The organism is Microbacterium sp. P03 (genome assembly GCF_043556235.1).
Lineage (GTDB): Bacteria > Actinomycetota > Actinomycetes > Actinomycetales > Microbacteriaceae > Microbacterium.
Map to the genome: position 1 here is coordinate 172,364 of NZ_JBIGIM010000001.1, position 56,959 is coordinate 229,322.

52 protein-coding genes and 1 tRNA gene (2 of these 53 cut by a window edge) are annotated in these 56,959 nt (G+C 65.5%); 29 read left to right on the plus strand and 24 right to left on the minus strand.

Features of this window, described 5'->3' with window-relative positions; all coding sequences use genetic code 11:
- A protein-coding gene (locus ACFXOO_RS00715; RefSeq protein ID WP_394562472.1) for a DUF1992 domain-containing protein crosses the window boundary here: on the plus strand, positions 1–566 show its 3' portion. 52 nt of this gene lie to the left of the window's left edge; 566 of the gene's 618 nt are visible here — the last part of the coding sequence; the start codon falls outside the window, past its left edge; the stop codon is at positions 564–566.
- Between the two features lie 18 nt (positions 567–584).
- Here ACFXOO_RS00715 and ACFXOO_RS00720 read toward each other — a convergent pair whose 3' ends face one another.
- Positions 585–1,016 carry a glucose-6-phosphate dehydrogenase gene (locus ACFXOO_RS00720; RefSeq protein ID WP_378852347.1) on the minus strand — a complete coding sequence of 144 codons (432 nt, stop codon included), beginning with the start codon at positions 1,014–1,016 and terminating at the stop codon, positions 585–587.
- Between the two features lie 385 nt (positions 1,017–1,401).
- On the opposite strand from ACFXOO_RS00720, the gene ACFXOO_RS00725 reads away from it, so the two are divergent.
- The 5 genes from ACFXOO_RS00725 to ACFXOO_RS00745 all read left to right on the plus strand — a co-directional run bounded on the left by ACFXOO_RS00725 (position 1,402) and on the right by ACFXOO_RS00745 (position 7,330).
- Entirely contained in the window at positions 1,402–2,391 is a 990-nt protein-coding gene (locus ACFXOO_RS00725) for an ABC transporter substrate-binding protein (protein WP_378843612.1), read from the plus strand.
- Between the two features lie 128 nt (positions 2,392–2,519).
- A complete protein-coding gene (locus ACFXOO_RS00730) occupies positions 2,520–4,136 on the plus strand; it encodes a sugar ABC transporter ATP-binding protein (protein WP_378843639.1) in 1,617 nt (538 codons plus the stop codon).
- Complete coding sequence (locus ACFXOO_RS00735) at positions 4,133–5,188, plus strand: ABC transporter permease (protein WP_378843641.1); 1,056 nt, start codon at positions 4,133–4,135, stop codon at positions 5,186–5,188. Before ACFXOO_RS00730 ends, ACFXOO_RS00735 begins: the two co-directional genes overlap by 4 nt.
- Complete coding sequence (gene yjfF, locus ACFXOO_RS00740; protein WP_378843643.1) at positions 5,185–6,210, plus strand: galactofuranose ABC transporter, permease protein YjfF; 1,026 nt, start codon at positions 5,185–5,187, stop codon at positions 6,208–6,210. The genes ACFXOO_RS00735 and yjfF overlap by 4 nt, the downstream gene beginning before the upstream one ends.
- Positions 6,211–6,310: 100 nt before the next feature.
- A complete protein-coding gene (locus tag ACFXOO_RS00745; RefSeq protein ID WP_394562473.1) occupies positions 6,311–7,330 on the plus strand; it encodes a LacI family DNA-binding transcriptional regulator in 1,020 nt (339 codons plus the stop codon).
- 18 nt (positions 7,331–7,348) lie between these two features.
- On the opposite strand, the gene ACFXOO_RS00750 is transcribed toward ACFXOO_RS00745, so the two are convergent.
- A complete protein-coding gene (locus ACFXOO_RS00750; protein WP_394562474.1) occupies positions 7,349–8,194 on the minus strand; it encodes an NAD-dependent epimerase/dehydratase family protein in 846 nt (281 codons plus the stop codon).
- 12 nt (positions 8,195–8,206) lie between these two features.
- Positions 8,207–9,127 (minus strand): oxygenase MpaB family protein, encoded by a 921-nt coding sequence (locus ACFXOO_RS00755; RefSeq protein WP_394562475.1) that lies wholly within the window; start codon positions 9,125–9,127, stop codon positions 8,207–8,209.
- Between the two features lie 183 nt (positions 9,128–9,310).
- On the opposite strand from ACFXOO_RS00755, the gene ACFXOO_RS00760 reads away from it, so the two are divergent.
- The 4 genes from ACFXOO_RS00760 (at position 9,311) to ACFXOO_RS00775 (ending at position 14,795) form a co-directional block, all read left to right on the plus strand.
- Positions 9,311–10,333 (plus strand): LacI family DNA-binding transcriptional regulator, encoded by a 1,023-nt coding sequence (locus tag ACFXOO_RS00760; RefSeq protein WP_394562477.1) that lies wholly within the window; start codon positions 9,311–9,313, stop codon positions 10,331–10,333.
- A 304-nt stretch (positions 10,334–10,637) separates the two neighbouring features.
- Positions 10,638–12,242, plus strand: coding sequence for an FGGY-family carbohydrate kinase (locus ACFXOO_RS00765; protein WP_378852400.1), 1,605 nt, complete (start codon positions 10,638–10,640; stop codon positions 12,240–12,242).
- Between the two features lie 49 nt (positions 12,243–12,291).
- Positions 12,292–13,803: an L-arabinose isomerase gene (gene araA / locus ACFXOO_RS00770; protein WP_378852335.1), complete on the plus strand. Its 1,512-nt coding sequence runs from the start codon at positions 12,292–12,294 to the stop codon at positions 13,801–13,803.
- A gap of 38 nt (positions 13,804–13,841) precedes the next feature.
- Positions 13,842–14,795, plus strand: a complete 954-nt coding sequence (locus ACFXOO_RS00775; RefSeq protein WP_394562478.1) for an aldose 1-epimerase family protein — start codon at positions 13,842–13,844, stop codon at positions 14,793–14,795.
- Between the two features lie 21 nt (positions 14,796–14,816).
- On the opposite strand, the gene ACFXOO_RS00780 is transcribed toward ACFXOO_RS00775, so the two are convergent.
- Both ACFXOO_RS00780 and ACFXOO_RS00785 read right to left on the minus strand, forming a co-directional pair.
- Entirely contained in the window at positions 14,817–15,434 is a 618-nt protein-coding gene (locus ACFXOO_RS00780; RefSeq protein WP_394562479.1) for a hypothetical protein, read from the minus strand.
- Positions 15,434–15,850 carry a DUF4383 domain-containing protein gene (locus ACFXOO_RS00785; protein ID WP_378843660.1) on the minus strand — a complete coding sequence of 139 codons (417 nt, stop codon included), beginning with the start codon at positions 15,848–15,850 and terminating at the stop codon, positions 15,434–15,436. The genes ACFXOO_RS00780 and ACFXOO_RS00785 overlap by 1 nt, the downstream gene beginning before the upstream one ends.
- 409 nt (positions 15,851–16,259) lie before the next feature.
- On the opposite strand from ACFXOO_RS00785, the gene ACFXOO_RS00790 reads away from it, so the two are divergent.
- The 5 genes from ACFXOO_RS00790 to ACFXOO_RS00810 all read left to right on the plus strand — a co-directional run bounded on the left by ACFXOO_RS00790 (position 16,260) and on the right by ACFXOO_RS00810 (position 19,483).
- Positions 16,260–16,691 carry a YdeI/OmpD-associated family protein gene (locus ACFXOO_RS00790; RefSeq protein WP_394562480.1) on the plus strand — a complete coding sequence of 144 codons (432 nt, stop codon included), beginning with the start codon at positions 16,260–16,262 and terminating at the stop codon, positions 16,689–16,691.
- Between the two features lie 64 nt (positions 16,692–16,755).
- Entirely contained in the window at positions 16,756–17,148 is a 393-nt protein-coding gene (locus ACFXOO_RS00795; protein WP_378843664.1) for a DUF5684 domain-containing protein, read from the plus strand.
- Positions 17,149–17,258: 110 nt separating this feature from the next.
- Entirely contained in the window at positions 17,259–17,822 is a 564-nt protein-coding gene (locus tag ACFXOO_RS00800; protein ID WP_378843666.1) for an asparagine synthase, read from the plus strand.
- A gap of 102 nt (positions 17,823–17,924) precedes the next feature.
- Positions 17,925–17,997: transfer RNA gene (locus ACFXOO_RS00805), tRNA-Arg, on the plus strand.
- 286 nt (positions 17,998–18,283) lie between these two features.
- The gene (locus ACFXOO_RS00810) at positions 18,284–19,483 is read left to right on the plus strand and encodes a tyrosine-type recombinase/integrase (protein ID WP_394562482.1); all 1,200 of its coding nucleotides are present in this window, start codon (positions 18,284–18,286) and stop codon (positions 19,481–19,483) included.
- Here the strand turns inward: ACFXOO_RS00810 and ACFXOO_RS00815 are convergent.
- Both ACFXOO_RS00815 and ACFXOO_RS00820 read right to left on the minus strand, forming a co-directional pair.
- Positions 19,480–19,689 (minus strand): helix-turn-helix domain-containing protein, encoded by a 210-nt coding sequence (locus tag ACFXOO_RS00815; protein ID WP_394562483.1) that lies wholly within the window; start codon positions 19,687–19,689, stop codon positions 19,480–19,482. The two genes, ACFXOO_RS00810 and ACFXOO_RS00815, sit on opposite strands and share 4 nt — an antisense overlap.
- 12 nt (positions 19,690–19,701) lie before the next feature.
- Complete coding sequence (locus ACFXOO_RS00820) at positions 19,702–20,292, minus strand: hypothetical protein (protein ID WP_394562484.1); 591 nt, start codon at positions 20,290–20,292, stop codon at positions 19,702–19,704.
- Between the two features lie 103 nt (positions 20,293–20,395).
- Between ACFXOO_RS00820 and ACFXOO_RS00825 the strand changes: the two genes are divergently transcribed.
- Together ACFXOO_RS00825 and ACFXOO_RS00830 are read left to right on the plus strand one after the other, a co-directional pair.
- The gene (locus ACFXOO_RS00825; RefSeq protein WP_394562485.1) at positions 20,396–21,151 is read left to right on the plus strand and encodes a thermonuclease family protein; all 756 of its coding nucleotides are present in this window, start codon (positions 20,396–20,398) and stop codon (positions 21,149–21,151) included.
- A gap of 1,576 nt (positions 21,152–22,727) precedes the next feature.
- Complete coding sequence (locus tag ACFXOO_RS00830) at positions 22,728–23,648, plus strand: hypothetical protein (RefSeq protein ID WP_394562487.1); 921 nt, start codon at positions 22,728–22,730, stop codon at positions 23,646–23,648.
- Positions 23,649–23,775: 127 nt separating this feature from the next.
- Here ACFXOO_RS00830 and ACFXOO_RS00835 read toward each other — a convergent pair whose 3' ends face one another.
- From ACFXOO_RS00835 to ACFXOO_RS00860, 6 genes are all read right to left on the minus strand, one after another.
- Positions 23,776–24,249: a hypothetical protein gene (locus ACFXOO_RS00835; protein WP_394562488.1), complete on the minus strand. Its 474-nt coding sequence runs from the start codon at positions 24,247–24,249 to the stop codon at positions 23,776–23,778.
- A 696-nt stretch (positions 24,250–24,945) separates the two neighbouring features.
- Positions 24,946–26,343, minus strand: coding sequence for a hypothetical protein (locus ACFXOO_RS00840; protein ID WP_394562489.1), 1,398 nt, complete (start codon positions 26,341–26,343; stop codon positions 24,946–24,948).
- A 471-nt stretch (positions 26,344–26,814) separates the two neighbouring features.
- Entirely contained in the window at positions 26,815–27,411 is a 597-nt protein-coding gene (locus tag ACFXOO_RS00845) for a recombinase family protein (RefSeq protein ID WP_394562491.1), read from the minus strand.
- A 2,569-nt stretch (positions 27,412–29,980) separates the two neighbouring features.
- The gene (locus tag ACFXOO_RS00850) at positions 29,981–30,847 is read right to left on the minus strand and encodes a GyrI-like domain-containing protein (protein ID WP_394562492.1); all 867 of its coding nucleotides are present in this window, start codon (positions 30,845–30,847) and stop codon (positions 29,981–29,983) included.
- Between the two features lie 209 nt (positions 30,848–31,056).
- Positions 31,057–32,196 (minus strand): hypothetical protein, encoded by a 1,140-nt coding sequence (locus tag ACFXOO_RS00855; RefSeq protein WP_394562494.1) that lies wholly within the window; start codon positions 32,194–32,196, stop codon positions 31,057–31,059.
- Between the two features lie 326 nt (positions 32,197–32,522).
- The gene (locus ACFXOO_RS00860; RefSeq protein WP_394562495.1) at positions 32,523–33,071 is read right to left on the minus strand and encodes a hypothetical protein; all 549 of its coding nucleotides are present in this window, start codon (positions 33,069–33,071) and stop codon (positions 32,523–32,525) included.
- A 299-nt stretch (positions 33,072–33,370) separates the two neighbouring features.
- On the opposite strand from ACFXOO_RS00860, the gene ACFXOO_RS00865 reads away from it, so the two are divergent.
- Positions 33,371–33,847: a VanZ family protein gene (locus ACFXOO_RS00865; protein WP_394563168.1), complete on the plus strand. Its 477-nt coding sequence runs from the start codon at positions 33,371–33,373 to the stop codon at positions 33,845–33,847.
- 471 nt (positions 33,848–34,318) lie between these two features.
- Here ACFXOO_RS00865 and ACFXOO_RS00870 read toward each other — a convergent pair whose 3' ends face one another.
- A complete protein-coding gene (locus ACFXOO_RS00870) occupies positions 34,319–34,708 on the minus strand; it encodes a hypothetical protein (protein WP_394562496.1) in 390 nt (129 codons plus the stop codon).
- Between the two features lie 488 nt (positions 34,709–35,196).
- Between ACFXOO_RS00870 and ACFXOO_RS00875 the strand changes: the two genes are divergently transcribed.
- Both ACFXOO_RS00875 and ACFXOO_RS00880 read left to right on the plus strand, forming a co-directional pair.
- Entirely contained in the window at positions 35,197–36,144 is a 948-nt protein-coding gene (locus tag ACFXOO_RS00875) for an abortive infection family protein (RefSeq protein WP_394562497.1), read from the plus strand.
- Positions 36,145–36,203: 59 nt separating this feature from the next.
- Positions 36,204–36,800 (plus strand): hypothetical protein, encoded by a 597-nt coding sequence (locus ACFXOO_RS00880; protein ID WP_394562498.1) that lies wholly within the window; start codon positions 36,204–36,206, stop codon positions 36,798–36,800.
- Between the two features lie 238 nt (positions 36,801–37,038).
- Here ACFXOO_RS00880 and ACFXOO_RS00885 read toward each other — a convergent pair whose 3' ends face one another.
- The 3 genes from ACFXOO_RS00885 to ACFXOO_RS00895 form a co-directional block, all read right to left on the minus strand.
- Positions 37,039–37,257 carry a hypothetical protein gene (locus ACFXOO_RS00885; protein WP_394562500.1) on the minus strand — a complete coding sequence of 73 codons (219 nt, stop codon included), beginning with the start codon at positions 37,255–37,257 and terminating at the stop codon, positions 37,039–37,041.
- 331 nt (positions 37,258–37,588) lie between these two features.
- On the minus strand, positions 37,589–37,780 hold the full coding sequence (locus tag ACFXOO_RS00890; protein ID WP_394562502.1) for a hypothetical protein: 192 nt from the start codon (positions 37,778–37,780) through the stop codon (positions 37,589–37,591).
- Positions 37,781–39,183: 1,403 nt separating this feature from the next.
- Positions 39,184–39,564, minus strand: a complete 381-nt coding sequence (locus ACFXOO_RS00895) for a DUF6984 family protein (protein ID WP_394562504.1) — start codon at positions 39,562–39,564, stop codon at positions 39,184–39,186.
- A 455-nt stretch (positions 39,565–40,019) separates the two neighbouring features.
- On the opposite strand from ACFXOO_RS00895, the gene ACFXOO_RS00900 reads away from it, so the two are divergent.
- On the plus strand, positions 40,020–41,165 hold the full coding sequence (locus ACFXOO_RS00900) for a hypothetical protein (protein WP_394562505.1): 1,146 nt from the start codon (positions 40,020–40,022) through the stop codon (positions 41,163–41,165).
- Positions 41,166–41,416: 251 nt separating this feature from the next.
- Here ACFXOO_RS00900 and ACFXOO_RS00905 read toward each other — a convergent pair whose 3' ends face one another.
- The 4 genes from ACFXOO_RS00905 to ACFXOO_RS00920 form a co-directional block, all read right to left on the minus strand.
- Positions 41,417–41,824, minus strand: coding sequence for a DUF6924 domain-containing protein (locus ACFXOO_RS00905; protein ID WP_394562507.1), 408 nt, complete (start codon positions 41,822–41,824; stop codon positions 41,417–41,419).
- A gap of 82 nt (positions 41,825–41,906) precedes the next feature.
- On the minus strand, positions 41,907–42,401 hold the full coding sequence (locus ACFXOO_RS00910) for a DUF4265 domain-containing protein (protein WP_394562509.1): 495 nt from the start codon (positions 42,399–42,401) through the stop codon (positions 41,907–41,909).
- Between the two features lie 113 nt (positions 42,402–42,514).
- Entirely contained in the window at positions 42,515–42,874 is a 360-nt protein-coding gene (locus ACFXOO_RS00915; RefSeq protein WP_394562511.1) for a hypothetical protein, read from the minus strand.
- Positions 42,875–42,981: 107 nt separating this feature from the next.
- Positions 42,982–43,614, minus strand: a complete 633-nt coding sequence (locus tag ACFXOO_RS00920; protein WP_394562512.1) for a hypothetical protein — start codon at positions 43,612–43,614, stop codon at positions 42,982–42,984.
- A gap of 280 nt (positions 43,615–43,894) precedes the next feature.
- On the opposite strand from ACFXOO_RS00920, the gene ACFXOO_RS00925 reads away from it, so the two are divergent.
- The 6 genes from ACFXOO_RS00925 (at position 43,895) to ACFXOO_RS00950 (ending at position 52,320) form a co-directional block, all read left to right on the plus strand.
- Positions 43,895–46,633: an AAA family ATPase gene (locus ACFXOO_RS00925; RefSeq protein WP_394562514.1), complete on the plus strand. Its 2,739-nt coding sequence runs from the start codon at positions 43,895–43,897 to the stop codon at positions 46,631–46,633.
- Between the two features lie 235 nt (positions 46,634–46,868).
- The gene (locus ACFXOO_RS00930) at positions 46,869–47,750 is read left to right on the plus strand and encodes a helix-turn-helix transcriptional regulator (RefSeq protein ID WP_394562515.1); all 882 of its coding nucleotides are present in this window, start codon (positions 46,869–46,871) and stop codon (positions 47,748–47,750) included.
- Positions 47,751–47,856: 106 nt separating this feature from the next.
- Positions 47,857–49,179, plus strand: a complete 1,323-nt coding sequence (locus tag ACFXOO_RS00935) for an MFS transporter (protein ID WP_394562517.1) — start codon at positions 47,857–47,859, stop codon at positions 49,177–49,179.
- Positions 49,176–50,159, plus strand: coding sequence for an MBL fold metallo-hydrolase (locus ACFXOO_RS00940; protein WP_394562518.1), 984 nt, complete (start codon positions 49,176–49,178; stop codon positions 50,157–50,159). Before ACFXOO_RS00935 ends, ACFXOO_RS00940 begins: the two co-directional genes overlap by 4 nt.
- Entirely contained in the window at positions 50,156–50,935 is a 780-nt protein-coding gene (locus ACFXOO_RS00945) for an enoyl-CoA hydratase/isomerase family protein (RefSeq protein ID WP_378852253.1), read from the plus strand. The genes ACFXOO_RS00940 and ACFXOO_RS00945 overlap by 4 nt, the downstream gene beginning before the upstream one ends.
- A 2-nt stretch (positions 50,936–50,937) precedes the next feature.
- The gene (locus tag ACFXOO_RS00950) at positions 50,938–52,320 is read left to right on the plus strand and encodes an amidohydrolase family protein (protein ID WP_378852251.1); all 1,383 of its coding nucleotides are present in this window, start codon (positions 50,938–50,940) and stop codon (positions 52,318–52,320) included.
- A 146-nt stretch (positions 52,321–52,466) separates the two neighbouring features.
- Here ACFXOO_RS00950 and ACFXOO_RS00955 read toward each other — a convergent pair whose 3' ends face one another.
- Positions 52,467–52,802 (minus strand): putative immunity protein, encoded by a 336-nt coding sequence (locus ACFXOO_RS00955; protein ID WP_394562519.1) that lies wholly within the window; start codon positions 52,800–52,802, stop codon positions 52,467–52,469.
- A 275-nt stretch (positions 52,803–53,077) separates the two neighbouring features.
- Positions 53,078–54,010 carry a DMT family transporter gene (locus ACFXOO_RS00960; RefSeq protein WP_394562521.1) on the minus strand — a complete coding sequence of 311 codons (933 nt, stop codon included), beginning with the start codon at positions 54,008–54,010 and terminating at the stop codon, positions 53,078–53,080.
- 71 nt (positions 54,011–54,081) lie between these two features.
- On the opposite strand from ACFXOO_RS00960, the gene ACFXOO_RS00965 reads away from it, so the two are divergent.
- Positions 54,082–54,996, plus strand: coding sequence for a LysR substrate-binding domain-containing protein (locus tag ACFXOO_RS00965; protein ID WP_394562523.1), 915 nt, complete (start codon positions 54,082–54,084; stop codon positions 54,994–54,996).
- A gap of 375 nt (positions 54,997–55,371) precedes the next feature.
- On the opposite strand, the gene ACFXOO_RS00970 is transcribed toward ACFXOO_RS00965, so the two are convergent.
- On the minus strand, positions 55,372–56,226 hold the full coding sequence (locus tag ACFXOO_RS00970) for a helix-turn-helix transcriptional regulator (RefSeq protein ID WP_378836842.1): 855 nt from the start codon (positions 56,224–56,226) through the stop codon (positions 55,372–55,374).
- A gap of 89 nt (positions 56,227–56,315) precedes the next feature.
- Between ACFXOO_RS00970 and ACFXOO_RS00975 the strand changes: the two genes are divergently transcribed.
- On the plus strand, positions 56,316–56,959 hold the 5' portion of the coding sequence (locus tag ACFXOO_RS00975) for an SDR family NAD(P)-dependent oxidoreductase (RefSeq protein ID WP_394562524.1). It continues 37 nt past the right edge of the window; the window shows 644 of its 681 coding nt (coding positions 1–644); it begins with the start codon at positions 56,316–56,318; its stop codon lies off the right edge, out of view.

The window sequence follows — 56,959 nt, forward strand, 5'->3', positions numbered from 1 at the left end:
GTGCCGCGGCGCAGGATGCGACGGGTGCAGAACATGCGGCGCCCGACGGTGCCGCATCCGATCCGCCTCGCCCCGCCTCCGCGGAGCGCAGCTTCTCGGCTGAGGAGCACGCGGCGTACGTCGAGACGGCGATCCAGCAGGCCGTCCGCCGGGGCGAGTTCGACAACCTGGCGGGTGCCGGCAAGCCGCTGCCCGGCCTGGGATCGTCCCATGACCCGGACTGGTGGCTGCGTCGCAAGATCGAGAGGGAGGGGCTCACGGGGCTCGGTCCCCCCGCCCTCACCCTGCGCACCGAGTACGCCGGCCTGGACGCGCGGATCGATCAGTGGCGCTCGGAGGCGGAAGTGCGCGACCACCTGGAGGACTTCAACCGCCGAGTGATCGAGGCACGGCGGCAGCTGCTCGGAGGGCCGCCCGTCGTGACGCCGACGGTCGACGTGGACGAGCGGGTGCGGGAATGGAACGAGCGGCGGGATGCTGCGACTCGGGCACGATCCGATGTCGACGTCATAGCGACACCGCGTCGGCGACTGCCCGGGTGGACGCGCGCACGCCGACCTCGGTGACCGAGGACCGGGAGGGGTTCAGGCGGTCTGCCGACCGCACATTCCGCACTCGCCGGTCGCACTGACCTCGACCCAGCAGTCGGGGCACACGGCGCGCTCGTGGTCGGGGACGGGGGGCTTGCGCCCGGAGGGTTCGCGGCGCTCGGAGCTTCCCGGCGTGCGCGCCGGGGGACGGCTGCCGGCTGTGCGGGCCCGGGCCACCGGCGCGGCGGCGGGCGCGGGGGCGGCGACCGGTTCGGGCAGGTGGTCGGCGCAGTAGAAGCGGACGAAGCCGCCGTGCTGCTTCGGATGGCGGTGCTTGACGGCCCAGAGCTCGTCGCGCTCACGGGGCTCGGAGTCGCTCCCGCACACGGAACAGCGGGTGGCCTCCCCGGGGGCCAGGTCAGCGACACTCACGGGTGTCTCGAACGCGATCGTGTCGCGCCAATCGGATGTGGAGACGATCTTCATGGCGTGCCCTCCTGGTGCGCTCGCCCGCGCGTACGGATCGCTCGGGCATCGCACTCTCCACGGTACTCGCCCGCAGGACCCCGTCGGACCTCCGCTCGACCCGCGGCGTCCATCGGTGGACGCGACACGCCGCGCGCCGGCCATGTCGCACGGCGTGTCCCGACCCTGGCCGGTGACAGCGCACGCGGTCGGGAGAGGGTGCGAGCGCGATCGGCGCTCGACCGATGTTCGCGCTCACATCCGTTACCGGAATGTTGCAGAGCGGCGGCTCCCACCTGCTTGTGAGCGCTAACAGTGAGCGCTAACATCCTGATCACGGCCATGGCGGCCAGGCACCAGGAGCGCAGAGAAGCGCCTACCCGGAACGAACACGGAGGTTCATGCAATGAAGAAGATCATCTCGGTCGCGGCGGTCGGCGCACTGCTGATCGGACTCGCGGGATGCGCCGGCGGCGCAGACGCCGGCGCCGGGGCGAGCTCGGGTCCGAAGGCGCTCGACGAACTCGTCGTCGGGTTCGCCCAGGTCGGCGCGGAGTCCGGGTGGCGCACCGCCAACACGAAGGACATCCAGGCCGCGTTCTCCGAGGCCGACATCGAGCTCAAGTTCTCGGACGCACAGCAGAAGCAGGAGAATCAGATCAAGGCGATCCGGTCCTACATCCAGCAGGGCGTCGACTACATCGCGTTCTCGCCCGTCGTCGAGACCGGCTGGGACGCCGTCCTGAACGAGGCCAAGGCCGCGAACATCCCGGTGATCCTCACCGACCGGGCCGTGGACTCCGCCGATGACTCGCTGTACGTCTCCTTCCTCGGCTCGGACTTCATCGAGGAGGGGAAGAAAGCCGGCGCCTGGGTGCTCGACGAGTACAAGGACGCCAGCGCGCCCGTCAACATCGTCCAGCTCGAGGGCACGACCGGCGCCGCGCCCGCGATCGACCGCGCCGAAGGCTTCGCCGAGACCATCACGGAGAACCCGAACCTGAAGGTCATCGCGAGCCAGACCGGCGACTTCACCCGCGCCGGCGGCAAGCAGGTCATGGAGGCGATGCTGAAGTCCAACCCCGACATCGACCTGGTCTACGCACACAACGACGACATGGGCCTGGGCGCGATCGAGGCGATCGAGGCCGCCGGTCTCGTGCCGGGACAGGACATCAAGATCGTCACGGTGGACGCGGTCAAGGACGGCATGCAGGCCCTGGCCGACGGCAAGATCAACTTCATCGTCGAGTGCTCGCCGCTCCTCGGTGCCCAGCTGGTCGACATCATCAAGACGCTGAACGACGGCGGCACGGTGGAGAAGCGCATCGTGACGGAGGAGACGACGTTCACTCAGGAGCAGGCCGTCGCGGCTCTGCCGGACCGCCAGTACTGACGGACGAGCGGATGCCGCGGCATCCGCCCGCCCGACGTCCGCTTGACCCTGGTGGGGTGCGCGCCGGTCGCGCACCCCACCTCTACGCTCGACACACACCGCCCGCCTCGTTCGACGGAGAACACAGGATGACTGAGCTCACCCGGCCTGCCGCGCCCGCCGCCCACCCTCGTCCGGTCGTGGAGATGACCGACGTCTCGATCAGCTTCCCCGGTGTGAAGGCGCTCGACGGCGTCTCGTTCCGTATGTTCCCCGGCGAGGTCCATTCGCTGATGGGGGAGAACGGCGCGGGCAAGTCCACGCTGATCAAGGCGCTCACCGGGGTGTACCAGATCGACTCGGGATCGATCGTGCTCGACGGCGCGCCCGTGTCGTTCCGCGGTCCGGCGGATGCGCAGAACGCCGGCATCAGCACCGTCTACCAGGAGGTGAACCTCCTGCCGAACCTGTCGGTCGCCGAGAACATCATGCTGGGCCGCGAACCGCGTCGATTCGGGGCCATCGACGGTCGCCGCATGCGCAGGACCGCCAAGACGGTCCTCGAGGGGCTCGGTCTGGACGTCGACCCCGGTTCGCTCCTCGGCTCGCACTCGCTGGCCATTCAGCAGCTCATCGCGATCGCGCGCGCGATCAACATCGACGCGCGCGTGCTCATCCTCGACGAACCGACGTCGAGCCTCGACGCCGACGAAGTCGCCGAGCTCTTCCGCATCATCCGCTCGCTCAAGGACGACGGCGTGGCGATCCTCTTCGTGTCGCACTTCCTCGATCAGGTGTACGAGATCGCCGACCGTCTCACCGTCTTCCGCAACGGGCGCTTCGTCGGGGAGTACCTCACGCCCGATCTCCTGCGTATCGACCTCGTGCAGAAGATGATCGGCAAGGAGCTCACAACCCTGGAAGATCTCGAGCAGCGCGTGCAGGAGGCCGAGGCCGAGGGAGCGGATGCCACGGTCTTCGTCCGCGCGCGGGGCATCGGTCGTCGCGGGTCGGTGTCGCCGGTGGACATCACCATCCACGAGGGCGAGATCGTCGGCTTCGCGGGCCTGCTCGGTTCGGGCCGCACCGAGGTCGCGCGGCTGCTGGGCGGCATCGACCGGTCCGACGGCGGCCAGTTGACGCTCGCCGGCAAGCCCACGCGGCTGAGGACCCCGCGTCAGGCGCTCACGCGTCGGATCGCCTTCTCGAGCGAGAACCGGCGCTCCGAGGGCATCGTCGACGAGCTGACGGTGCGCGACAACATCGTGCTCGCCCTGCAGGCCGACCGGGGCTGGTTCCGCCCGATCCCGAAGAAGCGGCAGGACGAACTGGCCCAGAGCTACATTCAGGCGCTGAACATCCGCCCGGCGAACCCCGATGCGATCGTGCGGAACCTCTCGGGCGGCAACCAGCAGAAAGTGCTGCTCGCGCGCTGGCTGGCTGTCGCCCCGCGACTGCTGATCCTCGACGAACCGACCCGCGGCATCGACATCGGTGCGAAAGCCGAGATCCAGAAGCTGGTCTTCAGCCTGGCCGAGAACGGCATGAGCGTCGTCTACATCAGCGCCGAGCTCGAGGAGGTGCTGCGCCTGAGCCACCGCATCGTCGTGATGCGCGACCGGCAGAAAGTCGCCGACCTCGACAACGACGACCTCAGCGTCGACAGCCTGCTCGCCCTCATCGCCGACGGTGGGGCCGACGACGCGCCTGCCGGCACCCTCGTGTCATCTCCATCCGCCGACGACCGACCCGGAGCCCCCTCATGAGCACCGTCCTCGCCCGCACCTTCGCCAGTCGCCTTTTCTGGCCGATTGTCATGCTGCTCGCACTGTTCCTCATCAACGTGCTGGCCTTCCCCGGGTTCTTCTCGATCACCATCCGCGACGGCAACCTCTACGGCAGCCTGATCGACATCCTGCGCAACGGCGCTCCCACCTTGATCGTCGCGGTCGGCATGACGCTGGTGATCGCGACCCGGGGGATCGACCTCTCCGTGGGTGCGGTCTGCGCGATCTCCGGAGCCGTGGCCTGCAGCATCCTGCTGGGATCGTCCGACCCCACCAATCCCGGTACGGTCGCCGTGGCGATCGTGGTGGCGCTGGCGGTGGGTCTCGTCTGCGGGTTGTGGAACGGATTCCTCGTCTCGGTCTTCGGGATCCAGCCGATCATCGCCACCCTGATCCTCATGACAGCCGGGCGCGGCATCGCCATGCTCATCACCGAGGGTCAGATCCTCACGGTGAACAGCCCGCCGTTCAAGTCACTGGGCGCCGGGTTCTGGCTCGGGGTGCCGATCGCGGTCTTCATCGCCGCATTCATCTTCCTCGTGGCCGCCGTCCTCACCCGGCGTACGGCGCTCGGCATGCTCATCGAGGCCGTCGGCATCAACCCGGAGGCGAGCCGTCAGGCGGGCGTGCGCGCGCGGGGCCTGCTGTTCGCCGTCTACACCTTCGCCGCGGTCTGCGCCGCGGTGGCGGGACTCATCCTCACCGCCAACACGATGGCCGCCGACGCCAACAACACGGGCCTCTTCATCGAGCTCGACGCGATCCTCGCCGTCGTGATCGGCGGCACGTCGCTGGCCGGCGGGCGATACTCGCTGGCCGGCACCCTGGTGGGCGCGCTCGTGATCCAGACCCTCGTCACAACGGTCTACACCGTGGGCATCCCGCCGATCGCGACGATGGTGTTCAAGGCCGCGGTCGTCACGATCGTGTGCCTGCTGCAGTCGCCGACGACGAACGACGCGCTCGCCTCGTTCCGTCGCAAGCTCGCCCTGCGAGCCGGAAAGAAGAAGGAAGAGGTGGTGGCGGCATGAGCGCCGGCGCATTCTCCCCGCGGACGCCCGCGACCCCGCTGCAGCGCATCGGCGCGGGCATCCGCGACACGTTCACGAGTCCGAAGTACGGTCCGGTCCTGGTGACCGCCATCCTCTTCCTGGTCGTGTTCATCGGCGGCGGCGTCCGCTACCGCGGCTTCCTCACCGGTCAGGTGTTCCTGAACCTGTTCGTCGACAACGCCTACCTCATCGTGCTCGCCGTCGGGATGACGTTCGTGATCCTGACCGGCGGCATCGACCTATCGGTGGGTGCGGTCGTGGCCCTCTCGACGATGATCGCGGCGAGCCTGCTGCAGGCTGGGTGGGCGCCCGCGGCGGTGATCCCCATCATCCTGATCTGCACGAGCGTGCTCGGCCTGCTCGTCGGTCTGATGATCCACTACTTCAAGGTCCAGCCCTTCATCGCGACGCTCGCCGCGATGTTCCTCGCGCGCGGCCTGTGCTACGTGATCAGCCAGAACTCGATCTCGATCACCGATCCGGGGTTCATCGCGCTCGCCGTCACACGCATCCCCCTCGGCGGCGGCCTCTCGATCACCCCGAGCGTCATCATCGTGGTCGTGGTCGTGGCGGTCGCGGTGTGGGTGCTGCACCAGACGCGACTCGGCCGCACGGTCTACGCGATCGGAGGCGGCGAGCAGAGCGGAATGCTGATGGGGCTTCCCGTGGCACGCACGAAGGTGCTCGTCTACGTGATCAGCGGATTCTGCTCGGGGCTCGCCGGAATCCTGTTCACCTTCTACACGCTGTCGGGGTATCCGCTCACCGCGATCGGCACCGAACTCGATGCCATCGCCGCGGTCGTGATCGGCGGCACCCTCCTCGCGGGCGGGTACGGCTTCGTGCTCGGATCCGTCCTCGGAGTGCTGGTGCTCGGCATCATCCAGACGATCATCACGTTCGAAGGAACGCTGTCGTCGTGGTGGACGAAGATCTTCATCGGCGCGCTGCTGCTCGTCTTCATCCTCCTGCAGCGGGTGCTCACCGCGCGCCGGCGATGAGGACCGATGCGGGCGTGGTCCACTCGGACCCCGCACCGGATGCCGTGATAATGGGTGATCAGGCGCGCACCGGCGCGCGCGGGGGGATGCGGCGGGGCAGGTGAGCAGCAACGGCGACCGCACGCGGGGAGCGACGATCTTCGACGTCGCACGCCTCGCGGGAGTCTCGCATCAGACCGTCTCGCGGGTGCTGAACGACCTTCCCAACGTCCGTCCCGCGACGCGGGAGCGGGTCGAGCAGGCGATCCGGCAGCTGCGCTACGTGCCGTCGCAGGCGGCACGGGCGCTGGTCACCCGCCGCTCGCGCACGATCGGCGTCGTGGCGACAGGCCTGCCCGACTACGGGCCCTCGAGCATCGTGCTGACGATCAACGAGTCGGCGCGGGACGCCGGGTACGCCGTGATCACGACGAGTATCGCGGATGCTGCGGGCCCGAGTCTGCGGTCGGCGGCGGAGCTGCTGATCCGGCAGAACGTCGAGGCCATCGTGCTCATCGCCGCGGAGCGCTCGGCACTCGATGCGTTCGACGGGTGGGAGCTGGGTGTGCCGCTGGTCGCGGTGGCGTCGGAGTCGCGCGGACGCGCGCTGCGGGTGACCATCGACCAGTACGGCGGCGCCCGCACCGCGGTCTCGCACCTCATCGAGCTCGGTCACCGCGACATCCGTCACATCGGCGGCCCCGCAGGATCCATGGATGCCGAAGAGCGTCTGCGGGGGTGGCGGGACCGGCTGATCGAAGAGGGACTGCCCATCGGGGAGCACACCCGGGGGGATTGGACACCCGACGCGGGGTTCGCCGCCGGCGAGGCGCTGCTGGAGCACGGTGTGCCGGGTGCGGTCTTCGTCGCGAACGACCAGATGGCGCTGGGGCTGCTGCATGCGCTGGGTGCCGCGGGCGTGCGCGTGCCGCAGGATGTGAGCGTCATCGGGTTCGACGACATCCCCGAGGCGGCGCACTTCTCGCCGCCGCTGACCACGATCCGTCAGGACTTCGTCGCCCTCGGGCGCGACGCCATGATCGCGGTGCTCGCCCTTCTGCAGGACGAGCAGGCGGGAGCCGTCCCGCCCGCGCCGCGTCCGCCTCGGCTCGTCGTGCGCGGCAGCACGCGCGCGGTCTGACGCGGCGACCGCGGGGGATCAGACCTCGTCGCGCCAGGAGTGCTGCGGATCGAAACCGAGCAGCCGGCGGGCCTTGTCGATCGACAGCAGGGTCTCGTGCTCGCCGACGCCGGCCTTGACGGGCACTTCGGGGAAGACCTCGGCGATCAGCTCGGCGTTCGGACGCGACATGACCGTGTCGGCCGCCGCGATGATGAACCGTGCGAACCCGGGGGGCGCCACCTCGAGAGCGCGCGCGATCGCCTGCGCGCCGTCGCGAGCGTCGATGTAGCCCCAGAGATTCCACTTGCGGGCACGCGCGTCGGCGTCGAACGACGGGAATTCCGCGTAGTCCTCGGGCACCATCACGTTCGAGAAGCGGAGCGCGGTGATCGAGACATCCGGGTGCCAGCGCACGAGCTCGATCGCCATGGTCTCTTCGAGGTGCTTGACGAGCGAATACACGCTCTCCGGCCGCGCGGGGTACTCCTCGTCGACCGGGATGTAGGGCGGCGGTACGTCGAACGGGAGGCCGAGCACCGTCTCGCTCGACGCGTAGACGATCTTGCGGATGCCGAGGCGGATGGCCGCCCAGAACACGTTGAAGGTCGCCGGCATGTTGTTGTGGAACGTGGCGACGTCGGGACGGATGCCGGGAGCCGGGATCGCTCCGAGATGCACGAGGGCATCGAACCCGTCGTGCGTGTCGTTGACGGCGGTGAGGGCGTCCACCACCTGCCCGTAGTCGGTGAGGTCGACCTGCACGAAGTCGGCGGACCGCGTGCCGATCACGTCGAGACCGATGACCTCGTGGCCGGACGCCCGCAGTTCGCGGGCGACGACGGTGCCGAGTTTTCCTGATGATCCGGTGAGGGCGATGCGCATCGTGTCAGCCTGTCACGCATCGACGACGTCGAGGCCGCCCGCGGCGAGCCGTCGCAGACGCTCCCGGGCGAAGTCCTGCGCGCGCGGTCCGCTGCCGAGCGCTCTGCCGGTGACGGCGAGTACCAGGCGGGTGAGCGTCACCACGGGGAACGGCGAACGCCGGATGCCGAGCAGTCGGCGGTACCGTGCGGGGATGGTGGCCACGGCGCTGGCGAAGAGCAACCGGTACGCGGTGTTCATCGATCCCTCGAAGGGCGGTCGCCGCAGGAAGCTCACGACGTCCGCGACCCGATGCTCGTCGCCGATGTCGCCGCGCAGCACTCCGCGGGCGAGGAGGTCGTCGATGCGCGTCCGCATGTCGGCGGCGGTCTGCGGCGGTTCGGCGAGGCGCATGAGCCGTCCGGCCGTCGCCCAGTCCTTCACGTAGGCGTCGGGACCGCCCGGGATGGGCGCGCCCCATGCCTCGTGGCAGGTGAGGAACGAGTCCGTGAAGGCGATGTGCACCCATTCGACGAGGTCCGAGTCCGAGGCGCTGTACGACGAGGGGGTCCCGTCGCCGGCTCGATAGTCGCCCGTCACCCGCGTGTGGAAGCGCGCCACCCGCGCCGTCTCGCGTTCGGCCTGCGCCTGCGAGCCGAACGTGACGCAGATGATCCATCGCACGGTTCCGCTCAGGCGTCCCAGGGGGTCTTCCCGGTACCGCGACCAGTCGTGCACTCCGGCGAGGGCTCCGGGATGCAGCGCCTGCATGAGCAGGGCGCGGATGCCGGCGACCATCGTCGCGGTGCCCGCATGGACCGTCCACGCGGGCCCGTCCTCGAGGAAGAGCCCGGTGTCATCGCCGTCGGCGAGCTCGAGCACCCAGGGTGGTGTGCCGTCCGGGTCACCGGCGAGGGCGGTCAGCAGGCGTGCGCGCAGTGGGAGCGTGGTCATGACGGCATCGGGAGCCGCCGGAGCGGGAGAACGGGCATGATTCCAGCGTCGCACGCCCCACCGGGGCGAGGGTCGTGGCCCGCAGATCGCTCCTTCTCGCGGGATCGTCCGAGAGGGCGGCGCGACCGCCGAGCGCCCTGAGGTCATGCCACCGCGGGCAGGCGGACCACTAGCCTGAGCACGATGAGCGCAGCCGGTGCGGAACACGCTCCCCGGGTCGGGGTGCGGGATGTCGCGCGCCTGGCGGGGGTGTCGACGCAGACGGTCTCCCGTGTCATCAACGATGTGCCGAACGTGCGCGAAGACACGCGACAGCGCGTGCGCGAGGCCATGGCGACCCTCGACTACCGGGTCAACAACGCCGCCCGCTCGCTCGGGACGCGCACGACGCGCACGATCGGCGTCATCGCCTCGGATTCGACCCTGTACGGACCGTCGGTCGGGATCGCGGCCGTCGAGGCCGCCGCGCGCGCCGCGGGGCGCTGGGTGGCGACGGTGTACGCCGACGCGGGCGACGAGGCGTCGGTGCGGTCAGCGGTCGACCACCTCCGCGCCCAGGGGGTGGACGGGGTCATCCTGATCGCGCCCCACATCCGCACGCAGCGCATCGTGGCCGACGCAGGACTCCGGGTGCCGCTGGCCGCTCTGCACGAGGGCTCGGGCGCGCAGCGGCAGGCGGACGGCGTCGCGCTGGTGGTCGGCCACCTCGCCGATCTGGGCCACCGCGTGATCGCCCGGGTCGGCGGTCCCGGTGACTGGTGGGACGAGCGAGCGCGCGCGACAGGGTTCGAGTCCGCTCTCCGTGCGCGCGGTCTGGAGACCGGTCCGCAGTGGGCAGGGGACTGGTCGGCCGATTCCGGAGCCGCCGCCGCCCCCCGCGTGGCCGCCGCCGTGCGCGCTCCGGGCGGTCCGACGGCCGTCGTCGTCGCGAACGATCAGATGGCGCTCGGACTGATCGCCGGGCTGGAAGCGGCCGGTGTCGACGTGCCCGACGACGTCAGCGTGGCGGGCTTCGACGACAATCCGGATGCCGCGTACTACCGTCCCGCGCTCACCACGGTGCGTCTCGACATCGCCGGCGAGGCCGCGCGCGTCGTGGCGGCGGTGCTGGCCGTCGACGCGCCGACCCAGGGTCCACCGTCGGTCGTACCGCCCGTGCTGGCGGTGCGGGATTCGACCGCCCCTCTGCGCGCTGAGCGGCCCTGACACGACATCCTCCCGGCGGGGCGCTCCGCCCCGGCTCCCCACGTGCCGGGTCCCGGATGACTGCTCGCTGTGACGACACGCCGGTGAGTGTGACCGCCGGACGACGCACCGCCACGCTGAGCAGAGCTGAGGGACGCGGTCGGCCACGAGCCGGCCTGATCGGCGCCCCGCCCGGACCCGACGTGGATGGCGGCAACCCCGTGTTACCGGTAACATGGGGAGGACGCACCGAGACCGATGGAGGACTCCCGTGACCGACGACGAGACGACCGGGCCCCTCGCGGCCGCGAACGGCGAAGCATCCGTGTCGGCTGTCGGCTCCGCGGGTACGGCGCGGGCGGCGATCCTCGCCGGCCGGACGGCTCTGGGCATCGAACTCGGTTCGACCCGCATCAAGGCGTGCCTGATCGACCGCGACACCGCCGAGGTGCTGGCGGTCGGCGGCCACGCGTGGGAGAACGCCTTCGTCGACCGGGTCTGGACCTACTCGCTCGACGACGCCCGATCGGGGCTGCAGGCCGCCTACGCCGCACTTGTGGCCGACGTCGAGGCTCGACACGGCGTGCGCCCGACGACCTTCGGGGCGATCGGCGTCTCGGCGATGATGCACGGCTACCTGGCGTTCGACGACGCGGGCGAGCTGCTCGTGCCGTTCCGCACGTGGCGCAACACCACGACCGGCGCCGCCTCCGCCGAGCTGTCCGACCTGTTCGGCGCCAACATCCCGCTGCGCTGGTCGATCGCCCACCTGCACCAGGCGGTCCTCGACGGCGAGGAGCACGTCCCGCGGGTCTCGTTCCTCACGACGCTGGCCGGGTACGTTCACGGGCAGCTCACGGGCCGCACCGCGATCGGCGTGGGCGACGCATCCGGCATGTTCCCGATCGACGCCGCGACGCGGACGTACGACGAGCGGATGCTGCGAGCCTACGACCAACTCGTCGGCGATCGCCTGCCCGCTCCGATCGTCGAGCTGCTGCCGGAAGTGCTGCTCGCGGGTCAGGACGCCGGTGCGCTGACGGCCGCCGGCGCGGCCCTCCTCGACCCCTCCGGGGCGCTGCAGCCCGGTGTGCCGTTCTGCCCGCCCGAGGGTGATGCGGGCACGGGCATGGTCGCGACGAACTCCGTCGCCCCGCGCACCGGCAACGTCAGCGCCGGCACCAGCATCTTCGCGATGGTGGTGCTCGAATCCCCGCTGGCACGGGTGCACGACGAGCTGGACCTGGTGACGACCCCCGCCGGCGATCCGGTGGCGATGGTGCACTGCAACAACGGCGCGAGCGAGCTGGCGGCCTGGGCCGGTATGTTCGGGCAGTTCGCGGCGGCCGCGGGCGCCCCGCTGGACGGCGACGGCGTCTTCGACATCCTCTTCGCCGCGGCGCTCGACGGTGACGCGGACGCGGGCGGGCTCCTCGCGTACAACCACCTGGCGGGGGAGCCGATCGCCGGTCTCGCGGAAGGGCGGCCGTTGTTCGTCCGCACGCCCGACAGCAGGCTGACTCTTGCGAACTTCGTCCGCTCCCAGCTCTACGGCGTCTTCGCCACCCTCAGCCTCGGCATGCGCGTGCTCGCCGCCGAGGACGTCGCGCTCGAGAAGATGTACGCGCACGGCGGGCTGTTCCGCACCGCCGGCGTCGCACAGAGGATGCTCGCGGGTGCACTCGCCGCTCCCGTGGCCGTGGCGGCCACGGCGTCGGAGGGCGGGGCGTGGGGCGTCGCGGTGCTCGCGGCCTACCTCGATTCGGCCGGCGAGCTCGACCTGAGCGACTACCTGACGCAGCGCGTCTTCGCCACGGCCGAGATCGCCGTGGTCGACCCCGACCCGGCCGACGTCGCCGGTTTCGCCGGCTACCTCGACCGATACCGTGCGGGCCTCGCGGTCGAACGCGCCGCCGTCGTCGCCCTCTGAGCACGTCTCGTCTCACTTCGCTCGCTCCACGACCGGAAAGCTGAAAACCATGACCCGTACGCCCCTGTCCACATCCCTCGACGGTTATGAGGTCTGGTTCGTCACCGGCAGCCAGAACCTCTACGGCGAGGAGACGCTCGCCCAGGTGGCCGAGCAGTCCCGCGCGGTGGTCGAGGGTCTCGCAGGGCTCCCGGTGAAGGTCGTGTGGAAGCCGGTGCTGAAGGATTCCGACAGCATCCGCCGCCTCGCCCTCGAGGTGAACGCCCGGGACGACGTCATCGGCGTCATGGCCTGGATGCACACCTTCAGTCCGGCCAAGATGTGGATCGCCGGGCTCGACGCCCTGCAGAAGCCCCTCCTGCATCTGCACACGCAGGCGAACGTCGAGCTGCCGTGGGCCGACATCGACTTCGATTTCATGAACCTCAATCAGGCCGCCCACGGTGACCGCGAGTTCGGCTACATCCAGACGCGTCTCGGGGTCGCGCGGAAGACCGTCGTCGGGCACGTGTCGAATCCGGCCGTCCAGCGGCAGATCGAGGACTGGCAGCGCGCCGCCGCCGGGTGGACCGCATCGCGCACGCTCAAGCTCGCACGCTTCGGCGACAACATGCGCTACGTCGCCGTCACCGAGGGCGACAAGACCGAGGCCGAGCTGCGGTTCGGCGTGCAGGTCAACACGTGGGGGGTGAACGAGCTCGTCGAGGCGGTGCAGAACGCCACGGATGCCGAGATCGATGCGCTCGTGGAGGAATACGTCGCCTCCTACGACGTCGCGCACGAGCTGCTGCCGGGGGCTGAGCGCCATCAGAGCCTGCGCGACGGGGCGGCCATCGAGCTCGGCCTGAGGTCGTTCCTGGAGGAGGGCGGCTTCGGCGCCTTCACCACGAGCTTCGAGGATCTCGGAGCGCTCACCCAGCTGCCCGGGCTGGCCGTGCAGCGGCTGATGGCCGAGGGCTACGGCTTCGGCGCCGAAGGTGATTGGAAGACAGCGATCCTGGTGCGCGTGGCCAACGTGATGGGCTCGGGACTTCCCGGCGGCGCCAGCTTGATGGAGGACTACACCTACGATCTGGTGCCGGGAGGGGAGCGGATCCTGGGAGCCCACATGCTGGAGGTGTCGCCCTCGCTGACCACGGCGAAGCCGCGCCTCGAAGTGCATGCGCTCGGTATCGGCGGAAAGCAGGATCCGGTGCGGCTCGTCTTCACCGCCGACCCCGGGCCCGCTCTCGTCGTCGCGATGAGCGACATGCGCGACCGGTTCCGCCTCGTGGCGAACGTGGTCGAGAACGTCGAGGCGCCCGATCTTCCGAAGCTGCCGGTCGGTCGCGCGGTGTGGAAGCCCGCGCCGGATTTCGCGACGAGCGCGGCCTGCTGGCTCGAAGCCGGTGCGGCACACCATACGGTGATGACGACGGCCGTCGGCATCGATGTGTTCCGGGACTTCGCCGAGATCGCGCGCACGGAGCTCGTGGTCATCGATGAGGACACGACCGTGCGCGACTTCCGTCGCGAGCTGCGGTGGAATCAGGCCTACTACCGTCTCGCCCAGGGCCTCTGACTCAGGCGAGCCACCCACTTCTCCAGAAAGGCCGACCCATGGCGCACACTCCGCTCTCGGGCACCCAGCACTCTCTTCGAGCCGGCGGCTACGAGGCCGTCATCGCGAGCGTCGGGGCGTCGCTGCGCTCGCTGACGTACGAGGGCCGCAACCTGACGGTGCCGTTCGACGCCGACGAGGTGCGACCGAACTTCCGGGGCGCGACGCTCGCCCCCTGGCCGAACCGCATCATCGACGGACGGTACGTCTTCGGCGGGGTGGAACGTCAGCTCGCACTCACCGAGCCGCGGCGATCGCATGCGCTGCACGGCCTGGCGGGGTGGCTGGAGTTCGAGGCGATCGACAAGGGCGCCTCGCACGTCACGCTCGCCGCCGTGATCGAGCCGCAGATCGGCTACCCGTGGCGGGTGACGGTCACCACGACGTTCGCCCTGAACTCCGAGGGCCTCACGCAGACCGTCATCGCGACGAACGACAGCCGCGAATCCGTCCCCTGGGGGACATCGGCGCACCCGTATCTGAGCGCGGGGGAGTCGGCGCTGGATTCGTGGAGCCTCGAGCTGCCGGCATCCGACGTCCTCGCCGTGGCCGGGGAGCGGCTGCTTCCCGACGGCCTCGGTGGGGTAGACGACTCCGACCCCGAGCGCTTCGACTTCCGCCGGGCGCGTTCTCTGGGCGCCGTCGAGATCGACCACGCCTACACGGGCCTCCTCCCCGACGCCGACGGTCTCACGACGGTACGGGTGACGGATGCCGCGGGCCGAGGCGTGGCGATCATCTGGGATGCCGCATGCCCCTGGGTGCAGGTGCACACGGCCGATCAGCCGGACGGCCCGTCGAATCCGAACCACCGCATCGGCCTGGCCGTCGAGCCGATGACGTGCGCTCCCGACGCGTTCAACGCTGATGCCTATCCGTACGACACCGGGCTGATCGTGATCGAGCCCGGCGGGACGTCCACCGCGCACTGGCGGATCGTCGCGATCGCCTGATCCCTCATCGACCGTCGGGACTCAGTGTCCGTGCTCGACGAAGACGATGTCGTGCCCGCCGTGATCGGGTGCATTCCGGCCGGCCTCGGTGGATCCGAGCGCGGGCGTGACCACCGCGGCGACGACGGTCGCGGCGACGAGCAGACCGAGAATTCCCACGCGGCGGTCCGTGCGGACGCGCCTGCTGCGGACCGCGACCGCGCAGGAGATGCCGCACGCGATCAGGAGAGCGGATGCCGCGGCCACGGCCAGGATGCTCGTACGCTCGGGATCGATCACGAGAGCGGCGGTGCTCAGGACGATCCCTGCGAGAGCAGCGGCGACACCCACGCGAGGAACGATGACTCGCCCTCGCGTGAGTGCCACTGCCCCCCAGGCCAGCCCGCCGATGCCGAGACTCACGAGGGATGCGCCGGTCACCCCCGACCATGCGCCCCATCCCACCCCCGTGAGGAGCCCGGCGCCGAGTGCAAGCTGGAGGAGTGCGGCGCCCCACGCGACCAGTGCCGGCCACGATGCGGTCCAGCGGACCCCATTCATCGTGAGGGCGTCCTGGGCCGCGACGACCGTGTTCCGCGGAGTGACGGATGCCGAGGCATCCGTCACCGTCGCGGAGAGCACCGGGGCGCCGAAGGTCATCAGACCGTCCGGCCCTCGGATGTGCGCAGGACGCGGTCGGCGGCCAGGCCCGTGCCCAGCAGCACGATGGCGCTGGCGAGGTGCAGGAAGTGGTCGGGCGTGTTGAGGGCGAGCACGTTCAGGTCGGTGCCGACGAGGAAGAACCCGACGACGCCGAGCAGCAGGTAGACCGCTCCGATGAGCGAGTTCACGGTCTTGGCGGCGACGACCGACGACAGGCCGGCGATCAGCAGGGCGGCGCCGATGAGCAGGTGCGCGATGTTGTGCAGCGGATTGACCTCGAAGATTCCGAGCAGCAGCCCGCCCTCGGTGGCGATGAAGCTGACGCCGCTGGTGACGGCGAAGCCGAGAGCGCCGACGAGCAGGTAGACCGCGCCGAAGATCGTGGCGACGAGGCGATTGGGTGACTGACGCATGTGCGACCTCCGTGAGTGCTCGCGGCCGGTGCCGCGATACGGGTACTTCGGAGTCGCAGGGGGAACGGATGGGACGGTCACCGTGCGGGGCCGGCGCCGAGGGCGCTCCGGCGCAATGCCAGAAGGCCCCCGAGTACTCTCAGAGGCCCACCGGATGTCCGGCCGCCAGGCCGGGGTCGCGCTCGGATCCGCGGCAGGATCGATCCTCGATCTGATCGGCCCGAATCCGAATGTCGTGCTCCCGCGGCCTCCTTGCCGCGGTCTGCATCTCATCACACACTACGCGGATGGAGCGCTGTCCGGGGTGGGGTTGCGCGCGCGCTTCCGGGTCGCTAACGATCGGCCGATGTTCTTCCGCGTCGGCCGCGAGGTTCTTCCGCTCGTGCGCCTGCGCTGCCAGACTCGGCCCATGCGCTTCGAGACCACGCTGCTGGCCATGGGCAACAACACCGGCATCGAGGTGAGTCCGGAGCAGATCGAGGAATTGGGCGCAGGGAAGCGGCCGGCCCTCGCTGTCGTCGTGAACGGGTTCGCGTACCGCAGCACGGTCGGCGTGATGGCGGGGAGGTTCCTGATCCCGTTCTCGTCCGACAAGCGGGCGGCCACGGGGTTGTCGGGCGGAGACCCGATCACCGTCGACATCGAGGTCGACACGGCCCCGCGCACGGTGGAGGTACCCGATGACCTCGCTGCGGCGCTCGCAGACGCCGGCGCACGGCCCGCTTTCGACGCGCTCTCGCCGAGCAAGGCCAAAGCACACGTGACCAGCGTCACCTCCGCGAAGGCGGAAGACACGCGAGCGCGTCGCATCGCGGCGGTCGTGGCATCCGTCACCGTGTGAGCATTCAGCCGCGACACACTCAGGAAACACACAGAAAACGTTTCTTGCCCCTAACATGAGCGGCATGAACTCTCTGCAGACTCCCTCGCCGATCAGCGCGGACATGTATCAACTCAGCCCCGGTCATTTCATCGTCGGCCTCATCGTCTACATCGTGCTGGTCATCGCCTATTGGAGGATCTTCACGAAGGCCGGCGTCCCCGGCTGGCTGTCGATCATCCCCTTCGTGAACATGTACTTCCTGGTGAAGATCGCCGGTATGAACGGGTGGCTGTTCCTGCTGCTGATCATCCCGATCGTGAACGTCGTGTTCAGCGTGATCCTCGCGATCAAACTCGGTGCCGCGTTCGGCAAGGGTGCGGTGTTCTCGGTCGTCCTGCTCTGGCTGTTCTCCCTCATCGGATACCTCATCCTCGGCTTCGGATCGGCCGAGTACCGCAAGTCCGTCGCCGCCTGAACCTGGCATCGCTCTCGAAGGCCCGCCGGAGACGGCGGGCCTTCGTCGTTCCGGGGGACTCCGGGCGAGCGGCCTGCACGGTAATCTCGAGGTGAGGGAACGGGGTGCGAATGGGTAAGTCCTCGGATGCTGTCGCCGAGGGAGTCTCGATCGCCTCCTCCGCCGCACGACTCGTCGTGCGCAACCACATCCTGGTGGAGACCATCGCCCAGGGTGGACAGTTCGATCGGGAGCAGGTCGCGGACTTCACTCGCGAGACACTGCAGTCGCTGGCGTCGGAGCAGGAACACGCCGCGGCACTGGTGAAGAAGCAGCGCAAGCGGGCGTGGGGCAAGTTCACCGACTCGGACGGCACTCATGACTATCGCGATCGCGACATGCGGAACCTCCGCAAGCGTTACCGGCAGTATGTGCGCGTCGCCGCGAAGCTGCGCGAGATGGCGGACGACCCGGAGACTGTCGGAGCGATCGTCGAAGAAGCGCGGGATGCCGCGTGGGGCGACGTGGAGCAGAATCTGCAGCGTCGCCTCCGCGTGGAGGGGATGACCGCGGACTCGGATCCGGACTACGCCCGGATGCGCACCGCCCGCATGCAGGCGCTGCGGCTGGTTGACCTGCAGCGTCTGGCGGCACACCAGCGGAGCACCGGCAGGGTGCCCAAGAAGAAGCACTGACGCGGGGAAGCAGGCGTGACGGGGTTCCCGCCGATTTCGCGACCACGCGCGGGATGGGCTATTCTGGTCGCTGGCCCGCGCGCCGTTTCGCGCGTGGGTTTTGCGCCCGTAGCTCAATGGATAGAGCATCTGACTACGGATCAGAAGGTTGGGAGTTCGAGTCTCTTCGGGCGCACACTGTGTTGAGACAGTAACAGCAGAAAACCCGCGGAATTCCGCGGGTTTTCTGTGTTAACGGGTGCAGGCCCTGTGAACCCCCCAACGCTCCGAAATGCACCCCTATGTGTGCACGCATGTGTGCACTAGAAGGGTTCTGCGGGCACGCTCGATCGACAGGATCACAGCCATAGCGTGGCGGATCTCTTGCGGGCGCGGCCGGTAGGCGCGACGCGCTGCCTCACAACGCCTCCATCTTCAAAACGGACACAGACACATGTGTGCACTAGGAGTAGTCTGCGGGCATGCCCAAGAGGCGGGACCATGGCCAGGGCGCGCTTTACGAACTGAAAGCGCGCGGACTGTGGCGCGGCGTCGTCGACAACGGCTACACGCCCGACGGGCGCCGACGGCAGCAGTACGTGCACGCCAAGACGCGCGACGACTGCGCGAAGAAGCTTCGCCGACTCATGCAGGAGATCGCCGAGCACGGCGGACCACTGGACCATCACACCCGGGTGTCCGAGCTCGCGGACCTCTGGCTCGCCGATGCGGGAGACCGTCTGAAGCCCAAGACCATGCAGGGCTACCGCTCCCACATCGCCACGAACATCGTTCCTCTCCTCGGTAACCGGATCGTCGCCGACCTGAAGCCATCCGACGTCCGGCGCCTGCACAGTGCGGTTTTCGCCCGCAAGGTCGGACCGGCGACCGTCGCCGGCGCCCACCGTACGTTGTCCGCGCTCCTCAGCTACGCCGTCGACGAAGGACTCATCTCGCGCAACGTCGCCGAATCGGTCGACATGCCCAGGCAGGCCCCCAGCCACAGGGACTCGCTCACCCGCACCGAAGCCGAAGCGCTGCTCTCCGCCGGTGACCCCCGATGGACGCTCGCCCTGCTCTCCGGCGCGCGCGATGGCGAGATCCGGGCGCTGCGCACCTCGGACCTGGATCTTGAGAGGGGCATCGCGCACATCTCCTGGAGCCTTGCCGAAGTCACGTCCCGGCACGGCTGCGGCGGCACCTGCGGGCACGTGCGCGCCGGGACGTGTCCACAGCGTGTCCTTGACATCGCCCCTAACCTCGAAGCTCGCGAACTGGAGGGCCGGTGGGTCGCGGTGCGACCGAAGTCCTCGCAGCCACGGCACGCGCCGCTCACGCCCGAGCTGGTCAGCCTGCTGCGCGCACACCTGGATGCTGCGGACGGCGCGAATCCACACGATCTCGTTTGGCACCGCGCCGACGGCAAGCCGCTGTCCAACACCGACAGCAACATCGCGTTCCGCGCCGCTCTCGAGGGCGCCGGCATCGACCGACCCGCGACCGTGCACTGGCTGCGGCACACCTATACGACGATGGCTGAGCATGCTGGCATCCCGTGGGTCGTGTACTCACGGATCTCCGGACACGGGTCCGAGGACATCTCCCGCCGGTACACGCACCAGCTCGAGCAGGAATCGCAAGATGGAGTCGCCACACTCGAAGCGTTCCTGCGAACGAGCTAAGGAGTCGGAAGGTGTTCGGGGTGGGTCGGGAGCGCCTCGACGAACCGTTGCAACTCGGAGATCAGATACAGCGGCTTGGAGCCGGAGAAGTGCGGGACGACGTCACCTAATCGCACGTGCTGGCGCAGCCGCGAGGGGCTGATACCGAGGATCTCGGCCGCGGTGACGTGGTCGACGGAGACGCGGTCGCGGATTGCGGTGACCATCAGCCCGCCGCCCTACCCATCGACCCGTCGACCGGCGACGTAGGCCATGCCTTCGAGGCGTCCGGCGTCGCGGGCTTTGCTGATCCAGTCCGCGGCGGTGCGGTGGGGGATGCCCATTTCGTTCTGTACGGCTTGGGTGGGGGGGAGGCCGGAGAGGGCGGCGACGCCGTAGACGATCTCGACCGCGTCCATGCGGGCTTCAGTGTTCTTCCGCTGACGCAGCTGCGCAACGATGAACGGTGGGAGGATCCGGTCTGCAGAGAGGGCGAACTCGCTGGCTTTGACCCAGTGCCCATCGTCGAGCGCGTCGAAGGTGATGCACTCGGGGGCGGACGCTTTCAACACGTCCGCAGTACGGGCGAGCCGCAATCGGACCGCGTTGACTTCTTCGCCTGGTCGGGCGCGGAAGGTTGCTTCGGCGATCACGTAGCGGCCGTCAGTAGGGGAGTAGTGCACTTCGATGTTCGTGTCGAAGGGAACGTCGGGTTGTTCGGTGGCGGTGGCACGGAATGTCGGCACGATCCGTAGTCCGGTGCCGATCGGCAGGGTGGCATCACGGGTTCGGATCTTGGAGCCGGTGAGGGTTCGCACGTCGACTTTCACCTCCCTAGTGTTGCGTAACCAAGCCACAGCCTTACATGTCTAAGGGTGGCACAGATATTCGTGGTGCGAAAGGTCGGCGCTACCACGTCCTAGGCTCAGCCTCATGCGTGGGGTGCGAAGTGCGGTGGTCTTGATCATGGCGGGTTTGCTGGTGGGGTGCGCACCTCAACCCCCGGCCGGTTCCGCGACGTCGTCCACTCCCGCTGCGGACGCGCAGGTGAGATTCGCGTCCGTGGTCGACGGCGACACGATCGAGACCAGCGAGGGCACCGTGCGAATCATCGGGGTCGATGCGCCTGAGCGCGGCGCATGCGGGTACGCGGAAGCGTCGGCGTTCATCGCGTCTCTGCTCAGCGAGGGCGACCCCATCATCCTGACCCTCCCTGACGGGCAGAACGACGAGGACCGGCACGGCAGGATGCTCCGCTACGTCGACACCGAACCGGGTGTCGATGTCGGGTCGTCGATACTTGCGGCCGGCCTTGGCATCGCCCGGTACGACTCGACGGACGGTTACCCCTCCCACCCCCGCGAGGCGGACTACCACGCCGCGCAGATCGCGACATCCGACGCCGCGGGGGCCGTTACGACCGTCGCTTGCAAGGCCGCGGCTGACGCAGCAGAGCAGGCGAGGATCGCGGCAGAACAACAGGCCGCGGAAGTGCCGGACCCTGCGCCGGTGGCCGAGGAGTGGTGGCGGCAATACACGTCCTGCACGAAGCTCAAGAACAACGCCAACGGAAACCCCACCGGCCCCTTCTCACGAAACAACCCCTCAGAGGCCGCGATCTACGACTGGTTCGCCAACGGCACAGGCAACAACGGCGACGGCGAAGGCGACGGCCTCGCCTGCGAATGAGAGCCAGCAGTCTCGCGACTGTTCCGGTAGTTCGAACTTCCGCGATCCGGCCACCGCAGCGCGCAATGCCATGCCGTACCTGCGCCATCCGTAACGCCCGCCTCATGCGCCATCGCAGGACATGCAAGATCCACACGGTACAGAGGAGTAGGTAGCGGCGTTTGAGGGCGGCCAACTAGCGCTTGGCATCCACCCATCAACGTGGCGGATGGCAAGACACTCTCATTTCGTACCCGATAGAGATCCCAATCTGATTTCGAGCCCGACGGAGGATGGTTCAACGAGACGCTGAACGATGCCATTCTTCTAAGCCGTCGAAGACCGTCTCGATGACGTCCCGAGGTCGTCGTGCGTCGACTCCGACGATGGCGCGCGGTGTCCGACCAGAAGCGTCGACCCAAGTGCCTACGGCGGGTTCTTCGCGAACATCGAACCGAACCGCAACGGCATGCCCGGCTACGGATGTCCGCACACCCAGCAAAAGTCCGTCGGCATCGGACTCGATCGTCGTCAGGCCGCTCGCTGCCTTCGCGACCGTATGCAACGCATCACGGACACTCTCGACGGGAGATGGGACGATCAACCACCCAGACGCGGCAGGATCACCGATACGAGTCACCGGACCAATAACGACTGAGCGACGTAGACGATCTGCCACACGCGAACCATACGCCTAACCGGCGGCTTCTAATCGTGACCGCAGGGCGGATCCTTTGGGGACGGCAGCCCCGTCGTCTAGTTGCGGTCGGCTCGATCGCGCGAGTGTCTAGCCGTTACATCAACTGGCTTCACTCGCAAGGCGGGAAGGCGCGACACCAGCATGGCTCCGACGATGAGCGTGATGTCGATCAAGATGCAAGCGACCAGGAACGCCGATCCTGGCCCGGTCTCACCGCGCGTCAGCTTCTCAACTCCCGGAACTCCGAGAAGTAGGCCGCTCAGTCCGACCGCGACGATCGAACAGACCAACAAAAGCAGCAACCGGACTCGGGGTGCACTCATTTCTTGATTGTCCACCTTCAGCGACCGCAGAAGGTTCAGCCTCAGGACTGTCAGCACGCGCCGGGCGCGTTCCGATTCGCGGCGAGGTCAAATGCGATCGGCGAGTCAGTTGGCCGTCGCGAGGAACAGGAGGCGCGGCGGCGTGTCCAGCGTACGAGGACGTCAGACTGTCATCTAGCGCCGTTTCGCCGCCCAACGCTTTCCGCCACGTTTATCTAAGGCCGATTATCGACATTCGTGGGTCAGAGGGGGAGTCCGCCCTCTTGTGGGTGATGGCGGGGGAAGTATCCTGGTCGCGGAGGCATGTGATGAGTCCCGTCGGCGGATCGCCAGGTAGACGCCTGCGTGGCGCGCCAGGTCGTGCGCAGGAGGAGGACATCACATGCAGGTGCGGTCAGGAGTACGCAATTCTCGCCTCCGCTGTAGATCTGGCACGTTGCCCGAATCGTAAGTGCAAATTGCCGACACGCCTGCTTCCGCTCGCAAGTTAGATCTACTCAGTTCTCTTGATTGCTAGCGTGAGTACATCGGCGAAGCGCTAAAGGAATTCGGGAGTCGGCTTCAAGCCATCGGCTTGTTGCCGACCGCGCTTGCCGTTGGTGTTTTGGTTTTCCTGATTGCCGCGGATGCGCCGAGCACGCCGCTCACGCTCGGCACCATTCAGGCGGGTGCGGCAGCAGTTGGCGCCGTTGGGGTCATCATCATCTTCGCGGTGTCCGCTGCCGTGGCAATCTCGCTCCAGCCTTTGCAGTTCCGCCTGGTGCAGCTTTTAGAAGGCTACTGGCCGGCCTGGTTCCCACTGTGGATAGCTCGTGTGGGCGTTCGTCTGGAGATGTGTCGCCGTGATCGAGTATCGAGCCGGTTGCAGTCCACTCGTCGCCCCACCTCCGAGGCGGCCGCCATTACGGGTCGGGAACGGAAGCAAGCCGCCGAGACGCAACTTCGACAGCGATTCCCGGCTGACGACCGCCTCCTACCGACCGCGTTAGGGAACGCTCTCCGCGCGGCCGAAGACAGCGTCGGGAAGCGATACGGCCTGGAGAGCGTGGTGATGTGGCCACGGCTGTTCCAGGTGCTGCCCGAGAGAGTTAGGGCCGGTGTTGACGACGAGGTCACCCAGCTCGACGTGTCTGTTCGCCTCGCCGTCACGTGGACCGCGGCAGGAGTGGCCAGTTCGTTCCTGTTGCTCCGTGACTGGTCGTCGCTGGCCACGTACCCCTTGTGGGTCCTGGTGCCAGTCGGCATTTTCGTGCTCGCACGGCTTGCCTATCAGTCGGCCGTCGAGTCGGCGATCGCGCACGGCGGCGATCTCGAGGTCGCGGTCGATTTGTACCGGGCCCGAGTAATCGACGCGATGCGCCTGCGCCCAACGACCTCGCTTCAGCAGGAGATTGATGTGTTCGGTGAACTCACCGAACTGTTCCAGTCCACATCCCCATCTGAGCTCGATCTCAATTTCGACCCGAAAGCGCGCGCAGGCGGACCAGCAGACTGAGTCGCGATCTACTCGTGGTCGAGTCGAGAATCCGTCCCGCGGATCGCTTGCGTACGGGTACGTTTCGGCCGCACATGCGGGTCCCGCAGCGCACTTAGAGAGCACTGGCGCTGGGCGGGCGGCGCGCTCACACGAAGAACTTGGTTAGTCGCAGTTGGCCCCCCACGCCTCTCCACTCAACGAGCATGGCCGCGATCGCTGGACCACCTAGCAGGTCGTGGACTATGAGCCCGAAACCCTCGCCCGGCTGAACGACTCCGGGAAACTCGGAGCGCAATGTAATCGTCTTGCCACCGGATGGGACGCGGATATCGACGATCTCAATCGGGTGCTCCGTCAGGTTTCTGATTGCCGTTTGCGAGCCGTGGGCGACGAGCTCGAGAGGCTGTGTTTGATCGGACGTTCCGAGGCGCGGCACAATCGATGGCTCGTTGGTGGGCGCGTCCGTCGTAGTCGACGAGGACTGGGCGACCTCGTTCAGTCCCTTCCTGGTTCTGATGTCTCGGAGGAAGGCGATGACGGCTACGGCGCTAGCCGCGATTGATCCGACGGCGCCGAGGTAGGCGGGAAAAACGCTCGCCCAGAACATCGACCAATCCATATTCGCAGGTTAGCTCGCGGCACCGACGCTGTGGGCGATCGTGTAGTTGGTAAAGAGCCCGCTAGCCGGTCCCTCAGAGCTACAGACTCCGGCCCGGATGAGGATCGGCTATTGGACTTCGTCGCTGTTCAATGTTTCCGTTTCGCCAGCACTGCTCCGACGGCTCGCGCCCGGATCAAGAATGTAAACGGCACACCCTCCGCCGAACAGAAGCGCCGCACCAACACCTGCCGCGAGTGACCAGCCCAGCTGGAGACCGAGGCTCTGCGCGCCGAGGAAGGCAGTGACCGCGCTACCAAGTCCGATGACGAGAGTCCAGAACCAAGCCCAAGGCTTTGAGTACATAACGCGTACCGTACAGCGATCCCCCGCTGGCGGGCCCATGAGTTCGCGATCGCTTAGGCGTGAAATGCAAGTCGGTGCGGGGAGCGTACTCGCTATCTGTGTCTTAGCTATGCCACCGATGAGTCAGAGGCGCGCGGCTGGCTCACTAGCGCAGCGGCTGCGGGCCTGAGTGGAACTCAGCGTCGAATGCGACCGATGGATTGGTGAAGGGTGCGACGCCAGGTTGAAGCTGATCCGCGATCTCGCCACCGTCGCCTGCCTGCCTGCCTGCCTGCCTGCCTGCCTGCCTGCCTGCCTGCTCGTTGAGTCAGTGACCTTTTTCCACCACTACTGAAGCGGCGGCGCACAGTCTCACGCGGAGACGGTCTGCGCGCGCTCTGGCCCGACCATGACAAGGAGCGCGCGGGTTCCCGAGCCGCTTTCGTAAACCCAGTCCCGAAGTGGAGGCTTTTCGCGGAGCTCTCCCGGGGGTTTCCCACTGCTCGAGCCGTCAGCCCAGAGCATGTCGATGGGGTCCCAGAGTGGATCGACGAACCGGAACGACGAGCTCGTTGTTCCGTATCCCGCTTCCGCGTTGTGGGTCAGGTCATCGGCATCACCTCCGTCGGATGGACCGACTCTAGGGCGAGGGTTCCCGTAGCGCTTCAGGAGCTTCGCGACGATTGCCGGGTCCGCCTTTCCTCCCCATGTGCTATCTGCGTTCGGGTCCTCACTGGCGTTCGGCGAGTCAGGATCGTCGGGATCTGGCGCCGGATCGGGCGGCGGGTCCTTTGGCGCTTCAGTGGTGGTGGTCGGAGTCGTCTCCTTCTTGCTCTCGTAGGTCTCCGCCGCGATGTATATGGCGACCCCGGCCGCTATCACCAATCCCACGCCGGTCAACAGTGAAGCGGCCCCCAACACACCGATGACAGCCCCGGCAGTGGCCCCGGCGACCTGCGCGATGAAGATGTTGGTGTCGTGCTGATTAACGGCGGACACGCGGTCGCGGTTCGTAGTGAAACTTGGCGACCCGCCCCCGTCTGGGCCGGATCCGCCACCGTAATGACCGCCCCCAAACGGGTCATCGTGCGGACCGGGGGCTGAGAGGCCGTCCGGACCTTCTTCGCCGTGCGCGCCGCCGGAATTCTCGCCGACGCCGTGGCCGCCGCCCACGCCAAGGTCTGCCGCGGCCGCTTCGAACCAGTGGTCTCGGTCGCCGAGCCAACCCGACATACTGCCAGTCCCGAGGACTCCCTCAGTGAAGGAGCTTTTGAGGTCCTCCACCGATGACTTGTTGATTTGCTTACGAACGGGGTCCAACGCGTCCGCGTCTCGCGCAAGCTTCTCTCGGTCTTCGTCCGACAGCATCAAGTTTTCCGGCGGCCACGTAGCGGACAGTGAACCGTCTCGATGCTGAACCAGAGCTGGCGCTTCCTCGATGAATCCGCTCGTCGCGGTCATTTCGGCGACGAGGTCGAGGACGCCTTCACGAACTGCCGAGGGCGCGTCATAGGCGACGAAGTTTGCCAGTGACAAAGCAACGCCCTCGAGTCCTGGCCTGTGGACGAGCGCGTACCTGTCCCTAATGACGGCCGCAGCGGCGATCTGAATCCAAATGTCGGCGCGTCGCAGCTGCTCTGTGAGCTGGGTCTGCACTGCGACGTGCTGAATGAATGCCTCAGCGCCGGACGTCCGCATCGCCAGCGTGCTGGTGACCACCGACTCGTCGAATTGCGCGCGAGATGCTAGTTCCTCGAGAAGCACCAACACGCTGGCGATTGGCAATCGCGCGGCGGTCGCGCGTGATGCGTAAATCGGGCCAGTAGCGGTTAGCGCAATGAGACCCCTGTTGGGCCTTTTGACGTCCACCTCGTCTCCCTTCGATTCGCCGAACGCGCCATATTGTCCTCCGCGCACGTGTCGCGCACTAGAGGGTCTCGTGCACTGTGGCAGATGCTGTTCATGCTCGTGCTCGTAGTGTTCGGCGCAGCGGCTTTTGCGTCGGCTGCGCGCTACCTCCGTAGATAGGCACGGGAAGACGGCTACCTGCGTCGCTCAACGAGCGGAGTGTCGCTCGCGGTTGACCTCGAATCTGCCGCGGGAGGTTCCCGACGGAATGGTCGCGGGGTCGGGATTGGTGGGCGTGTGGACCGTTGGGGGATGATCGTTCGCGAACTCTATGAGTTCCGTCCGCAACCGAGGTCGCTTAGCGCGACAGTTCCAGTCCCATGGGTGGATCCTTTAGAGGCGCCTGGTTGTGGTCGCCTGTTGCTGTCGTTCGATTGTCCGGTAGATGGTGGACCGGGCGACATTGAAGAGTTCTGCGAGCTCCGCCGTTGAGTGCGTACCCGCGTCGTGCACCTCCATTAGGTGGCGCTGCTGGGCTGTTGACAGCTTGGGTTGCTTCCCGCGGAGGTGGCCTTTGGCTTTAGCCACCTGCATTCCTTCGCGGGTTCGGGCGCGGATCAAGTCCGATTCGAACTCGGCGACCATGGCGAGGACGTTGAACAGCAACCGGCCCACAGGGTCGAGTGGATCGTGTACCGAGCCTCCGATGCTCAACTTGACATGCTTCGATGTCAACTCATCGATGATGTCCTTCGCATCGCGGAGTGACCGAGCTAGCCGGTCGAGCTTTGCAACGACGAGGGTGTCTCCGTTGCGGCATGCGGCCAGCGCTTCGCGAAGACCGGGTCGCGCGCGATTCGTGCCGGTCAAACCGTGGTCGGTGTAGATGTCCGCGGGGTCGACGCCGAGCCTTTCGAGGGCGATCTTTTGTGCGGTGAGATCTTGTTCGTATGTGGACACGCGCGCGTATCCGATCAGTAATTCATTCATGCCCGAAGACTTCTCCCACGAGATCGCTTGGGCTAGACATCAGCTCACCCAAGCAATCGGTCGGAGACCCCTCGAATCACTGACGAACCGGTCCGCGAACTTCTATGTCTCGGTGATCTCATGCTCCGTCAGGTGGAAATCGCCGGACCAGCCCATGCAGCGAAGGTGCCAGTGGTCGCGTAGCTTCATCGCATGCCCGATGATGAAGCCACGCCTGCCGGGGTCCCGCCCGCGAATGGACGGGTCGAGTTGTCTGCGCAGCTCAATCAGATCACCGAGGAACTTGAAGAGATCGCTCGGCGCAGATTGAGACGTCTACCCAATTCGTGGACTTTGGCCGTCGAACGTCGATCCGAAGAACTTGAGGCGCAAGCAGACCTGCTCCGCGCTGTACTGCAGCAGCCGCCGGCCACGGGGCGACCTCCGAGGTCGAGCTGGGCCGGCTGGGTCGTCCTCATCGCCGCCGTCCTTGCCGTCTGTGCGACGCTCATAGTGGTCATTCCACAACTTCCAGCGTAGAAGCGACCCGTCCGAACCGCGTCAGGTCGGGGTGCAGAGCGCTAGCGGCATTCACAAGGACTAGAGCCCGTTGCGATCCGGAGGGCGCGACTCATCGAGTACGCCACGACCCGGCGCACGGGCCGACCGTCTCCCCGGCGTCAATGCGATGACGACATCGATGATCAAGACATTTGACAGAGGTGGCAGCACCGGGCCGGGCGTGATGGCGCGAGGCTAGCGGCAATAGCGCAAACGGATCCTGAAGCGAATCGCTCGTTGGCTATTCGGTGCGACCCGGATCTGGTTTCTCAGTCGCCCGGCCAGAGAATGTCCCCCGCCTTAACTCGCGTACGTGCCATGCCACCCAGAGGATGTCATACGCGAGTAGAGCGCCAAGAAAAATAACGAGGATGGGCGACGCACCAGTATGGATGGACCAAATCACCCCTGCGGCGAGAGGGATTGCCAACACGGCGCGAACCCAGGTACCCGTCACGATCAGCCGGCGAAGGCGAGCAGGGTCGCCAGGGAGAGTGATATCTCGCACGACGCGAGCCTAGGGTGAATCACCTCCACTGCGCCAAGACTGTCCGCTGCTCCCGTGGGCCGCCAGCGATTCCCCGTGATGGGTCCCTCAGCGCGATGGTTCCTGTGCATGAGCGGATACCGTGCGGAACAAGACGCCAATTAATGAGTCGTTTGTCCGAACTTCTTTAGTCGAAGCCTCAGGGTTACGAGGGTGATGACGAGACCGATGTCGATGACGGCCAGTGCAACAACGATGATCATTAGGAGCTGACGCGCTCCCGTTTCAGCTCCACTGGCAAATCCGGATACGAGGCCCAGCGCGATAGTCACGATTGTCAAAGCGCCGGCTAGTTGAAAAACGATGCGTTCCAGTCGACGACGTCGTCGATCGGTATTCGACGTAGGGTCTGCGGCCACGCGAACAAATCTAGTCCGTGCGCCGCAGCAACACAGACCGTGAGGGGATCGTCAATCGGCTATGGGAACGGCCGATGGGAGGGGGTGCTACAAGCGACGTCGCCATAGGAAGGCATGGACCGCTAGGCCAAGGAATACCACCCCGACGGCAATGAGTAACCCGTTCCAGCCCCACCCAGGAAGATTGAGCACGTTCCCGTCGGACACCTTGGATAGCTCCTCGGAGGTTTGAGTGACTGCGAGGACTATTCCCAATAGGAGGCACATGATGCCTAACACTGCGGGAGCAAACACGGCCTCCCTCGAGGGCCGTCGTGCCGGGCGTGCCATTCCGTAACTGTAGGCCTCACCCGCAGTGATCATCGACATCCTCGATGAGGATCTGCTTGCGCCAACCCAACTGTCCCGTTCGACTGACGGAAGGCGGGACTGGAGGGTCACGGCACCCCCGACCGTCATCGAGCGGTCGCGACTCTCGGCAAACCTCGGGCACGGCTACCCTCCCTGACGACATCGAGCGACCGCTCGAAACGCGTCCGGACTCGGTGACTATGCCTGCTGGCGAAGTCACGCGGGCTGAGCAAAACCGGGATATGTCACCTGATAAGCACTCAATAGACGGTTGGTCAGCTCAAAAGATCATTCCCGGAAGCGGATCCGTTTGCGCGGCGAAGGGAGCAGCGGGGCGCCCAGGCAATCGGGTCGTCCGTACTGCGCTACTGACGGCCAGCGTCGCGGCCGTGCTCGAGCTCGAACTGGGTGATTGCGGCGCGAGCCCCTCTCCAACGAATCGCCGCTAATGCGCCGGCGACGGCCCAAACGATCAGAAGCACTTGGAGCACCCATACCCAGGGAACGTCACCCTCATCGGTAAACCGCATCCATGCAGTCCATACGAAAAGAAGCGCAGTCACGACGACAAGAGTCGCTTGCCAATTCTTGCGGCGCTCCAGACTCATCCGCTGTTGCGTGAGAGAGGCGGGGGGAACGGTGCCGTGATTCGCGCTCACGGACTCGATACTTTCGTGCGCGCACCGACCGGTCAAGGACCGGATGCCCGATTACCCATCCCTGAACGGGCGGCGGCCCGGCCGGTACCCCACGGCCGACAGATCTTTCTCTACTAAGCGCGCTCGACGGGGAGCCAGAGCTCGCAGGTGGCTGTGCTGAAGTCGTCGGCACGGTCGAGTACCGCGACGATGGACGGCCCAGGCCGGAGCCGCCAAGGGTTCGACGGAAACCAATCAGTCGCGGTCGCAGCCCATGCCTCCTGCAGCGCAGCCGGGTACTCGCCCTCGGTGTGGAACACCGCCCACGTGCCAGCCGGAACCTCGATCGTGTCGAGATGGTCGGCCACCGGGGCCGTGCCCGCGACTGCGACGCCGTGCAGGTAAGTCAGTTCGCTTCCCTCGGTGTAGTCCGGGTCGACGTCGGCGCTGACCTGGAGCAGACCGGCCGGCTCGGTGTCGCTCAGGGCTTTGAGTCGTGCGTGTTCTGCCGCCGGCAGGGAGGCGATATGGGATTGGATGTGCGGGTTGACGCCCTCGTGAATGAGGGGCACGCGGGTGGCGTGGCCGACTAGGAGAGACGCCGGTCGATCGGTAATTCGGGTGTCCATGGTGATGTTCCCTTCTACGGTCAGGCGGAACCTGAGCTGCGGTTGCGTGCGAAGGGGGCCACCATTTTGCTTGACGTCGCCGACGCTGACGCCATGCACCGATCGGAATGCTCGACCGAAGGCCTCGGTCGAGCCGTAGCCGAAGCGCACCGCGACGCTCAGCAGGTCGTCCGTTCCGAGAACGTCTGCTGCCGCGACTGACATGCGGCGACGCCGGATGTAATCCGACAGCGGCATCCCAGCGAGTGACGAGAACATCCGACGGAGGTGGTACTCCGTCGTGCCGAGTTCTCTCGCCAAGGATGCAACGTCGAGGTCGTCGTCCAGACGACCTTCGACCAGTTCAACCAGTCTGTTTAGCTCCACGATCATGCCGCCTCCTTGGACTCCCACACTTCCGGGTCGTCACGATCGGCACCCTACTATCGCGGTCCGATCGGATCGCCTCTGTGCTCCAGAACGCGCCCGTAAGACGGTCCATCAGCGCGACAAGTCCGTCGCGCAGGAGGATCCACTTAGGGGCGGATCGATATCCGCGACTACAACCGCCGTTTCAACAAATCGAGTGGCGCTGGCTTACGTCATGACCAGGTCGCGACATCAGTAGCTGGAACCAGCTGAACGCTTGCGCCACGCCTGAGCGGTTGTGCGTACTGGGCGCGTAGGTGATCGGCGAATTGCGCGCCCGCAGGAAGGTCCTCTCGCGCCACAGGACAATCGGCAAAAATTAGGAGTGTTCCTCTGGTGTGGGCTTCGGTGGGAACCGGCGGTAGTGAAGTGTCGAGGTTGTCGAGGTAGTCCTGCCCGAGCCATGCCCACGAGACCGGATATGGGGGTAAGCCCATCAGATCCCCGCTTGGAGCAAGGTAGGCGACGAAATCTGAGTCCGGGGTGTAGGACAGTGTCCGACCGTTCCATCGCATGCCGGTCTGCACCTCAGCAGAAGCAAAGACGGCGGACGAAGCGGCGGCAAAGCGGGTGAAGAAGCGGCGAACCGCAGTCCGCCAGCCCGGATGCTCGAGCGGCTCCATCAACACGGTCAGAGTATGGACGACGAATCGCTTGTTCTGCCGGTTGTTCGAGATGACACCGTTGAGGCAAGGCTGCGTGCAGCGCAGAGTGATGAATGGATCGGCGCTTTCGGCGAGTGTGATGAAGGCTTCGTCGCCGTCGATAGCCAGCTTGTGCTGCAACGGCTCGAAGACGCCAAACCGTCGCGGGAGCGCTTCGGGCAGGTCTCGTCGGGCGCATCCGAGCCACATCCGCGCCGTGTCTCGCCCGCTGATGGCCGGTGCGTACCAGGTCATGACCAGCACATTTGTGGACGTCCCGTGAGCAACGGGATGCACTTCGCGGAGTCTGGCCCCGCGCCGGGAGAGTGCGGCCTGAGGGTCTTCGACGACCCCACCGACGGCATGAGCAAGACGTGCAGCGAACCGCAACGCATGGGGGATCTCCGTTGCGCTGCTTCCCTCTACTGAGAGTCTGTAAAGGTAATGGGGTTCGAGGATAAGGGCGACGATGTGCTCCGGTACATCGTCCGGATCGAGGTCGACTGGCCCTTCGAAGGAGAAGCTGTACTGCCGGCGAACACCGCGGAGTACGGTGATGACGTCTCCACCAGGCGCGTCATCGACTGTCAGAGATCCAAGGTGCAGCAGCTCATCGATCCCTTCTCGCGACAAGCTCGTCCTCCCGTACACGCGGACGTCGTAAGACATATCCAAGACCTCCTCCTGCGCATGAGGCACCCCGCCCGTCACTGCCCATCATGTCTCACCACCATCGTTGCGTCGACGGATCCGCGGGCCGCCTCCGAGTTGGCTCTCGTGAAAAAGGCAGCAGTGTCCGCATGGCGATCCGTTTCCGGACGGCGAGGGATTTCGGTAGGAGACGAGCGGGGCGGTGCGTTGCCGAGAAACCGCAATTCTCGAGGGGTTAAGAGCGGGAATGTGCGCGCTTGGGGCTTCAGTCCAACGGGGATGAGTACCGATCGTGGCGTCGAATCAGCGTCTGTCGGCAGGAATGTTCATCATTGACGGCGTGCTTAGTCGCGTCCGTGCGCCCAGTATTCAGTGGCCAGCGGAACGTCGCATGTTGTCAGCAGGAATCCCTTGACCCATCCGTATCCGAGGATCAGCTTCGGGTCGGGGAAGAGTTGACTCACCTTGCCGTTTGCGTCGATACGCGCGGCGCCGTCGCTAGACATCGACCAGCGAGCGTCACCGCTGATCGTCACCGGTTCACCGGACAAACACCACCGCCCCTCCCCATTTTTGGTGACGTCGTCCGCGAGGACCACGTTCGTCAAAGTGGCGCTGCCATCCTTCCTGAGGATGAGGCTTGACCTATCCCCGGTGTAGTTCGCCGGCAACCCGACTTGCGAGTCAAGCTCCGCTAAGGCCCGAGGCGCGTACAGGGAGGTGTCGATCACGCTGACAGCGATCAACCCTGCGATAAAAGTAATCGCGACCGCCGACCAGGGGCGTCGCCACCTGGGGGGAGCGAGACGTGCGACGCACCAATACCCGGTCACCGCCAACACGATCACTCCGACGATTCCGATACCCCACACCACCCACGAGTCAACGACCATGTTGTCAGGGTACGACCCGGCACCGAATGCACCTCGAAGCGCCGTCACTGCCGCGGCATCTAGGTTGCGTGCGAAAGCACCACTCAGCGTCGCGGCGGCGGAGGTGAAGGCCGTCGATCAGCTCGTCTGACTGGTCTTGGCAAGTCGCGCCCAACTCCTCCCTTGCGGGTCATTACCTGGGGCTGAGTCCGTTCGTGTGGGGAGAATGGGGCGTGGACGTCTTAGCCAGCATCTCCGGTCGCTTCGGCGCTGTCATCTTGAGCGCCGTCTTGCTAGGGGTTCCGCTTGCTGCAGTGGCAGTGCTCGTATTGAGCAGGCGCCGGGTCGCGGCGGGGCGGGCACATCGCTGGGCGTTGCGGTCCGCAGCGGCCGAGGTAGGTCTGGTCGTCGGGACTGCCCCCTGGATCTGGTTGATCTTGACACCCACCGGCGCACCTAGCAGCGTGCGTCTGGCGCCATTTCGAGATCTGGCTGGTGTTCTCGAGGGTGGAGATGCCGTGGTTCAGCTTGTCGGCAACCTACTGGTTTTCGCGGCTTTCGGATTCTGCTTGCCCGTTCGGTTCCGTATCGCCGCCCCAGCAGGCGTCGTACCCGCCATCGCGCTCATGGCCGCAGCTTCTTCGACCGTCCTCGAGTTGCTCCAGCTGGGGCTGAATCTCGGGCGGGTCACGTCCGTCGACGACGTCCTATTAAATGCGTTGGGCGCCGCGCTGGCATCGCTGCTGTCCTACAAATGGTGGCGAACCCGAATCGGACCACATGAAAACGGCGCCTGAGGGAGTGTGATCGAAACCGCCATCTCCGCCGCCAACCAGTGCAATCTCGATCGCGTAGTCGTGGCAGACGGGTGCTGGCATTCTCTTTTGCCGGACGTGATTCGCGGTGCTTTCGTCTGCGAGCAGATGATCGGGGTCTGTCGCGCTCGGGATCGCTAAACGGTGAGGGCGCCGGTTCCGTCGCATCCGGGTTGCGACCCTATTCCGCTCGATCGCGCCGTTGTACTTTGAACCAGTGAAGAGCTTTCTGGTTAGGTCCGGCATTCTCGCCTGGTTTCTGGTGCTGGGAGGAAGCCTCCTAGTTGTGGCCAGCCTCCTCGCATTGATCCTTCTTTTTGACCGGCCCCTGTCGTGGATCCCCACCCTTCTGTTGGGCGTGTTCGGGTTGTATCTAGGGGTATCGAGCCTTCGTGAGATCCGCCAGATTCGGGGACACGTCCAACAGAGAGGCAGTGCGGAATGAATCGCTCGCTATTCATCCAAGGCGCGGTAGCAACGCCCCTGCTGCTTCTTCTGATCGTCTTCATCGCCAACCAATGGTGGCCAGCGGTAGTGATAACCGTGATCGCCTTCTTCGCTTCGAGCTTCCTCGCCCGAAGAGCCGTTGCTAACCAGCGAATCGACGAGGCAGTACAGGCCAAGAAGGACTTCGACGCAGCCACACGGGATGACGCAGACTGAGCTTGCAGGTTGCCCTTGCGACGATGCCGCAATATTGGAGCGTAAATTGGAGGCCGCAGTGAGCGATGCCTCACCGATGCTGAGCAACCGCCTCCGGGTGGTTGTCTGGACAACCGTGACCGTTGTTTCGATCACATTGGTGGCGATTGCGACCTGGGCGGCGGCTAGCCTTTTCGCCACCCTCTTCCCGACCGATCCCTACGGGATTCGAGCGCATATGAATTTTCCGACCTCCTACACCACAGCCCGGGAAACTGGCGCCGATGAGCGGAGCGTCATTGTCTTGAATGAGGACGGGTCGGCCTCCGTCACGAATCTGGGATTCGGAGAGGTGAAGACGGTGGATGGGAGAACATGCGCAACGGTTACCGGAGAGCCGTATTCAGGTGAGGCGACGTGGAGTTCGTACAAGCAAGGGTGGGTGCTCATCGAGTCCCCCGCAGGACAGACGGCGTTGGGTGGTGGGTGGTACAGGTTTGACATGGATTGGACGGAAGCCGCCACGCGAGACTGTGCAACGCAAGAGCAGTCTGAATACGTCGGCGGACTCGAAAATGTGAAGCGTCGATAGCTGACTGAACATCTCCGTTGCGGTTCATCGGCGGCGCGGCCCACCTCGATGCCGAACAAGGGCACGCCGAATGACTGCTGTCTGCTACACAGATCCCATGCCCGTTGACGAGGACTACGCCCGCGAAGAGCGGATCAGGCGCCTGCGCCGGATCGTAACCGCGGGGCAGGCGCACCTGCTCTACGTTCACGAGGCGGTGCCGACATACCTGCGACTTGGCACGATGTCAGACGAGTCAACCAATCGGCTCTTCGGTGGGCACGACACGTTTGCCGAGCTGGCGACCCCAGAACTTCAGCGCGAGACCCACGTGTCCATAGGTTGGATGGTCGACCAGCATTCTCACGGCACCTACACGCGGATATATCGCTGGATTGCCGACTCGGATAACAGCTCGCCACGGAATCTCAGCGACGCCCTTGCTCTGGAATATTCGAGGGTGCCCCGTCTCTTCCAGATCACCGCCACGAACTCGGAGGAGACCGTGGAGAGTCAGCTGGGGAGGCTCGCCGAGCTTATCGAGCAGCGCCTTCTCATCTTCGCAGCTCAGCTCCGCATCGACGGCGAGTTCGAGGACGTCACGCCTGCCCTGCGCGATGCCGCTGGGGGATGGCCCCACCTGCGAGGACAACTGCCCGATTCGGTCCTCGACGGATACCTCGCCACGATGCGGAAACGCCGCACTCGCTCCGACATCGCCGGTGCCATCGGTGCAGCCAAGGAAGTCGTTGAGGCGACCATGAAGGTGCTCGCCGCCAAGCACGGAGCCGTTCCCACAGCCACCGCGCCCGATCTGCACGACTGGTGGAGAGCACTACGTCCCCATCTGGTCGACGCTCAGGTGGAAGCCGCCCTCGGCGCACGAGAGGGCGCGGTACTGAAACTCATCAGCGGAGAGGTGGCAACGGTTCAGGCCCTCGGCGAGCTACGAAACAGGGTGGGCACTGGGCACGGACGGACGGCGCATCCCGCTGGGCTAACCGCTGCTCACGCGCTGCTCGCCGTCGACACCGCGCATACCGTCACGCGATTCCTGGTCGGCTAGTGGCTCAGCCAATCGCGAACGGAGAGGACCTGCACGGACCGCTCTACGCCTGGTGCGCGGTGGCGCTCGTGCACGCCGACCGAATGTACGCCAGTTTCCAGGCCTGGCTCCAGGCAGAGGCCGAGCATCGGTTCTATCTCGGCTGGGTGAACAACGGTCGTGATGAGAAGTGGGAGGAGACCGCTGCCGAGTGCACCCACCGGCTGACATTCGGCCGGCTTTGGCAGCTGACGGCCGACGTCCAAGGCTTCATCAATGCCGCGGCCCAGGTCGAAAAGTGCGTGCGTACCATCGGGTCAAGGGAGTTTCCCGACCCACCGCCCGGTCCCTCGATTCGCGACGTGCGGAACTTCGAGGAGCACTGGGAGAACCCGTTCGCGTACACGGTCAAGCAGGTGAAGGGAGAGCTGCAGGGCGACATCGAACCCGGACAGATGCACTTCACGGGTAAGGGCCTCTGGGTCGCGAATCTCTCGATGTTCGACCTCGTTGACTGGGTTCGAGCGGTCCAGCAGAAGGCGGCTGTCGTAGTGCGTGAGTCAGGGATCGAGCCGCCGACCGCGCGTCATCATCTGCTCCGGGTAGACCCGCCGAGTAAGCGCGACCACGACCAAGCGCGCGCGCCCGATGCCGGTGAGGGGCGGAGCGCTTCGTAAGTCCGCTCCACAGCTGACCCGAAAGGTCAGTGGCTGGCAGAGCAGCCCGAGTGCCCGAAAGTCGCAGCAAGTGAGCTGCCGATGGGACTGAGCGTGATCACCTCGTCCCCTGGAATGGCCTGGCAGGTGCCCCAGGAGGTTCCCGCCCGGAAGCCGGTCCTCGAGCGCGACAGCATCGTCGCGAAAGCGGATCCACGACCGGCCTTCCGATTGTCCCGCAATTTCACCCTGGCGTGCGCTACCTGCGTCGTTTCACCAAGTAAAAGACCCCGACGAGAAGCATCGCGACACCGATGGCGAGTCCTGAGTAAACGACAGCGCCCTGGGTAAGCGAAGGAAACCGTGCAGACGACGATGACAGGTCGCGGGTGAGTAGAAGCGGCACGGCGATCAGGATGCAAATCGCACCGATGCAGGTGAAGAAGAGCCCCGCGCGAAAATTCTTGTTGGATTTCATGCATTCGTCCGATCGGGCTCGGGGCTACACCCGGGGGGTTCTGGCGCGCTTGGTTGATCCTGGCAGAACACGATACTGATAGCCGTGCCGGTCGAAACACGCAGTTCCCGGTAGTCGGACAGGGAAATGCCCGCAACGGGGTCACTCACGAACCGGCTCAGCGTTGGTTTCCAGTATTAAAGGTGCGGCGCCGCATCTCCCGCTTGGGATCGCTCATCGTGATAAACACTCCCGGAGCCCAACTACCAGAACGACGACCAAGCGAGGAGGGCGACGATCACTATCGCGGTCAAGCCGATGGTTATCCATCCCGTTCGCGAAGACCCTTTGCTCAGAGTTGGCCGGGGTCTGCGACGCCGAGCCTCTCTCGGATCTCGCCAGCTTCCTTCTCCAATTCATCACGTTGGCCGATCGGTGCATCGAACAGCATGGCTGGCGGCAGCGACATCGCCCGCAGTTGCGCGTCGATCTCCTGCAGCCGCGCACGCAAGCCGTCTGCATCATCGTGACCGGGTTCAGTCATCTTCGAACGTCCCTCTTCCCATGACAGAGGCGACTCTAGCGCGACCTGAGTGGGCGCCCGCATGCGGATCCGCGTGCGGTCACGGCTAGAACCCGCCGTTTAGGCGTATGGTTCGCGGGTGGCAGATCGTCTGCGTCGCTCAGTCGTTGTTGGTCCGGTGACTCGTCTTGGTGATCCTGCCGCGTCTGGGTGGTTGATCATCCCATCTCCCGTCGAGAATGTCCGTGATGCGTTGGATACGGTCGCGAAGGCAGCGAGCGGCATGACGACGATCGAGTCCGATGCCGATGGACTCTTGCTGGGTGTGCGGACATCCGTAGCCGGGCATGCCGTTGCGGTTCGGTTTGATGTTCGCGAAGAACCCCCTGTAGGCACTCGGGTCGACGCTGCTGGTCGGACACCGCGCGCCATCGTCGGAGTCGACGCACGACGACCTCGGGACGTTATCGAGACGGACCTCGACGGCTTAGAAGAATGGCATCGTTCAGCGTCTCGTTGAACCATGGGCAATCGGGCATCCGGTCCTTGACCGGTCGGTGCGCGCACGAGAGCATCGAGTCCGTGAGCGAGAACCACGGCACTGTTCCCCCCGCCTCACTTGTCCGACAGCGGATGAGTCTGGAGCGCCGCAAGAATTGGCAAGCGACTCTTGTCGCCGTGTCTGCGCTTCTCTTCGCATGGACTGCATGGATGCGGCTTACCGACGATGGTGACGTTCCCTGGGTATGGGTGCTTCAAGTGTTTCTGATCGTGTGGGCCGTCGCCGGCGCATTAGCGACAGTTCGTTGGAGACGGCCTCGCGCCGTAATCACCCAGTTCGAGCTCGAGCGCGGCCGCGACGCTGACCGTCAGTAGCGCGCTACAGACGACCTAATTGCCCCGGCGACCCGCTGCTCCCTTCGCCGCAAAACAATCCGTTGGCGCGCAGTGCAACCGGGACCCTCCTTTGACGTTGAGAGTAGATTGCCTGGCATGTCCACCGATCCTCGCGCCATCCACCGGCAACGTGTGATGCGTGGTTGGGCTTTGACACTATGGGTTGCCACGCCGTTGGCGTTTCTCCTGACGATTGTTTTCAACGTTACGTGTCCAGAACCGTCAGCCTGGCGCTGGATTCTGAACCTCGTACCCGTATTGCTTCTCAGTAACGGTTTCATCTTCTGGCGCTTCTCGGACCCGGCGTACTCGGGTTACCCACCAGTCGACGACTCAGTTCCCGACTAAAGGTGGCAGCGCGCGGCAATGGGGTGAGCCCGATGCCGCGCTCAGGGATCGAGGCCTGGTACAGCCCCAGACGCCGCCACTCGGGCGTCGGCGACGTCTCACCACTCGTGTTCGAAAACACCCATCACGCCGCCATCGCGGCATCATTCACTACACAACCCGTATCCACCGAACTGGGTTCAGCTCCAACCGAGCGGACGCGCCGTCGCGTATCGAAGCGTGGGCGCTTCCGCGGGACGTAGTGCTATGAAGGTTGAATCATCTTTATATATCTCTAGCTCATGCAAGAAGCCGTTTCGAAGATGAATCAGCAAACTGACAGTGATTCCGTCAGCATCTTCATATCTCCCCTCGACGGGAGCAAGGCCCGCAAAACCAGCGGGGGATCCCTTTTGTGGATACAGCCGAATACTCCCGTCGTCGTCTATCGACTCAACAAGAATTCCATCCAGTTGCGCACGAAGTTCCTCAACGTCTTGGAAATCTTTCTGCAGCAACCATTGAAGCAGGCCCGACTCTTCGTTGGATGGCCGCCGGACCTCTGGGTTGCTAGAGCACACAGTATGTTTCTACCTTTACGTTTCCTTCACTATCAAGTGGTCGGAACACTCGATTCGTCGCGTCTCCTATCCACGGTGGGGCATCCTCAAACGGTCCGCGCGTCAACTCCAGTCCGCACGCCTGCGCTGCTTGACGTAGGAATCCGCAGTGTAGCCCGGACGAGCCGTCGCCAGATCGCGGCAAGCTAACTTGGATTCGAGGTAGTTCCCTGCAAGATCGGGCGCGAACCTAGATCCAGTTCTTCTTTATAGATTCCCGCGGGTCATTTCGTTATCGCGCGAGACATTTCGACGGTCTTTCGGAAACAAAAAGAGCCTGGGAATCGCCGGCAAATGTCCGATCTGTCGAGAATCCGGTTCGAGCGGGCCAGAATCGCGGGCGCCGCACCAGGTGCCGTTCGAATCGGCTGGTGGCGGTCAGCTCCTAGGAGGAAGATGTCACATACCCTGCGGTCATGGCGAGAGCAGCAGCCCCTCTGAATTGGCTTCCCGCACACCAGGCGCATGTCTTCTACACTGCAGCCCACGTCGACTCAACCATCGAGCTGCTTTCCGACGTCCTCCACGTGTACCTGGCTGCCGACCCTCTGCAGCTGGAATCGCGCTTCACGCCAACTACGGAAGAAGTGGTGTTGAACGGCATTGATCCGTTGCCGGAAGCTGTCCCTCGCCTCTTCGCCGACGCATTCAATCAGGCGCGGAACATGCTTGAGCACGCGTTGTACGCCGAGGTTGAGCACCGGCTGGACCGCGAGCTTTCAGAGAACGAGGCAAAGGCCGTGGAGGTGCCCGCGACTAAGTCGCCAGAAGCATTCAGCCAGTGGTGTCGTCATCCCCATCGACGCAGCTTGGGTCTGTTCGACCTAGGCTCGGATCTCGTCAGCCGGTTGGAACGGATCCAGCCTTACCACCGCAACGACAGTGACAACCATCCCCTCCGCATGCTCGTCGAGCATACGAACTACGCGAAGCACCGCGAGCCCACCGTCGCTTTCACTCGCGTCGGTCGCGTCGACGTCGGCGCGGTGACGTCGGCGCCGTCGGCGCAGACCGCGGAGCACCAGGAAGTCGTCCACATCGGCTCGGTGCTGGCATCCGCCCCGCGAGGCAGACGCGTGGAGGTTGCAGTGTGGCCGCAGGTGATGGTGCAGCGACCACACACTGGGGTTTGGCGCACGCTGATGCACGAGGTGCGGGACATCGAGGACTGGATCCGACGGATCGCGATGCCTATCGTCGTCGAAGGTCGGACGGACCTCCCAACGGTGCCACCGCATCTCGATCTGAGACGCGGGTACGCCAGCGTCGAAGAGGCGTGGAACGTCGCCGGCGTGGTCGCGGCAGCTGGCCGCGCGACTCGCAGAATGACAGCCCAGGCACTCCGCCGAGACATCCGCGACATGCTGGTGGACGAGAACGGCGAAGACCTGCGCGACGCCGCTGACGTCTGGCTTGAAAGCCTCGGCGACGGCGAGGTCATTGCCACCTTCGAGCCGGTAGGAGAAGCGGCCCAGCGGGGTGATTCCGCGACGGTGGCCCGCTTGACAGATGAGTGGCGGGTAGCGATAGGCCTAGCCCGAAGAGAAGCTGCTGACGACTGAGCGCTTGAGTTACCCATCGAACCGCCAGCTCACCGCGTCGCAGACGCTCGCGGGCGGCTACTGCTGTGCAGCCACGTGGTCAGGTTCTTGCACCACCGTGTCCAGCAGCTGCGCGGCGGCGGTCCCCATAAGTGGGTGGCAATCCTGCCCGGGTACGGCCGCACGCCAGACCGCTGCCCACACGAACGGTGAGAGCTTCCGCGACTGACTTTGTCGCGATCGAGGATCCAGAATCGGTCAGCGCCGGCTGATTATGTCAGTCCGCGGTAGATGCCCTCATCGTCGACAGCGTCTGCGAATTCATGCCAGTCCATATTCGCCAGGTTCAAGTTGTTCTCGACGGACCAGAGCTCTTTTGCAACCGCCCGAAATGGGCTCTCGTCGCCGTTGAGTTGGATCGCCAGCACCGGAAGGTCGGGAGAACCCAGGGTGGTTTCATCAGCGACGAAGAGAACGGCCGCTTCGCTCGGGGGAACTGCAGCTCGAATCGCGTCCGCGGCCTGCCCGTACCAGCGGCGATGATCGACCGGCTGAACATAGGCCCGGAACCCGTCGGCATTCTCGCGACCGATCACCGCAAGCAGCTCACGCCACTCAGCCGACATGGAGCGGCTGGTTCTGACCAGGAGTGAGTCGCTGGACAACGGGAGTGATTGCACCAGAGGAGTCTGTCAGACGGGTCGCGAAGACCCCGCCGACGGTTTGGCAGGTCGGACCGGTTGAGGATCGCTCAGCGGGGCATCACGCTGTTGCGTACACCAGCACGCCCTCGGCCTCCAAGCGCTCCAGTGCGAGCGTCAGGTCATTGGAGTCGCGCCAGCTGATGCCAACCAGCTTCTCTGAGTAGACGTCAACGACGCAGCCTTCGGCGGCAAGGGTTTCGCTCGGCTGGCGCCACGATTCCCCGCCGTCCTCGAACCACAGCCTCGCGCTTCGGTAGCCGCCGCGAGCAACTACTTTGGTCACGACGAGGGCGCCCTCGTCCGAAGAGGCGACTCGCACGGTGTCACCAAACGCGACTTGCGCAAACAGTGCCGGGCAGCCACACACGGTGAACGTGTCCTCGGCAACCTTCGAGGCATTCAGCGCTTCCCAAATCGGTGCCCCTTCGATCTCGGCATCGGGTGGCAGGACAAACCACACCTGCGCGTCGGCGGCTAGCGCGTCTGGTGCGGGAATCAAACGGGTCCCGTCCCATATGGACGCCAACGACGGGTGCTCGCGAAAATCAGTCACGACGGAACGGTAACAGCACGCGCCGCTGGGGACCGCAGCTAAGGTGCCCGCAGCCGGGCGACCGCCCGGGCGACCGGAGAACGACGACTCAATTCCGTGAGGCGGCGTGCTTGCTATCCGGGTCGACCCGAGATCCGGTCAAGTAGTTGGAGTGCTTCCTCGACCGAGACTCCGATGCGCGTACTGAACTCCCAGTTCTCAATGGAGTCCGGCCCGTTGAGGACTTCATTCAATGCGTTGACGACCGCGACGATGTCGTCTGCGGCAAGGATGTACTGATCGCGGGCAAGCCACTCTTCACCGTCCCCCAACCAGCTTTCAGGAGGCGTTCGATAGTGGCCCGTCCGCAGGCAATCTGCACACGCCCACACGTCCTCGCTAGTCAGCCCGAGCCAGCGCGACCGAGTGCGGGATTCGTCAGATAGCGGTGCGGAGCACCAGTCGCAGTACTCTCGTGCGTGATCGGTCGTCATCCCGGCACGATACCGGGACGTTCGAGAGCCCTTCGTATTGCTAGGGATCTCGGACGGGCAACCGATAGTTCTTTGACGAGTCCTTGTTCGCAGTGTTGAACGTAGTGTCAGCAGACCTCGCCAATCCATGGAGAGTCGGTCTGGTCGTCGTCAGCATCGCTTTCGCCTGCTACTTCATCCCCAGCATCGTCTACCTCTGGCGACGTCGACGGTGAACCAGAGAGAGCAACGCGACGATCGATCTGCGTAACGCTCACATCTGTCGAGCCCTGTGGCGGATCCTCCAGCGCACCGGTGGACGAGGCGTCGCGAGTAACGATGTTGGCGTCTTGCTCTAGCGTCACACCATGGATAGCAAGCAGCTCGTGCTGATCTGGGCCTGTGTCGTCCTTAGCGGCGTTCTCGCCGTCTTGATGCCAGTTGTGGTTTGGCGACGGCTCCAAAGACCTGAGACCTTGCGCGAGGCGTGGAAGTATTCGAGCCCGGGTTGGAGGGTGACGGGCTGCGTTGTACTGCTGGTCGTCTTCGCGCTTAGCGGGATCCTGATGGCTTTTCTCGCCCACAAGCACTTTTTCCTGTGGGCCACAGTCGCTCTGCTTGCCGGCGCCTTCGCGGCAACGATGCTCTACCTCATTCGCTTCGCCCCATACGATCCACGCGACGCTCTCTTGGAATCTCAAGAACCGGAACCGCCTGCAGCTGACTTCGATCCTCCAGAGCGTCAATAGCGGGTCGGCCATCGCTCGGTTGCTCGGGACTCGGTTCGCCCGGCGCCGACGGGTGTCGAAGACCACCCTCATTCCCGTAAGACCCGCCCGGGAGAGATTTGAAGACAGGTGCGTCTTACGGCACCGCAATCGACGGACCGAGATCAGTCCACCCTCAAGCCCGGCCGACGCGCATCCGATGAGCTATCCCGTCGACCCGTCTATGAACTCCCAGCAGAAGAAATAGCGATGCACGCAGGCACCAATGTGAATCGGTGGCGCGGATATGCAAGATTGAGAGTAGCCTGAGCGCATGCGCGGGGGATTGGAACGGTGGAAGCGGGGCGTGGACTCCCGCGGCATTCGCAACGCCCTGGCCTACGCGCTCGAGGGCACGTGCGATGCCCACCACCCGCCTGCTCCGGCTGGTGCTGCTGCTCTTGAGGCGTATAGCGAGGTCGCTGGCGCGAGCGTGTCCCGGTTCGTTGTCGAGGAGCGCATCAGCAGGGACACGTTGAGCGCGGGTGGTTTGCGGGTGTGGTTGTCCGGGTCGGACCCGGTGACGGGGGAGGAGCGGGGCCGGCAGCGGCTGAGCGCGGATGCGGACCTGGTGTTGGACGGAACCATCAACCACCCGAAGTCGTTCAGTATCGCCGCTCTCCTGCACCCGGACCTCGCGGTCGAGTTCGAAGCGATGCAAGACCGACTCCGGGATCAGATTCTTCTCACCTGGCAGCGGGAACTGAACGTGCGCCGCGGGCACGGCGGGCTGGTGCGGGAGGACGTCGCCCGGATCGAGGTCGTCGAGTTGCAGCACCGCCGGTCCCGCGCGTTGGACCCGCACGCGCACCGCCACCTGTGGCTGAACGTCAAGGTCCTCGGCGCGGACGGCAGGTGGTCGAACCTGGACTCCCGGGTCGCGATGAAACTGCAGACCGTCATCAACGCGGAAGGTGAGCTCGCCGCCCGCACGGATCCCGAGTGGGTTGGTGCGCTCGCACGGCATGGGTACACGTTGGACGAGCACGGTGAGATCGCACAGCTGGCTGCGGCGGTCCGCCCGCTGTCTCGACGGTCTGCGCAGATCGAGGCAAACCGGGCAGGACTGATCGCCGAATGGACGCTCGCCTATGACGGGGCTGCCCCGAGCGTCACCATCCTGGAGCAGATCGACCGGCGCGCGTGGGCACTTTCACGGCCGAACAAGCCAGACAATCTCAATGAGCAGTCGTGGGAGGCAGCCGTCCGCGACGAACTGGAAACGCTGGATCCCGCGTTGCTGGTTGAGCGCGCCCCGACGATAGTGAACGCGACAGTTCTCACACATCTTGATCTGGGGCTGCTCGCTCAGATCGCCGTTGCGGACGCGGATGCGAGGTCGACCCGTTCCGGTGGCCGGTTCAGCGCCTTTGATCTGCGCGCGGAAGCAATCCGCGCGCTTTCCGAGAGCGGTGTGATTGCCGCACGCGGCGACCTCGCCGACACGATTGATCGGATCGCGGAGATGGCGCGCAGCCAGGTGAGGACACTCCTCCCAATGGCGGACGTACCGGGGCACGTGAAGGGGCTCATGGCTAGTCACGTGGTGCGCCTGAAGCTCCGCCTGACCGCGCATCTGGACGGTGTTGCAACGACGGGGCGGGCGCTCCTTCCTGAGGAGCTGGCCCGGAGCGTGCCCACCCCCGAACTCGTTGCAATGCTCGACACCTCCCAGCTCGCTGCGGCCGGAGCGATTGCTGGAACGGATGGGCTGGTCGCCATCACGGGGCCTGCTGGCACGGGAAAGACGACCATGCTGCGTGTCGCGCGCGAGGCGCTCCACCCACAGAAACGACGCATGCTCGTGGTCGCGCCAACCCGGAAAGCGGCATCGGTCGCGGCGCAGGAGGTCGGCGCGGCTGCGACCAGCGTCCACGCGCTCCTCTACGACCACGGATTCCGGTGGAGTATCGGGCCTGCGGGGAACGAAGTCTGGACGCGTCTCGCAGCAGGAGACCTCGACCCGACCACCGGTACCGCGTATCCCGGGCCGACGAAGTTGGTCCTTCGGGCGGGTGATCGCATCGTCGTCGACGAGGCAGGGATGCTGGACCTTGAAGCCGGAAACGCGCTCGTCGAGGTAGCGCTCGCTCATCGCGTGGGGATCGCGTTCGTCGGCGACCCGCATCAGGCCCTCCCCGTCGGGCACGCAGGAGCGATGGGCTCCGCGGTCCGTTCCGCGAACGCGTGCGTCGAGCTGGACACGGTGCACCGCTTCCGCGACCCCGACTACGCCGCCCTCACCCTCCAGCTGCGAGATCCCGGCAACATCGACGCAGCGACCCGGATCGCGGGGGAGCTATTCAACCGGGGCCACGTTCGGCGGGTAGGAAGCGAGGAGGACGCCCGCGATCAGATGGCCGACACGTACTTCGGCGAGCACGCCCGCGGCAGGAAAGTTGCGCTGGTGTGCGCTACCAATGCCGAGGCTGACGCCATCAACGACGTTATCCAACGGCGGCGCATCGACATCGGCGAGCTCAGCCCCAGCGTGGTCGCGGTCGGCATGGGGGAGCAGAGGATCTTCGTCGGCGACGTCGTGCAGACCCGCCGAAACGACACCGCCGCTGGAGTTGACAATCGTGCGATCTGGCTCGTCCACAACATCCAGGACGATCACATCACCCTCCAATCCGATCGCGACAGCGGCGAACTTCGTCGCGTGACCCGCGATTACGCCCTCGAGCACCTTCACCTCGCGTACGCCACGACCGTCCACGGCGTGCAAGGAGAAACGACTGACACATCAATAGTCGGACCAGGCGTGGACGCGGCAGGTCTGTATGTCGGTCTCACCCGTGGCCGGTCCCATAACACCGCACTCGCTGTCGCCAGCAGCGACCGCCGCGCTGTCGCAAACATCGCGGAAGAGATGCTGCGTGGTACACCCGAGGTGACACTGCACGACGCGTTTCGTGCCGCAGAAGTGGAGCTGCGTCGAGCCGCCCGGGACGCATCCGCAAACTCGGCGGCGGCCGCGACGCCATCTCGGGCAGTCCATGTGTCCCTCTGACGTCCGACGCTCTATGAATTCTCGATTGGCGCTACCGAACGAGCGGCCTGCCGCGCCTGAGTCGCGGCAGCACATGGAAACGCGGCAAAGGGTGTCCGCCTCATCCATCAAGACCCGTCGCTGTGCGTCGCGGCTCTATCCGTCCACGCGCGTGCTCACGCTCAGCTCCGTCGTTGCCTGAGGGGGTGAAGCTCACCCCTCCTCTTATCGGTCGCCGATGCGTACCGTTACCGACATGAACGAAGCGGTTCTCAGTCCCGACCTAGCGAGCTTCCTCCGCGCGCGTCGCCAGAATCTGACGCCAGCGCGAGCAGGTATCGATGCCGGCGGTGACCGACGAGTCACAGGTCTGCGGCGCGAAGAGGTCGCGGGTCTCGCCGGAGTGAGTCTGGACTATTACCGGCGACTGGAGCAGGGACGTGAACGGCATCCGTCGCTCCAGGTCCTCGAAGCATTGGCACGCGCTCTTCAACTCGACGCGCACGCGTCGCGGCACCTGTTCGCCATCGTCTCGCCGACACGTCAGGTAGAGGCGACTACGACCTCCGTCAGCGACGGCGTTCAGCTGATGCTCGACCACGCGCTGGTGGCGCCGGCCATGGTCGTGGGGCCAGCATCCGACATCCTTGCCCTCAACGCGCAAGCGACCGCTCTTTACAGTGCCTTCGCACGGGTGGACAACCTGGCAATGATGGTGTTCCTCGACTCCGCGGCTCCTGACTTCTATGCCGACTGGGACGCAGTGGCGCGGGCGTCGGTTGCGAATTTACGCGCTGCGTCGACGCAATTCCCCGGGGAACCTCGCGTCGCGAAAGTCATCGGCGAACTCTCCATGGAATCCGCCCTGTTCTCGACGCTATGGGCCGAGCACGAAGTGCGCCCACGCATCGAAGCGGAAGAGCTCTTTCACCACCCCGTGGTCGGTGACTTACGCATCCAGTTCGATGCCATGGCGGTGTCCGGCGTGCCGGGGCAGCGCCTCTACGTCTATACGCCGATCCCAGACCATCCCGGCTCCCGCGCGTTCCGCGCGCTCCTTGAGGACGGCGCCCTCCCGCCCACGAGTCCGCTCGTTCCCATCGATCGTCACGGGGAGCATCTCTCGCTTCCAGGCTGAGCTCGACTCCCTGCTCAGCCGTCGCAGCTGCTGCGGCGGTCTCACCCCAATTGGCACATCCCGTGCACAAACACGTCACACTGACGACCCAAGGAGACAGATTCTCATGACCCAGACCAGCAAGTTCGACAAGGTGGTCGACTCGCGCCCCCCGACGTCCGGCAGGCTATCCCGGCCGCAGTTTCTCGCCTGGCTCACAGCATTCGTTGGCTGGGTCTTTGACTACTACGAGATCGCGCTGATGACGTTTCTCATCGTGCCGATCGCGGTGGAGTTCAGCCTGGATGTCGGCCAGACGGCTCTGCTTCTTTCAATGCAGCTGCTCGGAATCGCAGTGGGCGGGGTCCTGTTCGGCTACCTCGGCGACCGAATCGGTCGCCGACGCGTCTTGATCATCACCATCGCACTTTTCGGCGCGTTCACCCTGGCTCGCGCATTCGCACCGAGCTACGAGATCCTTCTGATCTTCGGGGTGGTCGCGGCGATCGGGCTCGGCGGAGAATTCGGTGTCGGACAGTCCCTCGTGAGCGAAGTTGTCCCGACTGACAAACGGGGACGGTGGGGGGCGGCGCTTTATAGTGGCGCCGGCATCGGTCTTGCCGGGGCCGCGCTCGTGGGCGGACTCCTCCTCCCCGTGATCGGGTGGCGCTGGGTGTTCGCGATCTCGTGCTTCCCGGTCCTGCTCGCGCTCGTTGCCCGGTTCACGGTTCCGGAGTCCGAAGAGTGGGAGAAAGTCACGGACGGCGGCGTGCGGGCAAAGACAGACTGGGCGCTCATCTGGTCGGCGAAGTTCTTGAAGCCTCTGTTCCTTTCGATCTTCGCGTGCTCCCTCTCCTTCTTCGGCTTCTACGGGATCGCATCCTTCCTGCCCACCTACTTGATCACCGTGCAAGGGTTCAGTTTCAGCAAGGCAGCGTGGTACAGCGTCATCGTCGGCATTGCGATCACGCTCGGCTCGATCGTGTCTGGTTGGGCGGCGGACCGGGTCGGTCGTCGCGTTGCCTGGACGATATGGGGATGCTTCGCGACGATCGGATGCTTGGTCCTGGGGGTGCTGTTCCAGTCGGCCGTGATCAGCCTGTGGAGCTTGGCCGCTGTCTTCCTCACGTATTTCGGAACCAGCGGCGCTGCGCTGTTCGGTGTGGTGTTCGCCGAGCAGTTCCCGACGAGAGTTCGCTCGCTGGGTGTCGGAGCTGCCCTGCAGATCGGTAGGGGGCTGTCATTCTTCCCGCCGCTTATCGCCGCGGCGGTCTACCCCGTCTATGGCTACTCGCCGCTCGCTTTCGGTGCCGCCATTCTCTTCGCCCTCCTGGCGATCATGGGATGGGTCTTCAAAGAAGGTAAAGGCCGGCCTCTTGAGGAGATCGAGGCGGACTTCGCACCCGCCTCCAAGCCGCAGACTGCGAACCTCGCGAGGGGCGTCGAATGAGCACCAGTTCCGAGCTGGACAATCTCTACCGCGGCTTCGTGCCGCCGGCTCACACGGCGGCGATCGCACCGGGGGTGTGTGCGACGGTGCAACCGGACGGAAGCTGGGGGCTGAGCAATGCCGGGTTCGTGTTCGACGGCGGTGAAGTCTGCGTCATCGACACCCTGCTGACGGAAGGTCGGACACGGAGCTTTCGTGACGAGGTCCGACGGTATACGGGCCAGGAGGCTGTCAGTTACGTGGTCAATACGCACCACCACAGCGACCACACGTTCGGGAACTTCGTTTTCGAGGAAGCAGTGATCGTGGGGCATGTCGTCTGCCGAGAAGAGGTGCTCAACGTTGGCCTCTCTCCGATGCGTAAAGACCCGTTCGTGCCATGGGGTGACATCCGCCTGCGGCCTCCCGAGGTCACTTTCGAGGATCGGTTAGAAATTCATCTTGGTGCGACGCGCATTGAGCTGATCCACGTTGGGCCTGCCCATACTCGTGATGACGTCATCGTCTGGCTTCCCCAGCCGCGTGTTCTCTTCGCCGGCGATGTCCTGTTCAACGCCGGCACTCCGATCCTGACCGATGGATCACTTGCGGGATCGATCGCTGCGCTGGACCTCATGGAATCGTTGAACCCCTCCGTGATCGTGCCAGGCCACGGCGAACTGGCCGGCGGTGCGCAGATCGAAAGCTGGCGGTCATACTTCGAGTTCCTCAGCAGAGCGGCCACGCGGGCATCCGATCGCGACATCAGCCCGCTGCAGGCCGCCCGGGAACTCGATCTCGGGGAGTTCCGCGATTGGGTGAACCCAGAACGCATTGTTTTAAACCTGCATCGAGCTATCGCCGAGGTCCGGGGAGCAGCGCCCGGCGCGGTACTCGACAGCGCGGAGATCTTCGCCGACATGTTGCGGTTCGACCCGACCGCATACGGGCACAAGCTCGTCGACGGGCGCGAGACCTACGTGGAGAAGGAGAACGCATGAGCGCCCTAACGACGTCGCCCGACTACTTCACCGAGTTCTCGCGGGCACAGCTACGGCGGGAGGATGGGATCCTGGAGGTCACTCTCCACACCGATGGCGGATCGCTGCAATGGGTGACGGCGGCACATCGTGAATACGAGCAACTCTTCCGCGCTATCGCGAAGGACCGCGCGAATCTGGTGGTCATTCTGACGGGCTGCGGTAGCGACTTCTCCGGTCCGGAGGCGAGTCTGGCAGGGAGTAACCACATCGGGTCCCGCACCCCCGATGAGTGGGATCAGTTTCGCAGCGGGGGCAAAGAACTGCTTCTGAACCTTCTCGACATCGAGGTTCCCATCGTCGCGGCCGTGAACGGACCCGCGCGCCGCCATGCCGAGATTCCCCTGCTTTCGGACATCGTCATCGCTTCGCAGAGCGCGGTCTTTCAGGACTCCGCGCACTTCGTCAACGACGTCGTCCCTGGGGATGGGATGCATGTGGTCATGCCGCTCCTGCTCGGGTACAACCGTGGACGCCATTTCCTCTACACCGGGCGGGAAATCCACGCCCAAGAGGCATACGACATCGGGCTCATCGCTGAGATCCACCCCGCGGAAGCCCTCCTCGGCCGGGCATGGGAGATCGCCCGCGAGCTCGCAGGACGCCGAGACATCGTCAGAAGACACACGAGATTGGCCGTCACCCAATTGCTCAAAGTTCAGCTCATGGAGGTGCTCGAGTACGGACTCGGGCTGGAGGCACTCGCGGCCATCCACACTGAAAAGGAAGGAGCGTGACCATGCCAGGGACCGATGTTCCCCGCGGGGAACGGATCATCATCCGAAACGCAACCATCCTGACGATGGACGAGAGCATCGGCGACTTCGCCAACGGCGACATCCTGATCGACGGTGGCGTGATCGTGGAAATCGGGCCGTCGATCCAAAGCGACGCCCACGTCGTCGAGGCCAACGGGAGCATTGTGCTCCCGGGGTTCTGCGATCCTCACATCCACTCGTGGGAAGGTGCGCTCGGACGGCTCATCCCCAACAACGCGTCCACGCCCGAGGCCGATGGTTTGCCGGAGGTAGTGCGACAGGGATCCGACAGCACACGTGCGTATTTCACCGTGCTCCACCACCGATTTGCTCCGCTCTATGAGCCCGAAGACATCTACATCGGGACGTTGGCGACTCTGCTCACCGCCATCGACGGCGGCATCACGTCGGTGGGCGACAACATGCACAACGCCCGATCCTTCGATCACTCGGTCGCCGCGGTAGAAGCGCTGATCGATTCGGGAGTACGCGGATTCCACGCGTACGGTCGACCGCGCGTCGGCTCTTATGACCTCCGCTTCCTCGCAAACGCGGAACGCCTCCGGGATCAGTACTTCTCGTCCGACGATCAACTCACCGCAATGCGGATCTACGCGCTCGGACGCGACGATCCCGACGAGGTGCGTGACCTACTTCGTGTCCGCCGCGACCTGGACCTGTGGGTAACCTTCGACAGCGGCTTGGAGACCCTGCCGCTCGAAGAGCTCTACGGATCCGGTGAGCTCGATGATCGCGTCACCCTCAATCACGCGAGCTTCCTCGATCTCGATCAGCGCTCACTTCTCCGCGACGCCGGCTCGCGCGTGAACGTGTGCCCGAGAATCGAGACGCAGTTCCGGCGGGGAGACATTCCCTACCGCGAATGGGTGGACATCGGCGTGCAGCCGGGTCTCAGTAACGACAACCCGGCCACGTTCGGGATCGATATGTTCGCCGAGATGCAGACGCTCTATAACCACGTCCGCGCACAGGGCTACCGTGCGGGAGTCGAACCACGGATCACACTCCGTGAGACCCTCGCCGCCGCCACACGTCGGGGAGCAGACAACTGCGGATTCGGCGAGATCTCGGGGGTCCTCGCCCCCGGCCGCGCCGCGGACCTGATCATGATCGACACCACCAACGTCCGCCTCACACCCACCAACAATGCGTACGCGAGCGTCGTTCAGGCCGCTCACCCTGGCCTCGTAAGCGCAGTTATGATCGGCGGACGCTTCCGAAAGTGGGAGGGAGAACTCGTCGATGTAAACCTCGGCGAGATTCGTAACCGCATATTCGCATCCCAGGAGCGATTGTTTGCGAAAGCGGACTGGCCGCTCAGCCGCATCGACTTCAGCGACTGAGAATCAGCGAACCAGTGCGACGGCGTCTATAACACCACCTCGAAGCAACCCGCCAGGTTCATACGTCAGCGCGACAGCTGGCGTCTCGACGGGGGATTCTCGCGGGGAGAGCGAGCGTACGCGTCCCCCGACGTTGTAGCGCGCGCTCAGTCCACCTTTTCATTCCTGATGGCGGCTTGAAGCGTGCGGATGTTTGACCCAAGGGCACCGGAGGCCAGGAGCCCAGAACCGAGAGGGCCTGATGGGTCCTCTCCGAGAAGTGGCAGGCGTCGCAGTGACTCCCTCACCGACCGGTTCATGTGCTGCACCTGCCATTGGATCTCGGCGTCGCCACCCCGACTTGGTGACGCCAGCTCGGCCGCCTTCGCTGCGTAAGCGGCGGCGCCAAGCGCGTGCGCGCCCATGTGGGCGACCGGCGGCCGACCCGTCGCCCTCGCACTGGGAAAGAGCGAACCGATCACGGCCCAGACTTCGTCGCACATTGGTGAGCGGGTGGGGCGACACTAGCTGCGTCGACCGGCGAAAAGTAGATGTCGGCACATGTGTGCACAAATGTGTGCACTTCACCTGCCATTTCGCGGATTTGCGGGCCTATCGAGCCCATCAGTGTCGGCCTACGGATCAGAAGGTTGGGAGTTCGAGTCTCTTCGGGCGCACACTGTGTTGAGACAGTAAGAAGGCCGGACTACGCGGATCGCGTGGTGCCGGCCTTCTGTCTTGGGTGGGCGGGCTGTCGAGCGTCCAGCGAGCGGACGGCTCATGAGCAGCTCCTCGCCGCCGAACGCGCGGACCGGAGTGATGGCTGTCGGTGCCGGCGCTCGATGGCCTGCCCGGCATAGCTCGCGGCGATGATCAAGACTGCCCCGCCTATCCCGAGCACTCCGATCGCGTCGCCGGCGATGAGGACTCCGACGAACAGCGCCCACACCGGTTCGGTTCCCATCAGGATGCTCGCGCGGGAAGCCGAGGTGCGCCTCACCGCCCAGAGCTGCACGATGAAGGCGAATACGGAACACAGCAGACCCAGGAAGAGCACATTCGCCCACTGCTGCCCATTGAGCTTCGCGACGGCGGTGGGCAGGTCGGGGCCGGCCATCGCGGTGAATGCGGCCGCGCAGACGATCAACTGGACGAGCACCACGCCGAAGGTGCCTTCTGCGCGGTCGCGCGTCAGGTGCGCGCTTGCTGTGACGTGGAAGGCCCGGACGATCGCTGCGGCGATCACGAGGCCGTCACCGACCGTCGGTGTGCGGAGGCCGCCCTCAGAAACGAGGAGCGCAACGCCGACCACGGCAGCGACGGCGGCGACGAAGTAGGACCGGGGTAGCCACGATCTCGACGCGATGCCATCGAGGACGGGCGTCATCACCAATGCCAGGCTGATCAACAACCCCGCGTTGGTCGCTGAGGTCAGGTGCACGCCCCAGGTCTCGAGCCCGATGACGACAGCCTGCGAGCAGCCCAGGCAGGCCGCGATCACGAGGCCCTGCCCCCGGGGGAGTCGTTCTCTTCGCGCGAGGCATATGAGCCATGTCGCGGCTGCGGCGACGAGGAAGCGGAGGGCGACGGCCGTGGGTACGCCCGTCTCGGCGGCGACATCCTTCGCTGCCAGGAAGCTGGCGCCCCAGACTGCGGCGACGCTGACCAGGAGCAGATCGACGAGAGGTTCGGAACGCATACGAGGTGCCATGCCACTACTCTCTAAAGAACCAATGCGGAAGAACAACGGCCAGTGTCTTGATCGACGATTTAGGAAACCTTATGGATGCTGCTCGCCTCCGTCTTCTCCGCGAGCTGGGCGACCGGGGCAGCGTCGCTGCGGTCGCGACCGCGATGCACGTCAGCGCGTCGGCCGTCTCCCAGCAGCTCAGTGCGTTGCAGGCCGGCATACCGGTGCCGCTGACCACCAAGCACGGGCGCCGACTCGTGCTCACCGAAGCCGGTGAAGCGTTGGCGGTCGCCGCGGCACGTGTCGACGAGGCCCTCGCCCAAGCCCGAGAGGCGGTCGGGTCCTTCCTCGAACACGAGCAGCGACCCGTTACGGTCTGCGCGTTTCACAGTGCCGGTCTCGCCCTGTTCGGCCCGCTTCTCACCGAGCTGGGCACCGGCACGCATGTCTCCCTCGCTGACGCCGACGTCGCCCAAGACAGGTTCGCCGGCCTGACCGCGGACTACGACCTCGTGATCGCGCACCGTCTCGCGCACGACCCCACATGGCCGACCGGACGCCTCGTGGTGACACCGCTTCTCGTCGAACCACTCGAGATAGCCCTGCACGCCGCCCACCCCCTGGCTGCGCATCCCGGCATCAGACCTGAGCAGTTGCGAGACGAGCGTTGGATCTCCACCCACGAAGGGTTTCCCCTCACCGGTGTGCTGGCCCACCTGGGAGCCGTGATCGGTCAAGCCCCCCAGGTCGATCACCGCATCAACGAGTTCTCCGTCGCCGCGGAAGTCGTCCGCACCGGCGCAGCGATCGCCGTGATGCCACGTACGACCGCCGCCCCACTGGCGGTCAACGGAATGGTGCTGCGCCCGGTCACCGGCGTCGCACTCGTCCGCCACGTCGACGCACTGGCCCGCCCAGACGCGTTGGCGCACGCCCGCGTCCGCAGGGCCCTGGCGGCACTGCAAGAAGTCGCCACCGTCGCCACACGACAAGCGAGCACACCATAGCGACTCGGGAGATCCTCTGACCGGTGTCCGTTGCCCCACGTACGTCATTCACGGGGACGCCGACAGACTCATCGACCCGACAATGGCGCACGAACCAGCAGCCTCGATCCCGCGAGCGACGCTGTGCATGGTGGAACGGGCGGGGCACTTCCTTCTCGTCGAGCAGACCGGTGCGGCCAACTTCGTGATCGATGAGTTTCTCCGGGCTATAGCGGCGTAGGCGACCTGAACGAGCGGGTCCCCCGCTCGCTCTTGAGCGCTTCAAGCGTGCGTGGCGGGGTGCTCCCGTCCAGGCAGCCGTGGCCCGCAGAACGCACGCCGCGCGTGTGCGTGCGAGTGAAGATGACACAGCCCGGACATCCGCCGCGAGTCGTCCTAGGCCGGTGTCGCCGCGACCGATTGCAGACCCGTGACACGAAGCAGGTCGAGCCTCGCCTGATCAGTGCCGCCGGGTGCGACCGTATAGACGACGATGCGGAGGTCGCTCCCGGGCGCGGTCAGGACGTCGCAGTCGACGGTGATGGGGCCAACCCGGGTGTTCGTCACCGTCTTGCGGCTCGACCGGTGTTCCGCGACCCTGGCCTCCGCCCAACGTCGTTCGAACTCCGGTGACTCGGAACGGAGGCGCGACACGAGGTGGGAGAGGGCGCCGTCGTGCGGATAACGGCCGGTCGCCGCCCGCAGATCCGCGGCGAGATCGCTGGCGAAGTCTTCTTCGTGCTGCTCATCGAAAGAGGTTCCCTCATGGCCGGACGTGAAATGCCGCCAGACGAGGTTCCGATCTAGGCCGACGTAGCGGGAAGGATCGCCGTTGATGGCCGCCCAGAGAGGGTTCCACATCAGGATGTCATGGGCTGCCGTGAACACCGCCAACGGCACATCGCCGAGCCGATCCACGATGCGCTGCACGCCCGGACTGATGTGCTGAGGAACGATCGCGGCAGACGGGGGCGCCAACCCCGCCGCCCGGTAGAGATGGTCGCGCTCCAGGTCGGTCAGCCGGAGAGCGATGGCAAGCGACCGGACCAGCTGCGAGGAGGGATTCGTCGCTCGCCCCTGCTCGAGGCGGACGATGTAGTCCACGCTGACACCCGCGAGGGCGGCGAGTTCCTCGCGGCGAAGACCGACGGCGCGACGACCTGAACCAGCCGGCATGCCGACATCCGCTGGGCTGATTCGGTCGCGCCACGCTCTCAAGACGCTCGCAAATTCGCTCATAACACTCATCATCTTTCAACGTTCGCGATGATCGTGGTACTCGCGGTCCTCCCGTCAGGGGGTGCCTGTGTGGTCTTGCGGTTGCGCGGCAGGGTGGACGCATGACAACAACACTGATCACCGGCGCCAACAAGAGCCTCGGTCTCGAGACCGCTCGTCGGCTCATAGAAGGCGGTCACACCGTCTACGCGGGGATGCGGAACACCGCACACGGCGAGGCCGCCCGAGCGCTGGGGGCGATTCCGGTGCAGCTCGACGTCACCGATCCGGTCAGCGTCGACGCCGCGATCGATTCGCTGCCCGAGCTCGACGTGCTGGTGAACAATGCGGGCATCTTGGGAACCTCTTTCGGCGTCGACGACCTCACCCCCGAGTCCATGCAGAATGTCCTCGACACGAACGTGGTCGGTATCGTCCGCGTCACCCAGGCGGCGCTGCCGCTGCTCCACCGGTCCGCTCGACCAGTCATTGTGAACGTCTCGTCCGGTGTCGGATGGCCCCGCTTCTTGAGCACCGAGGGGCACGACGAGTTCCCCGTCGCTGCCATCCCGTACGCCGCGTCCAAAGCCGCGGTCATCGCGCTCACCGTGCAGTACGCGAAGAACCTGCCGACGTTCCGCATAAACGCCACCGACCCCGGATACACCGCCACTGACTTCAACGGTCACGGCGGACACCAGACCGTGACCGAGGGAACCGACGCGACCGTCACCCTCGCCCTCGTCGACGCCGACGGACCGACGGG

Excerpts from the sequence above, each read along its gene's own strand:
- ACFXOO_RS00970 (WP_378836842.1), bottom strand. The coding sequence starts at position 56,226 with ATGATGAGTGTTATGAGCGAATTTGCGAGCGTCTTGAGAGCGTGGCGC.
- araA (WP_378852335.1), top strand. The coding sequence starts at position 12,292 with ATGACCCGTACGCCCCTGTCCACATCCCTCGACGGTTATGAGGTCTGG.
- ACFXOO_RS00760 (WP_394562477.1), top strand. The coding sequence starts at position 9,311 with ATGAGCGCAGCCGGTGCGGAACACGCTCCCCGGGTCGGGGTGCGGGAT.
- ACFXOO_RS00780 (WP_394562479.1), bottom strand. The coding sequence starts at position 15,434 with ATGACCTTCGGCGCCCCGGTGCTCTCCGCGACGGTGACGGATGCCTCG.
- ACFXOO_RS00935 (WP_394562517.1), top strand. The coding sequence starts at position 47,857 with ATGACCCAGACCAGCAAGTTCGACAAGGTGGTCGACTCGCGCCCCCCG.
- ACFXOO_RS00720 (WP_378852347.1), bottom strand. The coding sequence starts at position 1,016 with ATGAAGATCGTCTCCACATCCGATTGGCGCGACACGATCGCGTTCGAG.
- ACFXOO_RS00795 (WP_378843664.1), top strand. The coding sequence starts at position 16,756 with ATGAACTCTCTGCAGACTCCCTCGCCGATCAGCGCGGACATGTATCAA.
- ACFXOO_RS00960 (WP_394562521.1), bottom strand. The coding sequence starts at position 54,010 with ATGGCACCTCGTATGCGTTCCGAACCTCTCGTCGATCTGCTCCTGGTC.
- ACFXOO_RS00875 (WP_394562497.1), top strand. The coding sequence starts at position 35,197 with ATGCCCGTTGACGAGGACTACGCCCGCGAAGAGCGGATCAGGCGCCTG.
- ACFXOO_RS00755 (WP_394562475.1), bottom strand. The coding sequence starts at position 9,127 with ATGACCACGCTCCCACTGCGCGCACGCCTGCTGACCGCCCTCGCCGGT.
- ACFXOO_RS00930 (WP_394562515.1), top strand. The coding sequence starts at position 46,869 with ATGAACGAAGCGGTTCTCAGTCCCGACCTAGCGAGCTTCCTCCGCGCG.
- ACFXOO_RS00920 (WP_394562512.1), bottom strand. The coding sequence starts at position 43,614 with ATGGCCGACCCGCTATTGACGCTCTGGAGGATCGAAGTCAGCTGCAGG.
- ACFXOO_RS00890 (WP_394562502.1), bottom strand. The coding sequence starts at position 37,780 with ATGACTGAACCCGGTCACGATGATGCAGACGGCTTGCGTGCGCGGCTG.
- ACFXOO_RS00730 (WP_378843639.1), top strand. The coding sequence starts at position 2,520 with ATGACTGAGCTCACCCGGCCTGCCGCGCCCGCCGCCCACCCTCGTCCG.
- ACFXOO_RS00940 (WP_394562518.1), top strand. The coding sequence starts at position 49,176 with ATGAGCACCAGTTCCGAGCTGGACAATCTCTACCGCGGCTTCGTGCCG.
- ACFXOO_RS00825 (WP_394562485.1), top strand. The coding sequence starts at position 20,396 with ATGCGTGGGGTGCGAAGTGCGGTGGTCTTGATCATGGCGGGTTTGCTG.
- ACFXOO_RS00955 (WP_394562519.1), bottom strand. The coding sequence starts at position 52,802 with ATGTGCGACGAAGTCTGGGCCGTGATCGGTTCGCTCTTTCCCAGTGCG.
- ACFXOO_RS00950 (WP_378852251.1), top strand. The coding sequence starts at position 50,938 with ATGCCAGGGACCGATGTTCCCCGCGGGGAACGGATCATCATCCGAAAC.
- ACFXOO_RS00735 (WP_378843641.1), top strand. The coding sequence starts at position 4,133 with ATGAGCACCGTCCTCGCCCGCACCTTCGCCAGTCGCCTTTTCTGGCCG.
- ACFXOO_RS00790 (WP_394562480.1), top strand. The coding sequence starts at position 16,260 with ATGCGCTTCGAGACCACGCTGCTGGCCATGGGCAACAACACCGGCATC.
- ACFXOO_RS00775 (WP_394562478.1), top strand. The coding sequence starts at position 13,842 with ATGGCGCACACTCCGCTCTCGGGCACCCAGCACTCTCTTCGAGCCGGC.
- ACFXOO_RS00800 (WP_378843666.1), top strand. The coding sequence starts at position 17,259 with ATGGGTAAGTCCTCGGATGCTGTCGCCGAGGGAGTCTCGATCGCCTCC.
- ACFXOO_RS00785 (WP_378843660.1), bottom strand. The coding sequence starts at position 15,850 with ATGCGTCAGTCACCCAATCGCCTCGTCGCCACGATCTTCGGCGCGGTC.
- ACFXOO_RS00725 (WP_378843612.1), top strand. The coding sequence starts at position 1,402 with ATGAAGAAGATCATCTCGGTCGCGGCGGTCGGCGCACTGCTGATCGGA.
- ACFXOO_RS00810 (WP_394562482.1), top strand. The coding sequence starts at position 18,284 with ATGCCCAAGAGGCGGGACCATGGCCAGGGCGCGCTTTACGAACTGAAA.
- ACFXOO_RS00885 (WP_394562500.1), bottom strand. The coding sequence starts at position 37,257 with ATGAAATCCAACAAGAATTTTCGCGCGGGGCTCTTCTTCACCTGCATC.
- ACFXOO_RS00850 (WP_394562492.1), bottom strand. The coding sequence starts at position 30,847 with ATGATCGTGGAGCTAAACAGACTGGTTGAACTGGTCGAAGGTCGTCTG.
- ACFXOO_RS00845 (WP_394562491.1), bottom strand. The coding sequence starts at position 27,411 with ATGAATGAATTACTGATCGGATACGCGCGCGTGTCCACATACGAACAA.
- ACFXOO_RS00965 (WP_394562523.1), top strand. The coding sequence starts at position 54,082 with ATGGATGCTGCTCGCCTCCGTCTTCTCCGCGAGCTGGGCGACCGGGGC.
- ACFXOO_RS00815 (WP_394562483.1), bottom strand. The coding sequence starts at position 19,689 with ATGGTCACCGCAATCCGCGACCGCGTCTCCGTCGACCACGTCACCGCG.
- ACFXOO_RS00855 (WP_394562494.1), bottom strand. The coding sequence starts at position 32,196 with ATGTCTTACGACGTCCGCGTGTACGGGAGGACGAGCTTGTCGCGAGAA.
- ACFXOO_RS00750 (WP_394562474.1), bottom strand. The coding sequence starts at position 8,194 with ATGCGCATCGCCCTCACCGGATCATCAGGAAAACTCGGCACCGTCGTC.
- ACFXOO_RS00925 (WP_394562514.1), top strand. The coding sequence starts at position 43,895 with ATGCGCGGGGGATTGGAACGGTGGAAGCGGGGCGTGGACTCCCGCGGC.
- ACFXOO_RS00900 (WP_394562505.1), top strand. The coding sequence starts at position 40,020 with ATGGCGAGAGCAGCAGCCCCTCTGAATTGGCTTCCCGCACACCAGGCG.
- ACFXOO_RS00945 (WP_378852253.1), top strand. The coding sequence starts at position 50,156 with ATGAGCGCCCTAACGACGTCGCCCGACTACTTCACCGAGTTCTCGCGG.
- ACFXOO_RS00915 (WP_394562511.1), bottom strand. The coding sequence starts at position 42,874 with ATGACGACCGATCACGCACGAGAGTACTGCGACTGGTGCTCCGCACCG.
- ACFXOO_RS00835 (WP_394562488.1), bottom strand. The coding sequence starts at position 24,249 with ATGGATTGGTCGATGTTCTGGGCGAGCGTTTTTCCCGCCTACCTCGGC.
- yjfF (WP_378843643.1), top strand. The coding sequence starts at position 5,185 with ATGAGCGCCGGCGCATTCTCCCCGCGGACGCCCGCGACCCCGCTGCAG.
- ACFXOO_RS00860 (WP_394562495.1), bottom strand. The coding sequence starts at position 33,071 with ATGGTCGTTGACTCGTGGGTGGTGTGGGGTATCGGAATCGTCGGAGTG.